General features: G+C 52.6%; 75 protein-coding genes, 4 tRNA genes and 1 pseudogene (2 of these 80 only partly in view). 37 read left to right on the plus strand and 43 right to left on the minus strand.

Annotated elements, in window-relative coordinates; translation table 11 throughout:
- The 37 genes from KGP21_RS02575 to KGP21_RS02750 all read right to left on the minus strand — a co-directional run.
- On the minus strand, positions 1–319 hold the 5' end (the start) of the coding sequence (locus KGP21_RS02575) for a hypothetical protein (protein ID WP_223537076.1). 629 nt of this gene lie to the left of the window's left edge; only the first 319 of its 948 coding nucleotides appear in the window; its start codon is at positions 317–319; the stop codon falls past the left edge of the window.
- Between the two features lie 32 nt (positions 320–351).
- Positions 352–663, minus strand: a complete 312-nt coding sequence (locus tag KGP21_RS02580; protein WP_209523840.1) for a hypothetical protein — start codon at positions 661–663, stop codon at positions 352–354.
- Positions 653–1,246: a phage baseplate protein gene (locus KGP21_RS02585; RefSeq protein WP_115158671.1), complete on the minus strand. Its 594-nt coding sequence runs from the start codon at positions 1,244–1,246 to the stop codon at positions 653–655. The genes KGP21_RS02580 and KGP21_RS02585 overlap by 11 nt, the downstream gene beginning before the upstream one ends.
- On the minus strand, positions 1,246–3,279 hold the full coding sequence (locus KGP21_RS02590) for a lytic transglycosylase (RefSeq protein ID WP_223537079.1): 2,034 nt from the start codon (positions 3,277–3,279) through the stop codon (positions 1,246–1,248). The genes KGP21_RS02585 and KGP21_RS02590 overlap by 1 nt, the downstream gene beginning before the upstream one ends.
- Positions 3,269–3,400, minus strand: a complete 132-nt coding sequence (locus KGP21_RS02595) for a hypothetical protein (protein ID WP_371824837.1) — start codon at positions 3,398–3,400, stop codon at positions 3,269–3,271. The genes KGP21_RS02590 and KGP21_RS02595 overlap by 11 nt, the downstream gene beginning before the upstream one ends.
- Positions 3,401–3,456: 56 nt before the next feature.
- Entirely contained in the window at positions 3,457–3,900 is a 444-nt protein-coding gene (locus KGP21_RS02600) for a phage tail assembly chaperone (RefSeq protein ID WP_166734360.1), read from the minus strand.
- Between the two features lie 10 nt (positions 3,901–3,910).
- Positions 3,911–4,351: a phage protein gene (locus KGP21_RS02605; RefSeq protein ID WP_115158668.1), complete on the minus strand. Its 441-nt coding sequence runs from the start codon at positions 4,349–4,351 to the stop codon at positions 3,911–3,913.
- Positions 4,352–4,360: 9 nt separating this feature from the next.
- Positions 4,361–5,842, minus strand: coding sequence for a DUF3383 domain-containing protein (locus KGP21_RS02610; RefSeq protein WP_223537085.1), 1,482 nt, complete (start codon positions 5,840–5,842; stop codon positions 4,361–4,363).
- Between the two features lie 3 nt (positions 5,843–5,845).
- Positions 5,846–6,343 (minus strand): hypothetical protein, encoded by a 498-nt coding sequence (locus tag KGP21_RS02615; protein ID WP_115158792.1) that lies wholly within the window; start codon positions 6,341–6,343, stop codon positions 5,846–5,848.
- Between the two features lie 45 nt (positions 6,344–6,388).
- On the minus strand, positions 6,389–6,781 hold the full coding sequence (locus tag KGP21_RS02620) for a head-tail adaptor (RefSeq protein WP_115158666.1): 393 nt from the start codon (positions 6,779–6,781) through the stop codon (positions 6,389–6,391).
- Positions 6,781–7,287, minus strand: a complete 507-nt coding sequence (locus KGP21_RS02625; protein ID WP_115158665.1) for a hypothetical protein — start codon at positions 7,285–7,287, stop codon at positions 6,781–6,783. Before KGP21_RS02625 ends, KGP21_RS02620 begins: the two co-directional genes overlap by 1 nt.
- Complete coding sequence (locus KGP21_RS02630) at positions 7,284–7,715, minus strand: HNH endonuclease (RefSeq protein ID WP_223537088.1); 432 nt, start codon at positions 7,713–7,715, stop codon at positions 7,284–7,286. Before KGP21_RS02630 ends, KGP21_RS02625 begins: the two co-directional genes overlap by 4 nt.
- 10 nt (positions 7,716–7,725) lie before the next feature.
- Positions 7,726–8,133 carry a DUF4054 domain-containing protein gene (locus KGP21_RS02635; protein ID WP_223537091.1) on the minus strand — a complete coding sequence of 136 codons (408 nt, stop codon included), beginning with the start codon at positions 8,131–8,133 and terminating at the stop codon, positions 7,726–7,728.
- Positions 8,102–8,476: a hypothetical protein gene (locus KGP21_RS02640; RefSeq protein WP_223537094.1), complete on the minus strand. Its 375-nt coding sequence runs from the start codon at positions 8,474–8,476 to the stop codon at positions 8,102–8,104. The genes KGP21_RS02635 and KGP21_RS02640 overlap by 32 nt, the downstream gene beginning before the upstream one ends.
- Positions 8,477–8,517: 41 nt before the next feature.
- The gene (locus KGP21_RS02645) at positions 8,518–9,465 is read right to left on the minus strand and encodes a DUF2184 domain-containing protein (protein ID WP_115158662.1); all 948 of its coding nucleotides are present in this window, start codon (positions 9,463–9,465) and stop codon (positions 8,518–8,520) included.
- Between the two features lie 10 nt (positions 9,466–9,475).
- Positions 9,476–9,979 (minus strand): hypothetical protein, encoded by a 504-nt coding sequence (locus tag KGP21_RS02650; protein WP_223537096.1) that lies wholly within the window; start codon positions 9,977–9,979, stop codon positions 9,476–9,478.
- Between the two features lie 10 nt (positions 9,980–9,989).
- Positions 9,990–11,240 (minus strand): DUF2213 domain-containing protein, encoded by a 1,251-nt coding sequence (locus tag KGP21_RS02655; protein WP_223537098.1) that lies wholly within the window; start codon positions 11,238–11,240, stop codon positions 9,990–9,992.
- A 252-nt stretch (positions 11,241–11,492) separates the two neighbouring features.
- On the minus strand, positions 11,493–12,041 hold the full coding sequence (locus KGP21_RS02660) for a phage minor head protein (RefSeq protein ID WP_371824855.1): 549 nt from the start codon (positions 12,039–12,041) through the stop codon (positions 11,493–11,495).
- Positions 12,042–12,096: 55 nt separating this feature from the next.
- The gene (locus KGP21_RS02665; protein ID WP_223537101.1) at positions 12,097–13,566 is read right to left on the minus strand and encodes a DUF1073 domain-containing protein; all 1,470 of its coding nucleotides are present in this window, start codon (positions 13,564–13,566) and stop codon (positions 12,097–12,099) included.
- Positions 13,567–13,592: 26 nt separating this feature from the next.
- On the minus strand, positions 13,593–15,215 hold the full coding sequence (locus KGP21_RS02670) for a TerL protein (RefSeq protein WP_223537104.1): 1,623 nt from the start codon (positions 15,213–15,215) through the stop codon (positions 13,593–13,595).
- Positions 15,216–15,435: 220 nt separating this feature from the next.
- A complete protein-coding gene (locus KGP21_RS02675) occupies positions 15,436–16,050 on the minus strand; it encodes a terminase small subunit (protein ID WP_223537109.1) in 615 nt (204 codons plus the stop codon).
- 410 nt (positions 16,051–16,460) lie between these two features.
- Positions 16,461–16,865 carry a hypothetical protein gene (locus KGP21_RS02680; RefSeq protein ID WP_223537112.1) on the minus strand — a complete coding sequence of 135 codons (405 nt, stop codon included), beginning with the start codon at positions 16,863–16,865 and terminating at the stop codon, positions 16,461–16,463.
- Between the two features lie 40 nt (positions 16,866–16,905).
- A complete protein-coding gene (gene lysC / locus KGP21_RS29680; protein ID WP_223537115.1) occupies positions 16,906–17,208 on the minus strand; it encodes an Rz1-like lysis system protein LysC in 303 nt (100 codons plus the stop codon).
- A complete protein-coding gene (locus tag KGP21_RS02690) occupies positions 17,108–17,455 on the minus strand; it encodes a DUF2570 family protein (protein WP_223537118.1) in 348 nt (115 codons plus the stop codon). Before KGP21_RS02690 ends, lysC begins: the two co-directional genes overlap by 101 nt.
- Entirely contained in the window at positions 17,452–17,931 is a 480-nt protein-coding gene (locus tag KGP21_RS02695) for a lysozyme (protein WP_223537120.1), read from the minus strand. The genes KGP21_RS02690 and KGP21_RS02695 overlap by 4 nt, the downstream gene beginning before the upstream one ends.
- 1 nt (position 17,932) lies before the next feature.
- On the minus strand, positions 17,933–18,205 hold the full coding sequence (locus tag KGP21_RS02700) for a hypothetical protein (RefSeq protein ID WP_115158790.1): 273 nt from the start codon (positions 18,203–18,205) through the stop codon (positions 17,933–17,935).
- A gap of 810 nt (positions 18,206–19,015) precedes the next feature.
- Positions 19,016–19,090 (minus strand) — tRNA-Gly (locus tag KGP21_RS02705).
- 2 nt (positions 19,091–19,092) lie between these two features.
- Positions 19,093–19,169, minus strand: a tRNA-Ile gene (locus tag KGP21_RS02710).
- Positions 19,170–19,224: 55 nt separating this feature from the next.
- Positions 19,225–19,506 carry a hypothetical protein gene (locus KGP21_RS02715; RefSeq protein WP_223537123.1) on the minus strand — a complete coding sequence of 94 codons (282 nt, stop codon included), beginning with the start codon at positions 19,504–19,506 and terminating at the stop codon, positions 19,225–19,227.
- 107 nt (positions 19,507–19,613) lie between these two features.
- The gene (locus tag KGP21_RS02720; RefSeq protein WP_223537126.1) at positions 19,614–20,027 is read right to left on the minus strand and encodes an antiterminator Q family protein; all 414 of its coding nucleotides are present in this window, start codon (positions 20,025–20,027) and stop codon (positions 19,614–19,616) included.
- Positions 20,020–20,208 (minus strand): hypothetical protein, encoded by a 189-nt coding sequence (locus tag KGP21_RS02725; protein ID WP_223537129.1) that lies wholly within the window; start codon positions 20,206–20,208, stop codon positions 20,020–20,022. The genes KGP21_RS02720 and KGP21_RS02725 overlap by 8 nt, the downstream gene beginning before the upstream one ends.
- A complete protein-coding gene (locus KGP21_RS02730) occupies positions 20,205–21,170 on the minus strand; it encodes a toprim domain-containing protein (protein WP_371824838.1) in 966 nt (321 codons plus the stop codon). The genes KGP21_RS02725 and KGP21_RS02730 overlap by 4 nt, the downstream gene beginning before the upstream one ends.
- On the minus strand, positions 21,167–22,744 hold the full coding sequence (locus KGP21_RS02735; protein ID WP_245398489.1) for a DEAD/DEAH box helicase: 1,578 nt from the start codon (positions 22,742–22,744) through the stop codon (positions 21,167–21,169). Before KGP21_RS02735 ends, KGP21_RS02730 begins: the two co-directional genes overlap by 4 nt.
- Positions 22,745–23,183: 439 nt before the next feature.
- Positions 23,184–23,441, minus strand: a complete 258-nt coding sequence (locus KGP21_RS02740) for a hypothetical protein (protein WP_223538497.1) — start codon at positions 23,439–23,441, stop codon at positions 23,184–23,186.
- 26 nt (positions 23,442–23,467) lie between these two features.
- Positions 23,468–23,599, minus strand: a complete 132-nt coding sequence (locus KGP21_RS29615; protein WP_256461397.1) for a hypothetical protein — start codon at positions 23,597–23,599, stop codon at positions 23,468–23,470.
- Positions 23,600–23,713: 114 nt separating this feature from the next.
- The gene (locus KGP21_RS02745) at positions 23,714–23,872 is read right to left on the minus strand and encodes a hypothetical protein (RefSeq protein ID WP_223537135.1); all 159 of its coding nucleotides are present in this window, start codon (positions 23,870–23,872) and stop codon (positions 23,714–23,716) included.
- Between the two features lie 66 nt (positions 23,873–23,938).
- A complete protein-coding gene (locus KGP21_RS02750) occupies positions 23,939–24,139 on the minus strand; it encodes a Cro/CI family transcriptional regulator (RefSeq protein WP_371824839.1) in 201 nt (66 codons plus the stop codon).
- Between the two features lie 90 nt (positions 24,140–24,229).
- Here KGP21_RS02750 and KGP21_RS02755 point away from each other — a divergent pair, with 90 nt between their 5' ends.
- The 19 genes from KGP21_RS02755 to KGP21_RS02845 all read left to right on the plus strand — a co-directional run bounded on the left by KGP21_RS02755 (position 24,230) and on the right by KGP21_RS02845 (position 32,501).
- Positions 24,230–24,934 carry a LexA family transcriptional regulator gene (locus tag KGP21_RS02755; RefSeq protein ID WP_223537137.1) on the plus strand — a complete coding sequence of 235 codons (705 nt, stop codon included), beginning with the start codon at positions 24,230–24,232 and terminating at the stop codon, positions 24,932–24,934.
- Between the two features lie 167 nt (positions 24,935–25,101).
- Positions 25,102–25,413: a hypothetical protein gene (locus KGP21_RS02760; RefSeq protein WP_223537139.1), complete on the plus strand. Its 312-nt coding sequence runs from the start codon at positions 25,102–25,104 to the stop codon at positions 25,411–25,413.
- A 43-nt stretch (positions 25,414–25,456) separates the two neighbouring features.
- Positions 25,457–25,642, plus strand: coding sequence for a host cell division inhibitor Icd-like protein (locus KGP21_RS02765; protein ID WP_223537141.1), 186 nt, complete (start codon positions 25,457–25,459; stop codon positions 25,640–25,642).
- Complete coding sequence (locus KGP21_RS02770; protein WP_223537143.1) at positions 25,639–25,857, plus strand: hypothetical protein; 219 nt, start codon at positions 25,639–25,641, stop codon at positions 25,855–25,857. The genes KGP21_RS02765 and KGP21_RS02770 overlap by 4 nt, the downstream gene beginning before the upstream one ends.
- The gene (locus KGP21_RS02775) at positions 25,857–26,165 is read left to right on the plus strand and encodes a hypothetical protein (protein ID WP_223537145.1); all 309 of its coding nucleotides are present in this window, start codon (positions 25,857–25,859) and stop codon (positions 26,163–26,165) included. Before KGP21_RS02770 ends, KGP21_RS02775 begins: the two co-directional genes overlap by 1 nt.
- 71 nt (positions 26,166–26,236) lie before the next feature.
- Positions 26,237–26,605: a hypothetical protein gene (locus tag KGP21_RS02780; RefSeq protein ID WP_223537147.1), complete on the plus strand. Its 369-nt coding sequence runs from the start codon at positions 26,237–26,239 to the stop codon at positions 26,603–26,605.
- A complete protein-coding gene (locus KGP21_RS02785) occupies positions 26,596–26,784 on the plus strand; it encodes a hypothetical protein (RefSeq protein ID WP_223537149.1) in 189 nt (62 codons plus the stop codon). The genes KGP21_RS02780 and KGP21_RS02785 overlap by 10 nt, the downstream gene beginning before the upstream one ends.
- A complete protein-coding gene (locus KGP21_RS02790; protein WP_223537151.1) occupies positions 26,781–27,224 on the plus strand; it encodes a hypothetical protein in 444 nt (147 codons plus the stop codon). Before KGP21_RS02785 ends, KGP21_RS02790 begins: the two co-directional genes overlap by 4 nt.
- A complete protein-coding gene (locus tag KGP21_RS02795) occupies positions 27,221–27,517 on the plus strand; it encodes an ANR family transcriptional regulator (RefSeq protein ID WP_223537152.1) in 297 nt (98 codons plus the stop codon). Before KGP21_RS02790 ends, KGP21_RS02795 begins: the two co-directional genes overlap by 4 nt.
- Positions 27,504–28,001 carry a hypothetical protein gene (locus KGP21_RS02800; protein ID WP_223537154.1) on the plus strand — a complete coding sequence of 166 codons (498 nt, stop codon included), beginning with the start codon at positions 27,504–27,506 and terminating at the stop codon, positions 27,999–28,001. Before KGP21_RS02795 ends, KGP21_RS02800 begins: the two co-directional genes overlap by 14 nt.
- A 10-nt stretch (positions 28,002–28,011) precedes the next feature.
- Complete coding sequence (locus KGP21_RS02805; protein ID WP_223537156.1) at positions 28,012–28,293, plus strand: hypothetical protein; 282 nt, start codon at positions 28,012–28,014, stop codon at positions 28,291–28,293.
- Positions 28,290–28,589 (plus strand): hypothetical protein, encoded by a 300-nt coding sequence (locus KGP21_RS02810; protein ID WP_223537159.1) that lies wholly within the window; start codon positions 28,290–28,292, stop codon positions 28,587–28,589. The genes KGP21_RS02805 and KGP21_RS02810 overlap by 4 nt, the downstream gene beginning before the upstream one ends.
- A gap of 3 nt (positions 28,590–28,592) precedes the next feature.
- Entirely contained in the window at positions 28,593–29,303 is a 711-nt protein-coding gene (locus KGP21_RS02815) for a Rha family transcriptional regulator (protein WP_223537162.1), read from the plus strand.
- Positions 29,300–29,881 (plus strand): hypothetical protein, encoded by a 582-nt coding sequence (locus KGP21_RS02820; protein WP_223537164.1) that lies wholly within the window; start codon positions 29,300–29,302, stop codon positions 29,879–29,881. Before KGP21_RS02815 ends, KGP21_RS02820 begins: the two co-directional genes overlap by 4 nt.
- Positions 29,878–30,099 (plus strand): hypothetical protein, encoded by a 222-nt coding sequence (locus KGP21_RS02825; protein ID WP_223537166.1) that lies wholly within the window; start codon positions 29,878–29,880, stop codon positions 30,097–30,099. The genes KGP21_RS02820 and KGP21_RS02825 overlap by 4 nt, the downstream gene beginning before the upstream one ends.
- Positions 30,096–30,458: a hypothetical protein gene (locus KGP21_RS02830; protein ID WP_223537168.1), complete on the plus strand. Its 363-nt coding sequence runs from the start codon at positions 30,096–30,098 to the stop codon at positions 30,456–30,458. Before KGP21_RS02825 ends, KGP21_RS02830 begins: the two co-directional genes overlap by 4 nt.
- Before the next feature lie 219 nt (positions 30,459–30,677).
- Complete coding sequence (locus KGP21_RS02835) at positions 30,678–31,151, plus strand: hypothetical protein (RefSeq protein WP_223537170.1); 474 nt, start codon at positions 30,678–30,680, stop codon at positions 31,149–31,151.
- The gene (locus KGP21_RS02840) at positions 31,151–31,393 is read left to right on the plus strand and encodes an excisionase (protein WP_166734323.1); all 243 of its coding nucleotides are present in this window, start codon (positions 31,151–31,153) and stop codon (positions 31,391–31,393) included. The genes KGP21_RS02835 and KGP21_RS02840 overlap by 1 nt, the downstream gene beginning before the upstream one ends.
- The gene (locus KGP21_RS02845) at positions 31,377–32,501 is read left to right on the plus strand and encodes a site-specific integrase (protein WP_223537173.1); all 1,125 of its coding nucleotides are present in this window, start codon (positions 31,377–31,379) and stop codon (positions 32,499–32,501) included. Before KGP21_RS02840 ends, KGP21_RS02845 begins: the two co-directional genes overlap by 17 nt.
- Before the next feature lie 125 nt (positions 32,502–32,626).
- Here KGP21_RS02845 and KGP21_RS29685 read toward each other — a convergent pair.
- Positions 32,627–32,710: pseudogene (locus KGP21_RS29685) on the minus strand (bifunctional metallophosphatase/5'-nucleotidase); the annotation flags it as partial.
- Between the two features lie 125 nt (positions 32,711–32,835).
- Here KGP21_RS29685 and KGP21_RS02850 point away from each other — a divergent pair.
- A complete protein-coding gene (locus tag KGP21_RS02850) occupies positions 32,836–33,210 on the plus strand; it encodes a DNA-binding protein (protein ID WP_021807528.1) in 375 nt (124 codons plus the stop codon).
- A gap of 44 nt (positions 33,211–33,254) precedes the next feature.
- Here the strand turns inward: KGP21_RS02850 and ispB are convergent, their stop codons facing one another.
- Entirely contained in the window at positions 33,255–34,226 is a 972-nt protein-coding gene (ispB, locus tag KGP21_RS02855; RefSeq protein WP_021807527.1) for an octaprenyl diphosphate synthase, read from the minus strand.
- A 269-nt stretch (positions 34,227–34,495) separates the two neighbouring features.
- Between ispB and rplU the strand changes: the two genes are divergently transcribed.
- The 4 genes from rplU to cgtA all read left to right on the plus strand — a co-directional run bounded on the left by rplU (position 34,496) and on the right by cgtA (position 37,350).
- On the plus strand, positions 34,496–34,807 hold the full coding sequence (gene rplU / locus KGP21_RS02860; RefSeq protein WP_004955927.1) for a 50S ribosomal protein L21: 312 nt from the start codon (positions 34,496–34,498) through the stop codon (positions 34,805–34,807).
- Between the two features lie 17 nt (positions 34,808–34,824).
- On the plus strand, positions 34,825–35,082 hold the full coding sequence (rpmA, locus tag KGP21_RS02865; protein ID WP_004933559.1) for a 50S ribosomal protein L27: 258 nt from the start codon (positions 34,825–34,827) through the stop codon (positions 35,080–35,082).
- A 107-nt stretch (positions 35,083–35,189) separates the two neighbouring features.
- Complete coding sequence (locus tag KGP21_RS02870) at positions 35,190–36,161, plus strand: DMT family transporter (protein WP_223537175.1); 972 nt, start codon at positions 35,190–35,192, stop codon at positions 36,159–36,161.
- 16 nt (positions 36,162–36,177) lie between these two features.
- Entirely contained in the window at positions 36,178–37,350 is a 1,173-nt protein-coding gene (gene cgtA, locus KGP21_RS02875; RefSeq protein WP_021179040.1) for an Obg family GTPase CgtA, read from the plus strand.
- An 88-nt stretch (positions 37,351–37,438) separates the two neighbouring features.
- Here the strand turns inward: cgtA and pmrB are convergent, their stop codons facing one another.
- From pmrB to dacB, 3 genes are read right to left on the minus strand one after another with little or no spacing between them, the layout of a single operon-like run.
- The gene (pmrB, locus tag KGP21_RS02880; protein WP_223500779.1) at positions 37,439–38,503 is read right to left on the minus strand and encodes a two-component system sensor histidine kinase PmrB; all 1,065 of its coding nucleotides are present in this window, start codon (positions 38,501–38,503) and stop codon (positions 37,439–37,441) included.
- Entirely contained in the window at positions 38,500–39,162 is a 663-nt protein-coding gene (gene pmrA, locus KGP21_RS02885) for a two-component system response regulator PmrA (protein ID WP_021179042.1), read from the minus strand. The genes pmrB and pmrA overlap by 4 nt, the downstream gene beginning before the upstream one ends.
- Before the next feature lie 11 nt (positions 39,163–39,173).
- Positions 39,174–40,607 carry a serine-type D-Ala-D-Ala carboxypeptidase gene (gene dacB, locus KGP21_RS02890; RefSeq protein ID WP_059199541.1) on the minus strand — a complete coding sequence of 478 codons (1,434 nt, stop codon included), beginning with the start codon at positions 40,605–40,607 and terminating at the stop codon, positions 39,174–39,176.
- A 304-nt stretch (positions 40,608–40,911) separates the two neighbouring features.
- On the opposite strand from dacB, the gene greA reads away from it, so the two are divergent.
- The gene (gene greA, locus KGP21_RS02895; protein ID WP_021807521.1) at positions 40,912–41,388 is read left to right on the plus strand and encodes a transcription elongation factor GreA; all 477 of its coding nucleotides are present in this window, start codon (positions 40,912–40,914) and stop codon (positions 41,386–41,388) included.
- 115 nt (positions 41,389–41,503) lie between these two features.
- Here the strand turns inward: greA and yhbY are convergent, their stop codons facing one another.
- Positions 41,504–41,797, minus strand: coding sequence for a ribosome assembly RNA-binding protein YhbY (gene yhbY / locus KGP21_RS02900; protein ID WP_021179045.1), 294 nt, complete (start codon positions 41,795–41,797; stop codon positions 41,504–41,506).
- 143 nt (positions 41,798–41,940) lie between these two features.
- Between yhbY and rlmE the strand changes: the two genes are divergently transcribed.
- The 12 genes from rlmE to truB form a co-directional block, all read left to right on the plus strand.
- Entirely contained in the window at positions 41,941–42,570 is a 630-nt protein-coding gene (gene rlmE / locus KGP21_RS02905) for a 23S rRNA (uridine(2552)-2'-O)-methyltransferase RlmE (protein WP_021179046.1), read from the plus strand.
- A gap of 56 nt (positions 42,571–42,626) precedes the next feature.
- The gene (ftsH, locus tag KGP21_RS02910) at positions 42,627–44,558 is read left to right on the plus strand and encodes an ATP-dependent zinc metalloprotease FtsH (RefSeq protein WP_037376529.1); all 1,932 of its coding nucleotides are present in this window, start codon (positions 42,627–42,629) and stop codon (positions 44,556–44,558) included.
- Between the two features lie 139 nt (positions 44,559–44,697).
- On the plus strand, positions 44,698–45,531 hold the full coding sequence (gene folP / locus KGP21_RS02915) for a dihydropteroate synthase (protein WP_021807519.1): 834 nt from the start codon (positions 44,698–44,700) through the stop codon (positions 45,529–45,531).
- A gap of 7 nt (positions 45,532–45,538) precedes the next feature.
- Positions 45,539–46,876, plus strand: a complete 1,338-nt coding sequence (gene glmM / locus KGP21_RS02920) for a phosphoglucosamine mutase (RefSeq protein ID WP_024483368.1) — start codon at positions 45,539–45,541, stop codon at positions 46,874–46,876.
- 249 nt (positions 46,877–47,125) lie between these two features.
- Positions 47,126–47,461, plus strand: coding sequence for a preprotein translocase subunit SecG (secG, locus tag KGP21_RS02925; RefSeq protein WP_024483369.1), 336 nt, complete (start codon positions 47,126–47,128; stop codon positions 47,459–47,461).
- A gap of 69 nt (positions 47,462–47,530) precedes the next feature.
- Positions 47,531–47,617 (plus strand) — tRNA-Leu (locus tag KGP21_RS02930).
- 60 nt (positions 47,618–47,677) lie between these two features.
- Positions 47,678–47,754 (plus strand) — tRNA-Met (locus KGP21_RS02935).
- 217 nt (positions 47,755–47,971) lie between these two features.
- Complete coding sequence (rimP, locus tag KGP21_RS02940; RefSeq protein WP_024529072.1) at positions 47,972–48,424, plus strand: ribosome maturation factor RimP; 453 nt, start codon at positions 47,972–47,974, stop codon at positions 48,422–48,424.
- A 21-nt stretch (positions 48,425–48,445) separates the two neighbouring features.
- Positions 48,446–49,954 carry a transcription termination factor NusA gene (gene nusA, locus KGP21_RS02945; RefSeq protein WP_021179051.1) on the plus strand — a complete coding sequence of 503 codons (1,509 nt, stop codon included), beginning with the start codon at positions 48,446–48,448 and terminating at the stop codon, positions 49,952–49,954.
- Positions 49,955–49,977: 23 nt separating this feature from the next.
- On the plus strand, positions 49,978–52,665 hold the full coding sequence (gene infB / locus KGP21_RS02950; protein ID WP_021807516.1) for a translation initiation factor IF-2: 2,688 nt from the start codon (positions 49,978–49,980) through the stop codon (positions 52,663–52,665).
- 70 nt (positions 52,666–52,735) lie between these two features.
- On the plus strand, positions 52,736–53,146 hold the full coding sequence (gene rbfA, locus KGP21_RS02955; protein ID WP_021179053.1) for a 30S ribosome-binding factor RbfA: 411 nt from the start codon (positions 52,736–52,738) through the stop codon (positions 53,144–53,146).
- Positions 53,146–53,280, plus strand: partial view of a tRNA pseudouridine(55) synthase TruB gene (truB, locus tag KGP21_RS02960; RefSeq protein ID WP_223537178.1) — the start only. 810 nt of this gene lie beyond the right edge of the window; only the first 135 of its 945 coding nucleotides appear in the window; its start codon is at positions 53,146–53,148; the stop codon falls past the right edge of the window. Before rbfA ends, truB begins: the two co-directional genes overlap by 1 nt.

Raw genomic sequence — 53,280 nt, forward strand, 5'->3', positions numbered from 1 at the left:
CGGCATCAGCAGCCTGGATCACGATATAGGTATCAGTCGGATTTTCGCGGCCCGTGTAGGAATACTGGATTTGCCCGGAAAATATCAGCCCAAAGTTATCCTGATACCCGGCAGAAAAACGGATTTGGGTAAACTCGTTCCGCCGGATCCGGTTGTTAGTGTCTCTGCTCAAGTTATAGATTTTGAACATGCCGGTAGCGGGGTAGCTGATGTCCGGGCGACTGATGTTAAAGCTGATTTTTAGCCCGGACAGCTCGAGCCCGTCACCCGCATCGTTCGCCACGATCAGGCTGCATTTTCGCATCCAGTTTGTTGACATATTTCACCCGAAAAAAAACCGCCAGGCGGCGGTCAGTTGGCTAAAAAGTAGAGGTGTGACGCTATCCCTAAATTGTCCTGCGTTGGCGGGGCCAGCACGTTCGGATCGGATACGACGAACAGCGCACCGCCGATCCCAAGGTAGCGGTATTGCGCCAGCAGGTCAGCACCGGCCACCAGCGGGACGCCCTGTATCAGCGGCGTCTTGTCGTTATTGGCGATATCCAGCACCCACCCCGCCGCATCACGCCAGATCAGTGTCATTTGATACTGCACGCCAGCAAGCTGAATAGCGAACTGCTGCGGCGTAGGCGTGAGTGGGATTTCAATCAGATTAGAAGCCAAGGAAGCCCCCTGTTGCACTCAAAATACTGTCTCGTTTTGGCGGTGTTATTGGGTTTTTCAGTCCCGTGTTGCTCACTCCGGCTGTATCCTGCGGATACTGCATATTCTCCGCCGGTGTTGTGCTTACCTTTTGCGTTTCAGTGATCAACAACTCGCGCAAGGTGAGCGTGGTCATCAGCACGTTTTCGCTGGTTTTGTCGGTCAATACCTCGATCGCCCGGACAAGCATGTTTTGGTATTGCCGCTTGCCCGTAGTCACCGAAAAAGGCACTTTGCTTTTCTGCAGATCAATCAGTTGCTGATAAACATCAGCGGGACTGGTACCCAACGACAGCCCTGTATCGACGTTAAAAACCTGCGTGGTGTCGATATCATCCAGAAGTGAACCGCCTCCAGCGAAACCCAGTTCCATCGTTACTTCTGACGGCCGATCATAAGCATGGTCACTCACCGGCGCGCCAATCTCCACCGGATGCTCTGTTACTTCCAGTGCATCCATGTGCTTTTCGCTAATAACCACGCTCGGCACGATAATACCGATCCGCCGACGCTGCTGTGAGAACAGCACAGATAAAATATCCATCAGCCCACCTGAGTTTGTAGATTACGGGTTTGCCTGCGATGAACCCCTTCGACTGCATCACCAGTCATTCGGGCTGTTTCTTGAGGGTTACCACCCCCTTGAACGTTGATATTGTATACCGCCGGATTATTGGTGGTTTGACTGACACCCGGTGTTACCGTCGCCTGTGCGGCCTTCAACACCATTTCCGGCGCATAGGGGTTTTTGCCGTTCTCGATCTGCGTGATGCCGTTCATCAGCATGGCCAGTACTTGCGGATCGTGAATATTTAGCGTTTCTCCACGGCCAACGCCCATCATTTTGCTGAGCTTATCAATATACTTCTGGGTGTTGTTTTCTTTCGGCGGAGCGAACCTGCTAATAATGTCTTCGACAGATTGCAACTTCTGGTAACCGGCTGCCTTCGAAGTACCGGTGTAATACGCTTTTATCTGCTTACCCAGCGCAGTGAAACCTTCGAATGCTGACTCAAAGCGAGCAAAGCGCGGCGTTGCGTGAGTTTCCAATGTCGCACCACTCTGGCCGACGAAGTTCAGGTTACCAGGGTTATTGTTACGAATACCGCGAGGTGCAGATGCTGATTGTGCGTGCTGTTCCGGCTCACCTGTATCAATGCCAAACCAACCTTTGACTGCTCGTCCTACACTTCTTGGGTCAAAGCCGGTTTTTTCCTTAACCCAATCAGCCGCGTCATTTGCGCTATCGGTGACGGCGGGCAATGCGTCGGGTTGGTCACTACCCTGGCTGATCAGCGCCTTTCCTATCCTGCCGACCTCCTTCCAGTTACCCTCTTTCAGTGCATTGATGAGGTCGCCGATCATTGACAGCATCTTGCCAAATTCGCCGAACTGTTTTGTCAGGTTTTGAATGTCACCTTTTAACGTCCAGTTTTTCAGATTGATGTTAAGTAGCTTGGCAATCTCCTTGCCAACCCCCTTAATGGATGCCATTAACTCATCCAGGGCTTTTAATGCAGAATCAATCTCAACTTCCCATTTGGCCCAGTCAATCAGGCTATTGCCTCCCTCCCTCCACGCCATGTAATCGTCGTAAAGCAGCACCAAAGCGGCGATAAGTGCAGTGACCATTCCAATGGGGGATCGGATAAAGGCGTTATTCAGTAAACGCCAAGCCACTAGCAATCCACCGAAAATCTTAATCAGCCCCTTGGTTTTGCCATCGAGGCGATCCCACCATTTCATCAGCGAGCCAAATCCCTGCACACCTCGGTAGACAAACGTCATGATGCTATCGGCCAGTGAAAGCACCTTTTTCAACACAGCAGTGATCGCCCCTTCAATTTTGGGGAAATTAAGCAGGATATTTTTCCGGAAAATTTCGAGATTGCCAGCCAGGCCACCTGCCAGATTGCTGCCGATCTTGTCGCGCATGATGCCAAACAGCGAGGTGAGCCCCGTCATCTGCGTCATAAACTTATTGGACTGTTCCGCAGCCTTCTGCGAATCGAACCCGGTGGCTTTCAACATCCCTTGATAATCAGCAGTGAAACCGGCCACACCACGGCGCATCGCCAACAGTGTATTTTCATCAATGCCGAGGATCTGCGCATATTGGTTCGCACGGTAATACGGCATCTTGGCCAGCTTATCACCGACCAGTGTCACCAGTTCTGCCGTGTCGCGCAGGTTACCGTTGGCGTCGCGCGTTTGGATCCCCAGGTTGCGCAGGAAGCCTTCTCCGCCTGGTGTGCTCCGCAAGAATCTGGCCAGGTTTTCAAGGGTGCCGTTGAACCCCTCAATGCTGCCGCCCGACTGGCTGAATGCGTATCCAATGGCCCGGATATTGTTCGCCGTGGCCCCGGTGCGCTGTGTCTGCCAATAGAGTTTATCCAAGCTGCTGGCGATTTTAGTGGTGTAGCCAACGATCGCCAGCGCGGCCCCCTCTACCGCCGCCCCCAACTTTATGGCATTGAGCGTTGCGCCTGTAATAACCGACTCAAACTTGCGGCTGCCAGCCTCATCGACATCGAACCCCAGCGAGATTAAAAAGTCCTTGATGGTTTCAGCGTTCATTGTCTTCCTGCCATTTTTTCAACAGATATCGGTTTTCCGCTTCCACATCGAGCGATTCGTTCATCAGCGCTATATCGGCCAGCGTCAGGGTGCCATCTTTAAGTGATTCAAATTTGCACATGTTGGCGTGAACCGGGCGCATCAGATAACTGCGCCCGTTCGGCAGCGATTCAGTCGCTATTGAGGCAGCTTGTCCGTACTGGTGGCGCTCTCTGGGGCTGCGGGAAAAAAATCCCCGAGAGAGTCCTGAACCACTCGGCCAACGATGGAAACCAGATCCAGGCCATTTAGGTCGTCAAACAGCATCACTCCTTGGGATGGCTCATAAATCTTTGACCACACATTCCCTTGCTGACGAGTAACAACCGCCAGGCAAGCACGGTTGATCTCGTTACGCCCTTCTTTGCTCAACTGGGAAACCGCCTTTACGACCAGCGGAATGATCTCATCGAAAAGACGGTTTTTATCATCCGCCAACGCTTTACCTTTGCCACTCATCACATCTTTGAGCAGCGGCACCATTCCGGAAAGAACGGGCGCCAAAGCGATCGCTACATCCTGTTGGGCAAAGGCGTTTAATTTGGCCGCACGATACTGTTGACCCTTGATTTCGAATTCCATGTATTACCCCTTAAAATGTGCCAAGCAGCATATCGACCTTGCCCGCATCAAATACCCACGCCACCGTGCCACCGTCTTTGGCGTTCTGCCAGTCGGGTACCTTCTGAAACGCAACTGATCGCGCAGAACAAACGTCATTACTGGCGCTGTTGCGCATCACAATGATGTTATTGCCCCAGGTCGCAGACGAAAGCGACTGAGCCGCATACAGTGCGCTTAATTTGGCATTTGTTGGGGAAGTCTTGAGCAACGTCACCGTGATGGTTCCGCCTTTCCCTGCGTGCAGGCTGTGCATTACGTCGCCCCCTGCACCGATGGTCATGGTGTTCTTTGCCTCAACCATGGCGACAGTGACACCCTCTTCAGAGTTACCTGATCCATAGCCCAGATCGAAAGAACCACCAGGACCGACGATCGAGGCAGAAAAATCCAAAAAGCTGTAAGTAGACATTTTCGCCCCTTATCGATTTACATTGATGATGACGTCAGCAAAGTGCACCGCGCCGGCCAGTTTGATCGCGCACTGGATCACCGGTGCGCGGCGTGTATCCCTTTCAGCCTGTGATTGACTGGCCACTGGCGGCGCGTAGGTGTAATAACCCGCCGTCAGCGTATCGCCGGTGTTCAATTCACCGACCGGATCGCCATTCCACACACCCGGCGCAATCAGGCCATTGGTAACCCCCTGCTCAAGCGAACCGTTGACGCTAGTCAGTAGACGCGTAACACCCGGATCGGTTTGTGGCACCTTGGTAGTGCTGGTATAGAGCACGTTGTAGAGGTTGTTCTGTACGTAGTTTTGCAGCCAGTCAAGACCGTGGCGCTCATCGAAGAAATCGCCGTTCGACATCACACCCTCTTGGATAATCGCGGTGTCATTGTCGTAGTGAACAAACACGTTGCAGTTCTTCGCGGTTAGCGTGTTGGCCTGCGATTGCGTCAGGAATTCCGCCGAGATACCTGGTTGTTGCTTGAATTTCAGGGTGATCGTGGTGTTGTTACCCAGGAAATTGACGGTGAAGGCGCGACCAAAAATAGACGCAGTAGCGTACGGGCTGGCGCTGGAATACTGTACAAAGGTGCGTCCGTAGGTTAACGCCTTCAACTTGCTGGCAATATCGGTCGTGTTGTCCAGGTCAAGAACGCCGGTGTTCTGCGTGGTGTGACCATAGATACGAGAAACATCCTCGGACTGGATAAACGCAGCCACGCTCACCACATCGTCATCAGAAAGCGACGTATCCGCGATTTGCAGGCCATACCAGCCTGTAGACATGTCGGCCAGTTTGAAGATACACGACTGAATGTTTTCAGCCGCTGCTCGCGCTATAGCTAAAGCACCGTCATTTTGCGCCGCCTTCATCATGGCGGAAACGTCGGTACCGGTGGTGTTCGCCGAACCGTAGCCAACAGCAGAAGACGCTCCGGAGGTTTTCGACGTGATGAGAAAACGACTGTTTGCCGCATCCCACGTCACTGTGGCCGTGGTTAATTTCTCGGTGATCCGCGCGGCAACACCGTTAAGGTTGGTTTCAGCCGAGAAATTTAGCGCAGTGATGGTCTTCGCGGTGCCGTCGATGGTGATCTTCATCGAACCATCGGTAACCGTCGCCCATGTGCTGATTGCCATTTGTGCAGGTGTCAAAATCCCACAGCGCAGTAATGCGGCCTGGTCAGCCTTGACCCAGCGCCCGATAAAGAGGGCTTTCGGTTGCGGTGCCTGCTGAAAGTAAAGCGACGCTGCACTATATTCCGGCGTATTCATGCCAAAATCAGCCCCAACCTGCGTAATGCTGGAATAGCTGCGCATGCGCTGATTGCCATCAATGACCGGGGATCCGCCGACAATGAGTAACGCCCCGAAGTTTCGGCCCTGCGCAGCACGCAAGGCCATATTCACCGTCACGTTGACGATGTTCGATACAGGTAAGCCCTGTGACATAGATTATTCTCCGAAGAATTGAACCGGTGCTTCCACCAGCGATTTGATACCGTACTCGCGGATAATTTTGCGGCGCAGGCGGACGGTGATGTCGTACCGACGTACCCACTGGTTATTAATGAGTTCAGGGAGGTTAAATATCCGCCCGCTGTCCAAGAGGGTCAGGCTGTTTTTTTTCAGTTCGTCGTTGTTCTGCGAAACGAATAACCCATCACGAAAACGGGTTACCATCGACATTCCCTGCGGGCCGTAGAAGCAGCACAGAATATCGATGGTTTCGTGTGACCACTGTTCGGCACTCTCATCACCTTGGATGTAAGCCGGGTTGGCGTCTTCCTGCACCCCAGCAATACCGAATGCGCACCATGTTGTGCCATTTTTTGGTATTTGGATCTGCGGGTCAGTCCATCGACGGTAGACAACGCTTTTTTCCAGGCCAGTGAGCCCACGGATCCATCGGCTAATGAGGCGCTCAAACCCTTCATCATACTCAGGGGACAGGCCAATGGGGGTTAGGTAGCCTGATGTGGTGCTATCGTTGCTCACTTAGCTACCTCCCATCTCCACCAGTTCGCAATGCGCCTGAACGAACCCAGCGCCATAGCGGGTATACGGGTCAACAAACGTTACCCTGTACACTCCCCCGTCATAAGTGACCAGATCAGCATCCAGATAGGGGCCTCCATCGCTGCTCTTCATGCCCTGGGTCAGCCGGAATTGCGTTACGATGAGGATTGCGCCGTTGATATTCTGTCCCGCCGCCATTCGCTTGGCTTCAAGTGAACGATCAACAGTAACCACCCCACTAAAAGGAATGTTCTGGGAGGTATTCACGGGGAAGTTATCTTCATCAACACTCTGATTTTGCCGACGGCAAACCAAAGAGGTGTCTACAAAGTCAGGATCCAGCAGCACCTCTGTAACGTCGAGAAATGGCATTATTTACTCCTTACTACATAGGTGATGGAGCGAAGCAGATAACCATGAGCCCATAACGGCTTATCACCAGGCAGACCTTGCGCACGGCGGTTGGCCTTCGTCATATCGGAGATGGGATGCAGCCTATCTCCGTCGCCGATCACCTTCTTGGAAGCATCACGCGCAACCTGCCCGGCCTTCTCCAGCTCATTCAGTGCCGCCGACGAATTACCCTCCAGCACCAGCTCGGCGGCAGCTTTCAGGTGACCAGTGGTGGTGTCGCGTGAATCTTCGATCCCCATATCCAGAAAGGGGCGCGGCGGTAGCGTGACTGTCTGACCACCAATGCTTACGGTGGCACCGGTTGACTGCAGATAGCCAATCTCGGCGTTATTCAGAGCCTCCCCATCCTCTCGTGCCGCATTGGCCTCTGGTATGCCCACCAGAACATCCATTTTTGAGAGTGAACGCAGGGCCGATAACACTGATTCGGCGTTGTCCCTTCTGATCTTGAGTCCGCTTTTCATAAGTGCCCCCACGTTTTACCCTGGACGACGAAGCGAATAGTTCCTCTTGCCACACCGAACATCACAGATAAGGCATTCACACCGTGAGTCATTGAACCTTTCACGTAGTTTTCGCGAATCCATTTAACATCGCGGTCGGTTAGTTTTGACCCTGGGTGTTCTTCGCCTTTCGGCTCGAAACAGCGTCCTCGCTCAACTTTATCCTTCATATTGTCTGTGTGAGTTCCAACGACGAGATGCTCTGGGTTTATGCACTTTGGGTTATCACAGATGTGTCGCACTGACATACCTTCGATATCGCTGAGGCTGATGCCTCTATTTTCGCAATACACCAGTCGGTGCAAGCGAATGTGCACTCCCTGGCGAGTCACACCTGCATAACCATGCTTAGTGTTCTGCCTATGTTCGATACACTCATTAACCAACATAAAAACCCCGTTAAAGAAGCTGCCTTCCGCCCGCACCGAACATTTCCCACCACCAGAAAAACTCCCGACCGTACTCGGTGTTATTCCAAAAACCCGCATCCGGATCGATGATGCCCGACACGTCATAGCTGACGCTGACCTTATCGACCGATTTGGATGTAGCCACGCCTCCGCCGGAAGTATTCAACGCCCCGCGAGCTGCCGATGCGGTGCGCTTGGCACGCAATTCGACATAGTGCGCCGTCATCAATTCGGCCAGGTAGACGAACTTATCGCCAAACTTGTCTTGATTGAGGAGGTCGTCAGCCATTGAGAGGTAGAAATTTACTGAAGCGTCAGGGAAACGGGTTTTATCTTCGAACTCTGGGAAGTCAGTGCGAAACTGATCACTTGTTGGTAGTAGGCTGTTTTTTGGCATTGGCTGAATCCTTCGCGTTATCTGCGGGTGCCTCGCCGTGATCAGCCTTATCACCGGCCTTTTCGTCCAGCTGCGCCTTGAGGCTGGTGATTTCGTTGTCCTTGTCGTCCAGTTGCGCTTTCAAGTTGGTGATCTCACTCTCCAGCGCGCCAACACGCACGGTCAGATCGCTGTGTTGTTGCTCTTTTTCAAAATCCTTCTCATCAAGGAGTTTGGCGTAAGAGCTGAATGCCCAGTGATTTTTGACCTCATCAGGGAAGCCATCGTGGATGCCTGGTACCAACTCAAACTTGGTTCCATCGGCAAAGCTGAGTGAGGCAGCTCCAGATACGATATATTTCATTTTGATACTCCATGAGGGGCGGGTTTCCCCGCCATCACTTGTCAGGCCGAGGGGATGTCCAGGTAAGAGATCGTATTGGAATACGGAGTTTCAACCTGACCCAGCTTGCCGTAGTACACGGTGAGTTGCTGCATGCCGCGATACTCCAGTGGTGTGCTCAGAAGCGGCACCATCGGGAAGCGAACGTATTTTTCGTCCTGGGTATAAGCAACGATACGATGCGCACCACCAGCACCACGCTTGGATGCCCACTTCATGGAGACGATCTCCAGTGGTTCCCCGTTCTCCTGGAAAGCGATCGTGTTGATTTTCACGTATTCCAGCACGGAGATGTTGCCAGCAGAAGAAACCTTTTTGCTCGCCAGCAGGCCAAACAATTCAGGGGCCATACCGATCTTGCCTGGGCATACGGCATAGCCAGAACGCAACCAGCCATCGGAAAGCACCAGGTTGATATCCTGCACGATCACGTCAGGGTCGGTGGTGGCGGTCCATTTGGCCGCGGCAGCCAATGGAATGACAGAAGGCAGGTTAAGCAGCCCAGACACGCCCAGCTCGGTATCACCGATATAGACCTGTTCGTCAGTATCCATATTCCACTTGAGCTTCATGCCTTCGTACTTTTGCGTATCGATCGGACGGCCAACCTGTTGAGCGGACGCCAATTCCAGCACTGTCCAGCCAACCTCTTGCGCCCACGGGGTCAGGTTATTACGCGTTGGCGTGATATCCAGTTCCATACCAGGGACCGCAGTGCCCTTCTTGCCCATCCAGTTCTTGCCATTTGGATTAGGTCCGCCGACGCTGGCAAAGTCGGTGTTGGTAAAGGATGACACTTCGTCAGCGATAGAAATGTCGCTACGCAATGGCATGTCGCGCGTCCATTTGATGGACGTTAACGGCATGTTCAGCGTTTGATCCATGCGCTCCAGTTCGCCGACAAGGAATGTGCCGGAGGAGTCGATGGTAGCTCGGTCAATTGTAAACATTCAATTTTCCTTAGATGTTATAGGCGATTTCAACGCGGCCGTCGGCTTCGCCTGGCCCCATCACCTCTGCACTCGGCAACTGAGGTGTATTAGTTGCAGTGGCATCCTGCGTCAGAACAAAACTCCCTACCGGGCTTGCCTGGGTGCCACCAGCGACACGGACGTAAACAGGATCGCCCTTCTTGGCTGTCGCCGCACTACCGGCGGTTGCCTTCACGCAGATGTAACCGCGCTTGAGGTTGTCGCCGACTTGGTTAGCACTGACGCCAAGATGTGCCAGATCTGCGAGCGAGGTGATTGGATATGGTCGAACCAAAATACCCTTCACTTTTTCGATGGTGTCTCCATCGACCAGCGGCACAAATTTGTCACTGACATACTTGCCAACCAGCCCGTAAGAGGTGAAAGGCTTCTGAGTATCCAGCGTCACCGGCTCAATGGTGAGATCGCGGGGACGAGTCACAGCACCGGTAATGCCCATGGGCATCCGGGTTAAATAAGCAGTTCCTGCCATGTTGATTACCTTATTTCTGTTTGGCCCAGTGAGCGGCATACAGCTTGTTCAGCTCTGCCGGTGTGAGGTATTTTGAATTGGTAGCGCCGTCGATGGTGCGCAGCGCCTGTGGGTTGAGCTGGTTCTTCTGCTTGTTCATTGCCACGGCGGCAGTGAAAACAGCATCAACAGTAGCCTTTGGTGCCTTGCTAAAGTCACCCACACCGAAGGCCTTCAAGCTGTCGCCTGTGCGCATGGCGTGATCCAGTACCTGACGTTTCAGCCCCTTGTCGGTCGCCGGGGTGAAGCCTGGACAGATGATTTCAGCATCAGCAATGATGTTGCGGCGGTAAGCGGCATCAGCAGTGACCTTTGCGTCCTCTTCCAAATCCTCATCACCGGTTTTATTTTCCAGTTCGAGGGTCGAGCTATCCGTGGTTTTGCCCTCCAGCGCATCAATGCGGGCAATCAATGCCTGCGCCCAAGCGGGGACCTCCTCATCACCGGTTTTATTTTCCGGGGCCGGGAGATTGTCCGTGGTTGTGCGATCCTCCAGGGGTAACGCCGTTGCCTGAGATGGCACGTTAATGTTGATAGTATGGCCGGGGATCGAACTCATCCCATCCGACGGCACCTCATCGATGAGCTGTTGTAATGCCGCCTCATCTTTTGTCTTGATGGCCGTAGCCAGTTTTTTAAGCCATGACATTACAGGCCTCTCCTTTTTGATGGTTGGGGCTGAATCCCCGAGAGCACAACGAGACCCCGCCCGGCCTTTTTTAACGAGCGCCGCGTGGTTTCCTGTGATTTGGTATTGCTTGCCCTTGCCGGGGGCCAGTTGCTTGTATTGCGCGTCATAACCGAGGCTCACATCCGTAATGCCGCGATTAACTGCGTCGATCGCCTCGCGTCGTTTGATGAGCATGTCGCATAGCAACAGGTCTGATTTATCACCTGTACCGCGGCGAACGTTCTGGATGTGTCCTTGGGCCAACTTGGCGAAATTGTCTGGCGACACAAACTCAACATCACCGTTCTCGTCTTCCGGGTGGTCGAGCGTTATGGCTACGCCCTCAAAGCTTGCCATAGTCTCCGGGGAGAAAACTTCGTCTTCAGTTCGCCATACCGTAACCGTGCCACTCGCATCTGGCTCCAGGTCGATTTCTTCAGGTAGGTACACCTGCGTACCGGTACGGGCGACGGGTACGTCTTTACACAAAAGTGAACCGTCGGCCAGTTGGTAGCGCGTTTCGCCCAGGCGGGTCGTAAAGAAATATTTCATGAGTTACCTGCGGGCATTAAAAAGGCCGCCAAGGCGACCAATCGATAGAAGGATAATTGCATTCATTTCTGGGCTTTTTAACATAATGACCCTTTTGCGTACCGCCAGATCAGCACTCACGCCGTAAACACACCGAAAGGGTTAAAAGTCGATATCAAATGCCGGGAATTCCCGGCTTTCTCAATACAACATTTTGATAACAAATCGCGGGTATTGGGTTTGGGGTAAAATCGATGCCCTACGCTGTGTTTTTTACTTTCTCGGCCCGGGTATCTGAACTTCAGGCCAGCATTGGCAATTGGGTAAGCATCCCGCGTGCCCGGTCATTCCGTCCAGTGTTGGCGGGTTAGTCCAGAGCACAAATTTATCCCGCATCTTTTTATGTGACGGTCTGGTGCCTGCGCCTTCAATGCGCCACCAGTAGCCCTCAGAACCTACTGATAAGGCGCGAGCCTGTGTTAGCGCACCGGTTGCCCTTCCGATTTCAGTACGGGCTATAAGCCGCGCTCGACTCGCTGCAACTTCACCAGACTGCATAATCATTTCGTAGAGCTGATCTGGACGCTCACCATTAATAACTGCCTGAATTGCGCGATCCTGAATGTCTTTCACGCGGTCGGCGGCTTCCAGCGGTAGCGATTTCATCAGTTGGATTTGACGATAGACAATATCCTGCGTCACCTGTCCAACATGGGTATTCCCTACCACATCGCGCAAGCCCTCGGATATCTGCTGAGATACCGATCGCCACTGGTGCCATTCTTCACGCTCAACCTGCAGGAACATTTTTCGCGCCACCATCGCAGCCCAGTCATCAATAACCTGTGAGTAATCGATGAGGTGGCCAGCAATGGTGTTAGCGCTTGCCTGGGAACCATCGTAAGAACCAGTGACTATCTGATTTATTTGGCTGACTATCCCCAGTAGGCTTTTGCTGTAGATCAGTTCCGAACGGCGGCGGAGGGCTGGTTTCAGATTCATGCTCCGCCCACTCTTTCTGCGCATTCTCGATATCCTCATCCGTTATTGAACCACCGATGCCGATCACGTCTGAAATATTGCGCAAGTCGCTCATGGCTGAGTGGACGGTAATGATCTGGCGGTCAACAAGTGCGCCCAGTGCGCTGGCAATGTTATTGGCCATTGTTGCGCGATCGGTGTCTGACATTTCCCACAGTTTGTTAAACTCGAATGAGAAATCATCAGGCAAGGCCTCGCCGAACTCTGACCGCCAGGTAATGTCCAGCAGCCAGCGAATGTGTCGCCTTAGACGACGCTCTTGCAGCGAGTTAACCCGGCTGTAATAGTTCTCCAGGTCACCGTCACCCGTACTAAATCCGGCGGGAGATTGACCGAACAGGCGAACCAGTGGAATACCTGTTGCACCGGAAACCTGCTCGGCAAAGCGTAGGATGACGTCAGCAATACCCGCGAACGAGTAGCTGTGCGTCTGGAACTCATCGCTCTTATCCATCAAGGTCATGCCCTCAATGGTCTGAAACTCTCGGATCAAGTCCAGGTGCTTCTTGAGTCCCTCCTCCAGATCCCCGCCTGCGGCCAGGATTTTACGTAACCCATCAATGCTGTATGTGCGCAGGTGCGCTTTGTGGATCAACTGCGTGGTGCCGACCGTTGCGGTATCGAATGCTTGAACGCGTTCGAATATTCGCTCTACGACCGACATCCCCCAACCATTCTCCGTTAGCGCCTGTTGATACGGCAGCGAGTCCCCCTCCATTCGGATGAGGCGGCTATGGTGGATATTCCAGGGAGGGATACCAGCAGCGGCCGTCACTACCTTGTAAAACTTCGGCTTACCAAATGAGGGCCCGTAGTCGCTCACCAGGTCATCGTAACTGGGTGCCACCATCCATCGATCAAGGCATATCACGCCTTGAAACTGGCCCTCTTTGATGAAATCCAGCCTCAGAGGCGTAGACATGTCCTGCCCTTCGATCATCACAACCAGCAGAGCACCACCGTAGAGGCGTGACCATTTAAGCGTATCGTTCAGCCCGTCCCAGATGCCCGCACTATCCCAAAAGGTTTCGACCTTCCCTTTCTGCCCAGGCTTTAGCTTTGAACTAATGTTAATCCCTTTGCGGGTCATATCATCAGCCATTGCGTCCACACCGGCACCGATCAGGAAGGACGAGCGGTAGGCAAATTCGAGCTGAACACGGTTGCGGGTTATATACCCTGGAACGTAGGTACCTGCAGACTGAATATTCTGTGTTTGAGCGCCCAGTTTCGCGGGGAAGTTGTTGAACCCGTCAGCAGTCCTAACGGGCTTGTTCGCGCCGTTTCGGCGATTCTTACGGGCCATATTTCCTCACTAAAAATTAGCGATGTTTATTTCTTCCTACCCAGCGCGGCCCAGACATCCAAGGAGCTGTCCATTGGGGCGTAGTTAATCATCACTGAGTCGGCCAGGTTCGGCGACTTGGTGCCGTCAGGCTGTTTATCCACGATGATTTTGCCAACCCCATTTATTGAATAGGTTGGCTGTGAAAGCTCGATAATGAGTTTGTCTTTCCTCTCCATGGTTCCGCTGATGGAGATGATTTCGTCGGGGTTGTAGGCCATGCCTTCTTTTACTGCCCGGTAGGTGTTCTGGAATAGCTTGCGTAAGCGCCACCAACTTTGCGCCTTGGCATTGGCGAAGAAGTCTTTATTTAGTCGCCCCTTCTGTCCGCTATCTCCTTTTACGGCCTCTTCATCCGGCTCAAACACTGAGCTACTGCCACGGAATGGCGTCGCTGTAATCTGGCGCACCTGCTCAATCTTGCGCTTTTCATTGATAGCGCGGGCGTCACCACGTACCCCTGCACCTAGTCCATCCTCATCAAAGCGGAAAGCCTCTAGATCATGGAGGTCGCACAGGCCGAAAACTTTCTCGACCGAACCGTAGATATCACTACCCACACCAGACCACTCCTCCACATCCTCCAGCAGGAAGCCGTGACGCCATGAGAGAGCGTTTTTATCTCGGCCCTCGTCCGCCACATCCATCGCACCCAGGCGCTGGCCGGTCGGCTGGATCCCGAGTTTGATATGAGCATCAACAGCGGCCTGCACCCATTCAGACGGGATCAGAACACCTTCAGCTGAGGCGCTATAGTTCAGGTCTAGTTCCTGCGCCACAATCACCGGGTTATCGATTTTTTGGCATTCTTTCGCGTACCACTCATCATCCTTGCGCGGATCGCTGCGCCAGTGAAACGTGAATACGGGAATGTTGCCGCTGTGGCGTTTCTGCGCGAACGGGTTGTTCATGCCGTTGACCGATGAGAGATCGATACGGCAGCGCGTGGTTTGCGATAGGGACGCATCGATTAACAGCGGGCGCTGGAGGAATGCGCTCTCGTCCACGAAATACATGGTTGAGCGGTCACCGCGCCCGATGTTGTCACCAGCCTCACCCTTGATGATTGAGCCGCTATCAGGGAACTCTACGCGCATGTATGGGGCGTGTTTCTTCTCGTCCCACGATCCGCGAAACTCTACGGGCAGCGTGGCAATAAACTTGCGGGCCTTCCAGAATAGCGCTTTAGGGTCGCCGGTACTGTCCACATACTCTTCTTTGCGCGAGCCGAACCCTATCACCATCTCTTTATTGAAAAGGCATAGCGTGGCACTCAGGCCGACTGATACCCAGCTAAGGCCCATTTCGCGACTTTTGTCCGTCAGCCCGTTCTCCATATTGCGACGGCGATCCATGACCCAGTGAACCCACTCTTCCTGTTTGGGGAACAGCAGAAACGGAATGGATACCGGCAGGCCGTAGTCCAGGTTGCGCGGGTCGGTGGTCATGCCCCAGTCAATAATGAACTGAGCAGGGTTGTCACGGTAGAACGCCCGGAGAGCGGGCAGCATTTCAGGATTAGTGCGAATGCGCTGTAATCGCTCCATGCGCCACTCGAACACCATTTGATAATCAGGGTTCTTGAAGTCGAACGGGAACGGAATAGGCATAACTGACTACTCTGGAAAAATGAGAGAAAAATGGGACTTTTTAACATAAACACCGTTACCCGCACCGCCGTAACACCACTCGCCCACACCGTGCCCTCAACGCCCTGTTTCCCAGGGATTTCACGGCAAGATAGCGAGGAACGGACTGCATAAACGCTGCATAAAAACGGCCAATTTTGCATAGCATTAAAATTGAATGAACCGGCTATTTCTGCCAGTTTCACCCCATCATCTTGCTGTAGGCCTCTGCGGCTTCTTCCGGTGTCATGCTGACTGTCTCGGTCTGAATTGGGCCACCGCCAGCGCCGGTCACTTCGGTTTTCTTCGGTGCCTCCCAGCCCTGCATTTCGCCGATCTGCTTGATGGCTCCGCGTGAGTCATGCAGCTTTAACTTGATGCCCTCTTTGCCAGCGGTAACCTCTGCGATTGCGTCCAGCAGTTCCGGGTGTTGTTTCACCGAATCCTTGAAGCGCCAGGCGGCCTGAATAATCTCTTCGCCAGTATCAGCATCAACGCCAATCTTGTGCTCTGAGAAATCCACCAAGTCACGGACGCGAGCGCGGCCCATCACTGATAATCGTTCCAAGGCTTCCGTGCGTGTCATGATGGACTCGCTTACCGTTTCGTACTGTACGGACTGGAGGAAGGCTTGAACGTTATCAAATGTTACCATCCGGCTAGCTTGCGCCCTTGCTGTGTCATCTGTTTTTGCCTTCCCCCCAGCGGCTTTGTACGCCTCTGTCTGGTTCTTGCCTTTGATGAGGTGCGTGACAAACTTTTTCTGTAGCGCTGTCAGGGCATCGAAAAGCGCCTTCTGTTCTTTCGTTAGCGTCATTTTCGACTCCTTTTAGAACTATCTACTGCTTCTTGAAGTATAACCCTCGTGATTTGGGTAACCCGTCCAGCAGGAAACAGGCCGATTATTCTGCCAAGACGGAAAATTAGCCTGGTATTTTGGAAGAAAATAAAATGCCACCAGCAGCCGTGCGCAGGGTGCGCGGTAGGTGACTAATGGCAGCATTGCTTATCTGTAATATCGAACCCTCTCAGCGAAAAGGCTCTGTATTACTCCCGGTTTCGTCCACCACGGCACCGGTAGGCCGCTACGCTATGACACGGTGTTACCTGTTATTGATTAACCCCACCCACTCGGCACAATAGGAAAATGCGTCACGGTTAAGACGGAGAGACAGCGACAGGTAACGCATTATCGAAGCCACTCGGCGAATGGCTCCTGTAATGCAATCAGACTCTAACGAAGGATGCATCGGTGGTGATGAGGCGGCGGATCATCCTGGCGGCTTCACCCTCAATTTCTGCGATGGTTTCCGGTGTCAGTCGGCGTCCGGCATATTTCTGTTCTATCTGAGAGAAAATGCTCTTCACGTCGGAGCTTTCGGGGATGAGGATTTCGATACTTAGCTGGGTGCCAGGGAAAATAAAATGGTTGGGGCATATCTGCATTGGGGTTGCAGTTTCCACCTCTTCCTCTTCGACCTTTACGCCATAAAGGTCCATGAAGATTTCAGTGATTTTTTTTACTTCTGACGCGCCTGCCGCCGACATTCCTGGGCTGCTCAATCTGGCCTTAATCACTTCCAGCGCAGCCTCTTGCCCTTTCAGTGGTAACAGTTGAATATTGGGTTTCATGCGTTATCCTCAAAAAAGAAAGCCCCGGACTATGCCGAGGCTATTGGTTGTTTCTCGTTTTATCCCGCTGCCACTTAATCAGCCCCTCAATCCGAGAGGCGCACACATCAAGTTCGTTCTGCGCCACATGCAACGCTACGACCGCATCGCCGAACGTTGAGCCAGTAAACGGGGTTTTCTCGCATAGCTGCGTATATACCGCTGGCGGGTACACGTAGATAATCTGTGGGGCCGGTGCTGGCTTAGGCCTTTCCGTGCAGGATGTCGATAGCAGAATCAGGCAGGCGCTGATTGCTACAGTCGCTAGACTCCAACGCTTTGCGCAACGTTCTGTTTTCAGCATCGGCCTTGGCCCTCTTCTGCCGTTCGATCCGTAATTGTTCTTCGGTGGCGCGCCGGCCAGCGTCGATTGACTCTTTCAGCGTGGTGATCGTTTCGTCGCGGCTTTCTATGCCCTTCGACAACTCGGTATTAGCATCACTTAGCGTCTTGTTCGCCTTATTGGCTTTATCTAGCCGGTAGGTCAGCACCCCGTTAATGCCGCCCAGGCAGATAGCCACCAGCAGCACGCCGACCAATCCATATTTCATTTCATGCTCCAGGTGCAGAGTTCATGCTCTATCGCCCGGCGATTCATCAGCCCTTTCCACTGCTTACCGCCTGCGTATGTCCAGCGACGCAGCTCATCACAAGCACCCTTATGGTCACCTGCGTTGATTTTCTTCAGCATCGTGGAGTTACGGAAAGCGGTGACACCAACGTTATACGCAAAGGTGTAAATTGCGGCCCGCTGGGTGTTGCTGATGTCCGAGCGGATGTAGGGATCGACACCAGCGGCCACTGCCTTTAAATCAGCATCAAGCAATGCCCTGCACTCTTTCTCTGTGTAGCGCTTACCCTTGATGATGTCTTTGCCGGTGTGCCCATAGCAAACGTCTAGCGTTCCGGCGACATCCGGTGAGGCAACGTACTTTATGCCCTCAAGCTCTGGAAGCATCACACTGGCAATCACCAGGGCGCTACCGGCCAGATATGGCGAAAGCTTTCTCAACAATCCTTCGCGCATGTTAAATCTCCTTCGGGGCTTTCTCGCCCAGTTCGGCAATAACTTGCACGGTGGCTGATGGGTTGCTTGGGTTTGTCTTGTCGCTGATTTCCTGCAGTATTCTGGTCCGCTTCATTTGCTCTCGCCGATTCAGCCGATAAGTCAGGATACCGAGCGCAATACTGAACGCCACGCCGATAATAAATCCCCAATCTTGCAGTGATAAGCTAGCAAAGAAGGCGGCAAGACCAGCACTGCTGTATGTCGCGTTGCTGTATCTGTCGTCCATCTTCATGATCTCCACCTCCCGCATTCGGGCAGTGTGCTGTTTTAAATAGGGTTAGCCCGCCAGGCCGTAGTCACTCAGCGATAAACGAGGGTGTTGGGGTGATTGACTGTTTTAACGGGCGACTAGATGCAAAAAGGCCACGCATATGCGCAGCCCTATGTTTTGTTGATTTCAATCAATTAACGATACGTTCAGGATTGCTTAAAAACATAAGAATCGTTAATGATACTAACCACTAGCTTGCTCAAGCAGCTAATCCATCTTATGTAGTGCCGGTTCCCTGGTGTTGGTCATATTGACTCCCACCGCCCTAACGGAGGGTGGTGGTTTTTTTTGCATTCAAATCGGCAGCAGTGTAATTATAGATGCCCATCCTGAAGTTGGTGGCATGCCAACCAAAAATGACAACATGCCTTTCTGAACGCCTGGCCCTGAACAACTCTAGTTGCTTAGGGCATTTTTTTCTTTAAACAATGCGATAGATAGCACTAGGAAAAATCATGCGTGAATGGCTCACATTACTGTTTTTGGTTTCCACTCTGGCGATTTTGTCAGCTTTATTGTTTTTCAACATGATTTGGTTCAAATAGCAAAAAGCCCCAGCGGTTAGGCTAGGGCTTGAATGGGTGCAGGTCTTTCCCTGCCGTCACTTCACATCGAGGGGCGCATTCACAAACCCGACAAAGGGATCGACTGTGCGTGTCAAAAAATAGAATACGCCCTTCTGATACGCCAGAATAATCGGTTGAGCACTCACCACTGAGATGACCCGACATCATTCCCTATACAAGCCAGCAAGTGCTCATTCGATTGTTCTGGAGCGGTCAGCGGGAATCGAACCCGCATCATCAGCTTGGAAGGCTGAGGTAATAGCCATTATACGATGACCGCTTTGGTGGCCCTTGCTGGACTTGAACCAGCGACCAATCAGTTATGAGCCGACTGCTCTAACCAACTGAGCTAAAGGGCCGAAGCGCGAATACTAATGCAGTGAGGATAACCGCACAATACCCATTGATATCTCTTTACAATTCACGATATTTCTCTGCTTCGAATTTCTCGCTCAACTCCAAGCTGTTTGGCAGTAATGCCCAGGCGACGTAGAAATCATGCGGGATCATTTCTTCCATCAACCAGGTGTGAATACCAATGTGGTAAACCTCGCCGTCTTCTTCAAATGCCCGAATGTGTCCTTCATGCCACCCATCGCAGGGATTGAGCACCAGCACACTTTTGCCGTCGAGGTCTGCTGTCGGTAGTTCGCTTGCGGGCCTAAAAATCAGTTGCTCGGTTACCTGCTGTGACATTGGCGATCCCCATGAACGCAAAAACCCCGCCGTAATATTGGCAGGGTTTCGATGGTAAGCGGTGTGGCGAAGTAACCACTCTTATCAGATTAACGCCTATTTTGTAATTACACAACCCTTTTTAGTGCGGGTGGATAAATACATTCCTTTTGGCAAGAGGCATCCATTTCCAGAGGAACATTTAGCACAGCAAGGCAGCCATCAATAAACCCCTCAGCTTTCTGCAGCCGGGTAGATACGTGATTGTGCGATATACCTAATTTCATGGCCATTGTGCGCAACGGTAATCGTTGGACGTAATACCACTCCAGTAACGTGCAAAGGTACGGGTCTTTTTTCTTGAGGCAAGCCACAGCTGAATTAATAATAAGTCCATCATCGTCACAGCAACTGGGCCGAGATTTTCCTGATGCCGGTAACAGCCCTTTAAACCCACCAGCGATCGGCGAATAACCCACACCAGCTCCTTCATTGGCCGCCCATGCGCCATAGCGTTCAAGTACCAATTGAATATCACGCATTACCTGCCCCCTTAGACTCATATCTCGCCGCTACCAGCGCCATTCTGACAACCAGCTTGCTGTGCGCCATGTTTAATAATTCAAGCCGTTCCATCCAGATCCCGACGCGCCCGGTGTAACCACCATGAGCGGCGCGGATGTACTGCTCGATGGTGTGCTCATCTTCTGAGGTAAGTTTCATGCCGCTGCCTTTTTGTAGAAAACCAACTCACGAACCTGATCACCGTTCACAATCATGTCGTTAAAATCTCCCGCATCGCACCAGCGGACACTGACAGACACTAAATCGTTTTTAGCTAACAGGTTCGCATGTGCGCACTCAAACGCTGCCGCCTGTCCGGTGGCAGAGTGAAGATCCATATCAGCAAAAACAATCAGGCTTTTTACCCCGGCTGGTACTCTGAATTTCTTCATGAAATTACTGTTAATGGTGGCCCAGGTATTAACACCGTAGACTTGATGGCAGGACAGCGCTGTCTCTATGCCCTCCGCAACACCCAGCGTGGATGAGACAGGGAACATGCGAATTGCAACCGAGCGAGCGTGATCCAGGTAGTTCTGTTCCTGCAACGATTTAAGACGCTTGGCGCTATCACCAATGCTTGCCTTTTTGTCACCGTCAAGCAGTGTCTGGTGTAGGTAGCAAAGCTCCCCCTTGTCATCCGTGGCCAGTGAATAGAGCGCCTGGTACACCTGTCCGGCATGGCGCTGACGGTCATTAAAGCGAACAGCCTCAGCAGGCAGACGGTTGATCCCGCGCTGACGCAAATACTCGGCGCCCGTAGTTCCCCGCAGTTCGACCAACTTGGAAAACTTGCTGATCACGCGCTGCCGTTGCTTTGCTGTCGAGCTATTGGCAGGTAAAGCCATGTGCCGATAACTGTTGCCAAGAAGCTGATCCACCTCCGCGCACAGAACCGCGAATGATTTACCTTGTGTCAGGTTAAGCAGCTTCATCCCATCACCGCTTTCGCAGGTGCAAATCCACGACCCCGTACCTTGGTGATCATCTATGCGGAATTTCCCTCGAGCACCACACAGGGGACACTCCCCCTTGAAGTGATTCTTTCCGGTAATCGGCGGTAAACCAAAATATTCAAAAATCTCGGCCCAGCGGCCTTTTGCTGCTTCTGATGTTTTCACGCGGATTTCCTCAGGTGCTTACGTATTTCTTCAAGATGGTTTTTGGCATTGTTCGTTTTAGTAGGGACGGAACTGCCGCCACTGCAAGGCTGCGAAACTGTATTCATGGCTTTCGCGTTGCCCTTTGCGAACTTAATTAATTTGTGTTTGATGTAACTGTTGACCTCTGGTGTTATCTCCATAGGAAAATCACTCAGATTGTTCGGCCACTCGCCAAACTTGTCGCGGAAGGTATGGGAGCACCAGCCATCACTAACGGGTTTTCCCATAGAGTTACGCTGACGCTGGTAAAATTTGATTTGGCTCCACCATTGCTGTTTGTCGGATTTGGTGAAAACCGGCTTACCCTTGCCAAGCCTTTTTAGCCCGCGCTGGGTATCGGTCTCCACATCCTGACCGGCGAGCGGCTTAAAACCGCATTTCGGGCAAACGTACACGCCAGCAGGCTTCATGAAGTGGCACTCGCTACACTCTTTGGGTAACTTCTCCTGACGTTCTTCGGCTTCACGGCTGGCGGCATCCTTCATGCCATCGCTCTTAGAGGGCAGTTCGTCGTATTCGATAGCGTCTGGAAAGCCCAAGCGATGAACCGTTCCGCTGTGATCGAAGATAAGACATGAGTCTTTTCCTGGTGCTGTGCGAAGCCCGCGACCAAGCGCTTGAAGCCAGCGGATCTCGCTCTTTGTAGGACGGGCATAAATGACGCAGCGCACATCGCTATCAAAGCCCGCCACTAGTACGCCAACACTAACGATGATTTTCGTAGCGCCGGTTTCGAACCGATGAATGATGAGTTGACGCTCGTCCTGTGGGGTTTTATCCACCATCACCTCGGCGTTGATCCCCACCTTGTTAAATTGCATCGTCACGAAATTGGCATGGTCTTTATTGACGCAGAACGCCACTGTTGGCAGGTCACGACCATGCTGTAACCAGTTGTCCACGATGTCGCCAACCAGATCCGAGCCGCACATAATTTCTGCTAGTTGGTTTTCGTTATAATCACGGCCGTAATCAGGCGTATTGGTCGTTTTTACCCCTTTCAGGTCTGGCTTGCTCGGTGCATAGAATTCGTAGTTGCTCAGGTCGCCGCGCTGGATTAATTCACTGATGGTTGTCGGTTTCACCAGTTGCTGATAGTAATTACCCAGGAACGGGGAAAACGGCGTACCAGACAGGCCAATCACCTTAACGTTCGTCTCACGGGTCAGTCGCTCAATCTCAATCAGGATCTGCTTTTGACGAAGATGGGCTTCATCAACGATCAGCAGGTCTATGTTGTCGGGGAACTGGCGGCGGATCAGTGTGGCGGCACTGGCGATCTGAATCTTCAACGACGGGTCATAGCTCGGGTGTTTCTGCCAGATAAAACTAATCTCGTCCTCCGGTAACCCGTATTCGATAAAGCGCTTTGCAGTCTGGCTAATTAAAATTGTGTATGGGGCAATGAAGAGTACCCGCATACCCCGGCTCACGTGACCATCGGCGATAAAGGCCGCCAGTCCCGTCTTACCGCTGCCGGTAGGTGCATAGACCATGAAAGAGCCGAATGACTTCCAGTAACGCCGCAGCATGTTCAGCGCCCGCTCCTGTGCAAAATTCGGTGTGATACTCAGCATTGTGCCCCCTTGCCGCCAGTGCGATAATTGCGTTGTGATGTGGTTGGCATAACTTCCCCTTCACATGGCTGGTTGACCTCCCTCAAGGCAACCAGCCGCCTTCTACCTTCCGTTCCCCCTGTCAGATTTACTCTTCCAGAAGAAACACTCTCTAACCGTTTAAACATCCAGCCATCTATACATCTGAGCATCCGTTGTGACATACCCCCTAGATCGAGACCTACCTAACCTATGGAGTTGTCTGTTGGAAAAGGCGCTATTCCTACCCCTACTCCCATCTCCCCCCTTACCCCCCTCTTCCCTCTTCCCCAAAAAAACCGGGTAGCGGCATAGGTGGATAGACATTTAGCCATCTAAAACCAAACACCTTTAAGTCTGGTTGTCCGCAGGTTGCTTATCGCTTTCCTGCCAGGGGTGGTTCTGCTGTGTACCCCTGTAGTGCCTTGCAGTGACTCTTCACAAACTCCCTGAGCCGGGTGTTGGCCTCATGCCTAGCCCTGTTCTCTTGCTTGAATGACACCGGTTCCTCGTCCCACGCCGCCTGATAGACATCTGCGTACAGGGCCACAACCTTGTGCCGAGCAGACGCCGTAAACCTCTGCAACTGCTCCTGTATCCACTTGGCATCATCCGAGCTGTATGCCTTCGGCATGATGGTTGTGAGATAGTCAGGCTGACTCACAACAGAGATCCTTGACGCTGTTTTTTACCGGTCTTGCGCTCAGCCTTGCCGGTCTGCCCTTGCGCCCACACTCTGGCGCGGTAGAGGCAATCGTCGAACGCCGCCCCCTTCTTGCTCGCCTGTGACATGCAGCGGTAGTGGTCCAGTCCGATCCCTGCCCCCCCTGAGCCACTGTCAGCGGGAATCCCTCTGCCATCAGCTTTTCGGTGATGTGCTTGCGAATGAACTCTTCTGGTGTCATCTCACGGCCTCGACTGCTTGATCAGCTTGTCCGCAAGCCTTGCCGCGATGCGAACCCAATCAACACCCTCACCCACACGGCCCGAATCCAGATACTTCTGCGCATCTGCGAGAGCATCACGCAGGGTATTTGCGGTATCGCGTTCAGTTTTAGTCATCATTGCTTCCTCGCTTGGCAATACACCGCAGGCATAACCGCCCTGGTGTCATGGTTAGGCCCTGGTTGGCTACATTGACGACACTCCGCCTTTGGATGGAAACGGCTTGGTTTCATAAGCAGCAATTTTACCTTCATTAGAAACCTGCACGAAAATATGGCGCCCCGCGCGAAGTGCTTTGCTTATTGCGATTTGGGTGACACCTAGGTGATTTCCGGTGCGCAATTGTCCGTTTTCAGCAACATACTCTTTCAGAGTAAAAGTCATCATATTTCAATCTCGCATTTAGTATCAAAAGTACTACCACCAATAGTACTATCAGTAGGAGACATTTTCAAACTAAAGGTATTAAATATTGCTATGATGATGAAAAGAACATTGACGACAGAACAGCTTGAAGACGCGGCGCAGTTGAAGGCTTTGTATGAGTCAAAGAAGAAGCAGCTTGGAATCACTCAGCAGCAAATTGCTGATGCGTTAGACATTTCACAAAGCGCGGTTGGTCATTATCTGAACGGAAGAAATGCCTTAAACCTTAAAGTCGCATCTGTTTTCGCTAAGATCCTTGGGGTTCAAATCATAGATTTTAGCCCAAGCCTATCGCTAGAAGCCAAGCGCCTATCTGGTTTGTCTAACGTGACATTTGATAGCAATCACAAGAAGACTCCTGCATACCCTCTCATTAGCTGGGTAAGCGCGGGGGAATGGTCTGAGGCGTGCGAACCTTACACCCTGAAAGACATTGATGAATGGTTTGAGTCAGACGCTCATATTGAAGGAAGTGGGTTTTGGCTTCGAGTTCAAGGTGACTCAATGACATCACCAGTGGGCATCAGCATTCCCGAAGGGATGATAATATTGATAGATACAGGCAAGGAGCCTAAGAATGGTAGTTTGGTGGTAGCAAAATTAGAAGATGTGAACGAAGCTACATTCAAAAAATTGGTTATCGATGGTGGGCAGAAATTCCTTAAGCCATTGAATCCATTATACCCTCTAGTGCCTATTAACGGAAACTGCAAGATCCTAGGTGTAGTGGTGGAAGCTAAGTATCGCTTCATTTAACCCCGCAATACCCACAGAAAACCGGCAAACGCCGGTTTTTTTTCATCTAAATTACCTTCATTTTCAATGAATAAAACCATTGGTAATTATTTTATTATCACTTTAGTATTGATAATACTAGTACTTTAGGTACTATTATCTCATCAGCAAACAACGGAGCCAGTGAGATGAGCATAGAAAAAATTTACCATATGAAAGGATTACCGGATTCACAGGGAGATGATGCTACATCCATAGATTATGCGAGCATTGCAGATGATGCTGAATTAAAATTAATTAGCATTATGGATGCAATCGGCATTATTGGATCGGATATTACAGTTGAAGCAAGCAAGAAAAAAATTAACCCTGAAAAAATAGAGTCGCTCGGTGGGACAATTGCCGAACTCTCGGAACTTGCCTTATTTTTAAATAAAATTTCTATGGACTCACACTATCTTAGTGGCCTTAAAGACGGCTCTGGCAACACCGCCAAGTAATCACCAGAGCCTAATCAATGTAAATACCTACCGGGTAACTAACATGATCGAGAAAAAGCATAACACAAAGGTTTTCATTTTTGCATCTGTTTTACGTTGTGACCCAAAATCACGCCCTGTTATGCAACGTGTGATAGCAGCTACCGAGAAAGAAGCTCGCCGCCAGTTAGTGCGTGATTATGTGCTTTCTTTTGCTGGCCGCTTTCCATTAACGGAGAATGCATCATGACCAGACTCCTGAGCAAAGCAACAAAGGCCGTTCTGAATGAGGTTATCATTCACGTCGCGCCGGAATTCAGCGGACGCTTAACGGTTTATATTGAGAATGGTGAACTGAAAGCATACCGCCCATATGCGCCAGAGGAAATTACGGCCACCATGAGAACCTTTATTGAATTGGCAGAACGGGCGGGATGGAAAGTAACTCCACCGGAGGAAAGTTAATGGACGTTTATCAGCAATCAATCGTTAAAGATATGCGCACACTGTCTGTTCCTGAGTTAAAGGAGCTATCTCGCGACAGTGAAGGTGCGCATAGAGCATTAATGAACGGTATTGAGGCTATTGGTGACCTCATGATTACCGCCGAAGGCTCGGAAAACTTCTCGGACAAAGAAGCTAGAGATCACTTTTCACCAATCGGGGACTTACTTATACAGCTCGCTCGCTACAGCAACGCATTGTTTGAAAATTCAGGCAATGCGGAATTTGAGTTAAATAAAAGAAAGAATAAACCTGTAGCTAATAAATAAAAAATTCATAGCAATTTTAATCACAGACTCAGGCTGACGGATTCGTTCGGCCTGAATCTAAGGATTGAGTAATGAGCAACCAAAGCACGATAGCGAAATACAGAAATCGAATTATTGAAGCCAGACTGGCATCAATGAAAAAAAAGACTGGTAGCCACTGCATTCTAATTAATTTACCCGATGGGCGCATGAGTACGGTTGAGTTATCGGAAAGTAAATTAAATAACTGGCTGAAATATTTTGAACTCGTCGTTTATGACGGCAAGAAACGCACAATTGCCGAACTGGAGATTATTGACCACTACCAGACTTGCATGGGTAAGGGCTGCGACAAGCTCAGCGAATTCGGGAATAGCTTCGTGAATGGACTTATTAAAGAAATGTCGGCGTCCACCAGTAATGGTGATATCGCCACCATTGAGGGGAAGCCATGCAACTAATCGACGCCCAGTGCCGGGCAGAACAGGCAAGAGCGGTTCTTGATATGTGGCTTGAAGCGGAAATCCTCGACCACAGCGAATCGGCTCTGGTGTGCGCGTTGATCACCATCTTGGACGGGGTGCCTGAGTCAATCCGGGATCACATTAACAGCCTTCCTATGTCAGGGGAAAAACCATGAGCAACAAGCCACTGAAATACCACAATCGCCGCGAGAGACCCCTGCACCGGCTGCCATTTATCGGTTTACGGAGTGATAAGTCAGGGGCCTCATTCTGGGCTGTGCCACGTACTGGCGACTATCAAGGCAGCGTTGAGGCTGGGGAGGCTCTGGCTTGCATTTATTTAAAACACCTGCGAGAGCACGGAACCTCTCCAGCAGGAAATCTGCAGTTCGTCGTCCTTGAGATGTGCGGCATGGGAAGCCTTGGGGTTCATTTGTCTCAGGAGCAAAACTCGTTAGCTGGCCAGATAGTTGGCTTCTTCTCAACGCTGGATGGCTGGCTCGCGGCATCAGCTAAGGGTTTCGGTCGCAATCTGGATCACGCTGATCCTTTGGAACTACTAGCTAAAGCAAATACAGGGCTTGATCTGCGTAAACCAGCAATGGGGGCCAAATGAAACTCAGCCCCTACATGCTCAACGCCAACCAGGCGGTCAAGTTCGAGAAGGCCGATCAGTTGGAGCTTGCGGCCACGTTCTGGCGTCAGGCCAGCGCGGTAGCAGTGAAAGAGGTTAACCGCGACTGGGCAGACGTACGGGCGGATCGCTGTGATAAGCGCAGGACACTGGCAGTTCGCCATGAGGCAGCTCGTCAGAAAGCAATCGCCGAAAAGGAAGCTAAGCGGGTCGCCGAGGCGCTCGGTAGCCACATCAACAAGACCACCAGCGGAGGAAGCAATGATCAAGGTTGAAAATATGACTGATGAGCAGGTTATTGAGTTCTTGAAGGGCTCAGGGAAAACAGTTCCAGCGTGGATGCTGGACATGAAGCGTATGAGATCAAACGAAAAGTTAACTGAAACTGAATTGTTTGAATTCGCCGAGTTTTACAGTTCACAGTTGCGTACCAATGCCGCATTGCGGTACCTGCACGAATGCATAGAACGGTTCGGTCGCAGTGACGATGGAGGGGAAATTTTCGTGCACGAAAACGTGGTTATGCAGATTGACCAGCATGTTATCGAAACGCTTTTACAGCACCAGGTAGAGGCTCCGCTTTTGGAGGAACGTCCAAAGGATCGATATGTCACGGTGATGCAGTTTTACCAGATGGACGAGCTGAACCGCAAAGAAACGGATTCAACGTGGATGCGCGACTTTATCGACAGCGTATTTATCGAAGGTGCCAACGCAATGCTCGAAGGCGAAGCGGTGCCGGAAAAGAATCTGCACTAAGGGGCCGAGGATGGGAAATCAGGATAACGCAAATGTATTTGGCGTCCACTCTCGCCACTACGAACCAAAGGTAAAGCACCAGCGGCGTCAATCTCGGATATATAGCCCAGAAGAGTTTCTGGCAATGCCGATGGTTCAGGAATTTATCAAAAATAACCCTAACCAATATTTCGTTAACGAAGAAACAGGCGAAATCATGCTAGCCCAAGAACTCGCTGAACTCTATGTCAGCGTAAACAACGGCAAGAAGCTGAAAAAATACCTGCGTCGTGCATTTGGAGATAAGACATGAAAAAACATAGCAGCAAACAAGCACAAGCTTCAGGCATTAACAAGCCTTGGTACCAGTTTTGCTACCTGGTTACCGAGGGGCGCTCCTCGGTAGAGATGAATTATTACACCAGTCGCGCTCACAGCAACGAACTCTCAATTGCGACGGTCGCTGTTTATGGGGCTATGGCGATCAAAAATCATAACGCCGGGGTTGATGACGTAGAACTCCTCGGTGTCCGCCTCCTGACCGATGAAGAGGTTGGAAAGTTAAACCCCGACCTGAATGACCGTATCACTCGCAGCGAAGAGGAATAAGCGATGAATAATCTCATTAACAACAAACCATCAATGGATAGCCTTGAAATTGCCGATCTGGTTGGCAGTCGTCATGACAGTGTAAAGCGAACCATAGAGCGCCTGTCTGATATTGGTGTAATCCAACTTCCACCAACGGTGAAAGTTGAGAATAAACAATCAAATAGCCCAAACCGTTTTGCAGATGGTTACCGTTTTGAGGATGAGCAAGGTAAACGCGACAGCATTGTCGTTGTAGCTCAGCTCTGCCCAGAGTTCACCGCCAATCTGGTCGATCGCTGGCGTGAGCTGGAAGAAGAGCGCCGCCGCCCGAAATCGCAGGCTGAAATTGTCGCTGCGATGGCTATGGCCAACCTTGAGCAAGAGCGCCGCCTGAACCATGTAGAGGATCAGGTTGTTGCCGTGACTGAAACTATCGAGAACATCAAACGTGGTTCCGTGCCTGCTGGCTGGTCAGGCTACTCCGTTCTGAAGATTAAATCAGGCATGACACCGCCCAAATGCAAAATGCTCGTTAAAGCGTATGGCGTACCCACCGACACCATCACCATGCTGACACCTGACGGTCAGCCACGACCGATGGCTATCGTCCAGGATGCCCCTTTCATGGCTGCATTCCGCCAGATGATGTCCGAAGCAGAGCCGCGCGGCACACGTTGGTGGCACCCAAGCATGGGGCTGTTTCAGGCGATTGGCTGGGAGGCAAAGCAATGATGTTCCCTACCGATATTCTACGGGCCGCCCTTCACTGTGTGGCCGACGAAAACGAGCCGCGCGAGTACCTGCGAGGGGTGTATATCACCCCTACTCATATCAAAGCCACTGACGGGCGCGCAGCGGTGATGATGGAGCATGGCGATAAAACCGATATCGACGCGGTGTTTATCGTTCATGGCGACATTCCTGATGAAGCAGAGGGTACGGAAGTTGGAACATTTGACGGTGCCTGGTATGCCATTCACTACGTCTCTATTGACGAGGATCAGGCTACGCGGGTTGGTTGCAACCGGCTCGAGCTGGTCGAATGCTGCTACCCAGATTTCAGCAAGCTACTACCGGCAGAGGCCGAGCCTTGCGATGAAATGCCGATGTTTGCCGCCCGGCTGCTGGCGTTACCTCACTTAATGTTTGGCAGCGCATTTGGGCCAGTCAAGTTCAAGCCCTACGGCAAAACAGGCCCATGCCAACTAATTTTAGACCCGGTGACCGATCATCTCTACGGCACCCCGTTCCTGGTGATTATGCCGCTGCGTGATAACGCCTTTGAACTCTGCGCCGAGGTGATCAAATGAAAATCGACTACCAGGATCACGGCGTGACAGCCAGCCTAACGATCACCAGCTCGGTGTTTGAGTTCCGTAAGCATAACCGCGTGGTAGATACCGCCCTATTCCTTACGAACGTGACAGCCAAGCACACCGGGTTTTTCATCATGAAGTCTGCACTATCCGGCAAAACGCCGGTTGTGATGAGGGCTTATAAAGTGGCGCTGCAGGAGATGGCCCGATGACAGATACCAACGTATTCACCTTGGTTCAACTCGTTAAGTCAGGCAAAGGCGACCCATCGGCGGTTACTGATGCGATTTGGGATGCTGGCTATCGGCAGCCAGAGCGCACCGCTGAGGAAGCGGCGCAGATCACCATAGACACATTTTTCTACTGCAACATGTTCGGTATGCCTACTGAGTGCTGGCCGCGCAACTACGACAGTGTTCTTCAGAATGAGCTGATGAAGGCGGTTGTCGGTGAGGATTTTGAGTTGGACGGCGCGGATCCGGTAGCGATCGCCAAGAGCGTGATAAAGGCTGGGTTTAAGCTTAGCGCCAATAGCCAGAACAAGGAGGCCACAGATGGGGAAAATGGCTGATATCAAAGACGAACAGGTAAAGGTAACCGTCCATGTTGACGATGGCAGGGACTGGGCCAACTGGCTTGTCTGGAGATCGAAAACCAATTACCGGCGCAGTAATGGCGTTAATGAACCACCACCAGCGCGGCCACAAGTCTCGCCAGTCAGGATCATGCCGAAGAAAAAGCCCCGCAAACGGGCTTACCGGATAGTAGGACAAGCAATAGGAGCTGTGTGATGAGCATCCAACTGAACCAAATCAACCTTCTTGCTGCGATAACTGCGGAAATCGATCGCCAGCACCCAGGAACCGGCGTTGAAGCAAGGCGGTTTAACGCCATAATCAAAGCTGCAAACGATATCTGCGCCGAGTTTGCCAAGCCGGTAGTTAAGGCATCGCCGGGGATGGTGATCGCCGCTTGGCTGGCCAGCGACGACACCGGCTTAAGCAGCAAGTTTATGGCGTCCGCTCTTACCGGCGAGTTCAAGGCGGAAAACCATTACCCACGTGATCCGGCTGATTTTGGCCGCTGTCTGCGCCTGGTTAATGCGGTGCCGGGATTGGCTGAAAAGATTGGTGACATGTCACAGCACGGCAAGCATTGGGCGGTTGTGGCTGCCCATTGGGATGAATGGGTAGAGGTTTACCGGTTGGGGGATAGCGATCGCTTGTATCGGCTGATGCAGGCTTGTTATGAAGGGGGTGAGTAATGTCCCGCACAATTAAAATCACTGACTGGGCAAAAGAAGAGTTTGACGAGCCGGTGCCGAGTTATCCGACACTGATTAAGTTCGCCAAAAATGGCATGATATCGCCCCAGCCAGTTAAGGCTGGACGGCACTGGCGGGTAGAGCGTACAGCGAGGTTTGTTGGTATGGCTGTCAGGCCGATAGTGAAGAAAGACGATGATCCACGATTGAAGAGGATTCTTGAAGATGGCGCGACCACGTAAGTATAACGTCACCATTCCGGGCCTATCGTGCTATACCGACGCCAGAACCAAAAAGGTTTACTGGCGTTACAAGCACCCCGTGACAGGGAAGTTTCACGGGCTAGGCACCGATGAAGAGGCGGCGATAGCAATCGCTACAGAGGCCAGCTCCCGGCTGGCTGAGCAGAAGATGAGTCAACTGCTTATGGCTCGCGACAAGATCAGCCGCAGCTTAGGCGAAGGTATTTCAGTTAGCGGATGGCTTGATCGTTACTGGAAAATTCAGGAGGAACGTCTGCATCTTGGCGAAATCAAAGCCTCAACTGTGAACCAGAAAAAGAACCCAGTAAAAGTGATGCGATCAGAAATTGGCAACAAACAGCTTGCCGAGATTAGTGTGCGTGACATTGCCGATATTCTGGAGCCGTACAAGGAGCGTGGACAGGCCATCATGGCCCAGGTTGTTCGTCGGGTGATTATCGATGTGTACAAGGAAGCCCAGCATGCCGGGGAAGTCCCTCCCGGTTACAACCCCGCCCAAGCAACAAAAAACCCAAAAGCCAAGGTTCAGCGGCAACGTCTCGATCTGGATGAATGGCAATCCATTTTCGAAACCGCCGCATCATTCCAGCCTTATCTTCGTAGGGCTATGCTGCTGGCCATTGTCACTGGGCAACGTCTCTCAGATATTGCCAACATGAAATTTTCTGACGTTTGGGACGATCATTTGCATGTAGAGCAGGAGAAAACAGGGGCTCGCCTGGCCATACCATTAAGCTTGCGGTGCAATGCGATAAACATGAGTCTGCGCGAGGTTATAGCGGAGTGCCGGGATCGGATCGTAAGCCCGTACCTACTCCACCACCACCACACAGTGGCAACCGCGAAGCGAGGCGGCCAGATTGGCGATAAGAGCATTACAACCACATTTAGCAAAGCCAGGGATCAATCAGGGTTGAAATGGAGCAAGGGAACCCCGCCAACATTCCATGAACAGCGGTCACTCTCCGAGCGCCTATACCGTGATCAGGGTATCGATACCATGTCTTTGCTTGGGCATAAAAACCAGCAAATGACCGATAAATACAATGATGACAGGGGCAAAAATTGGACAGTGATCGCGGTGTGATAACGGTTATTTTTTGTACCGTTTTGCAGAAGAGTTTTGCAGGGGTTTTGCAGAAGATATTTTGTGAAGCTAAAAACAGGCGGTTTTCACGGCTATCACCGATAGAAAACTGCCTTTATATCCAATCACTTATAAACTATTTCACCCTTCGGTTCATAGGCCGCTGCGTCTAGTGGTGAATGCTTCTCGATATACTTCTTGAGTATTTCGCCAATTTTTTGGTTATTGGCAATGGCCTGGTTAATGTTATAACTAACTTATTGGCATTAGTGGTTCATGCAACTGGAAGGTCTGATAAGTCAGTTAGGGGTAACGCCGTGATCAAGGAGGGGGAATGGACAAGGAGTGGTTTACCGCCAACGAACTGAAAGAGAAGGGTGAATTGGGCAGCTCCCCGCAAGGGATCAATAAGCGGGCACGTGAGCAAAACTGGCGATGGCAGCGGCGTTTTGGCAAGCAGGGGGTGACCAAGGAGTATCATATCAGCAGCCTGCCCCTCTCGACTCAAAACGAGTTGTATCCCCAGCGGTATCTCCTTGCCGCAGAGGAATCGGCGGCTTATACCGTCTCCTGTGATGGGGATCCTTGGGTGCGTTTGCAGAGCTATCTGGCAGGTATGAAACCTGACGAATACGCGGTTTTATTGAGTTTTCTGGCGGAGAATGGGGCTGCGGGGCTACTGGATCTCATTAGCAAGGCAAATAAATAGGCCCGCATTGCAGGCCTATTTGAATATTAAGAAACTTAAATTTCCTAAAAGTCTCGTTGAACCGCCAGATGCGCTAATCCTTCCAGTGCGGTTCGATAAGGCGAGTCGGGCAAAATCTGCAATGCGGCGATCGCCTTGTCCGCTTCTTCTTCTGCGCGCTGACGTGTATAGGTGAGTGAACCACACTCCTGCATGGTAGCCAGAACCGGCTCCAGCAGATGGCGGCCATTCCCCTGTTCAATCGCGCCACGGATCATCGCAGACTGCTCGGCATTGCCATTATGCATCGCATGCAACAACGGCAGCGTCGGCTTGCCCTCGTTCAAGTCATCGCCGGTATTTTTACCCAGGGTCACGCCGTCTGCACTGTAGTCCAGCAGATCGTCGATCAGTTGGAATGCGGTGCCAAGATAGCGGCCATAGTCTTGCAGCGCCTGCTCTTCGGCCGGGTTAGCCTCGGAGAGGATGGCTGATGACTGGGCTGCCGCTTCAAACAGACGAGCGGTTTTGCTGTAGATGACCCGCATATAGTTTTCTTCACTGATATTCGGATCGTTGACGTTCATCAACTGCAGCACTTCACCTTCGGCGATTACGTTGACCGCTTCTGACATCACTGCCAGCACGCGCAGCGATTCCAGGCTGGTCATCATCTGGAAAGCACGCGTATAAATGAAATCACCCACCAACACGCTGGCGGCATTGCCAAACGCCGCGTTGGCGGTCGCCTTGCCACGGCGCATGTCGGACTCATCCACCACGTCATCATGCAACAGGGTAGCGGTATGGATGAACTCTATCAGAGCAGCGACGGCAATGTGTTTATCGCCTTGATAGTGCAAGGCCCGTGCCGCCAGAACGGCGATCATCGGGCGAATGCGCTTACCGCCACCGCTGATAATGTAATAGCCAAGTTGATTGATGAGCGTGACATCGGAATTCAACTGTTCGAGAATTGTTGCGTTCACGGCCGCCATATCTTGCGCGGTTAACTCAGTAATTTGTTCTAGGTTCATTGTATTTTTTTCAGCTGTGTTTCTGTTGACCGCGATGAGAACGCTGCTCACATCGGTACATGGCGGTAACTGTCCTGTTGATTGTACTTGAAAATCGGCCCAGATAAACGTTGTGAGAGAAACTGTGTTTTTTTTCTTCTTTTTTCACCTTCTGGCCCTAATCTGCTCTTGTCATATGCGGGATTATTGCGTAGAATTCGCGCCCTATTGTGAATATTTATAGCGCGCTCTGTACTGAACAGTTGGGCACGCGGAAAGCGGAGTTTTATATGTACGCGGTTTTCCAAAGTGGTGGTAAACAACACCGAGTAAGCGAAGGTCAGACCGTTCGCTTGGAAAAGCTGGACATCGCAACTGGTGAAGCGGTTGAGTTTGACCAGATTCTGATGATCGCTAATGGCGAAGATATCAAAATCGGCGTTCCTTTCGTCGATGGCGGTAAGATCAAAGCTGAAGTGGTTGCTCACGGTCGTGGCGAAAAGATCAAGATTGTTAAGTTTCGTCGTCGTAAGCACTATCGTAAGCAGCAAGGTCACCGTCAGTGGTTCACTGATGTTAAAATCACCGGCATCAGCGCTTAAGTTAGGAGAGCGGATTAATGGCACACAAAAAGGCTGGCGGCTCGACTCGTAACGGTCGCGATTCAGAAGCTAAACGTCTGGGCGTAAAACGCTTTGGCGGCGAAGCAGTACTGGCAGGCAGCATCATCGTTCGTCAGCGCGGCACCAAATTCCACGCTGGTACCAACGTGGGTTGCGGCAAAGACCACACTCTGTTTGCTTTGAAAGACGGTAAAGTCAAATTCGAAGTTAAAGGCCCGAGCAATCGTAAATTTATCAGCATCGAAGCTGAATAATTTTTCGAGCCTTACGAAATAGATGTTAAGCCCCGCAATTCGTTGCGGGGCTTTTTACATTTATAGATTGCTTGTGCCAGACGGCACAACGCACAGACAGTGAGAAGATGGAAAAAAAACAGCAGGCTGGCGTTGGTATTTTTCTGGCGGTCACCACAGCGGTTTGCTGGGGCGCACTGCCTATCGCAATGAAAGAAGTGCTGGAAGTGATGGAGCCGTTTACCATCGTCTGGTATCGCTTTACGATTGCCGCCATCGGCCTGGGGATGATCCTGGCAGTGCGCGGGCGCTTACCTCCGGTGAAAATGTTCCGTCAACCCCGCTGGTTGCTGTTGCTGGCGATCGCCACTGCCGGGTTGTTGGGCAACTTTGTCTTCTTCAGCTCTTCGCTGCAATATTTGAGTCCGACGGCCTCGCAGGTTATCGGCCAACTCTCGCCGGTGGGCATGATGTTCGCCAGCGTATTGATCCTGAAAGAAAGGATGCGTATCACTCAGGTGATTGGCGCTCTGATGCTGATCTGCGGGCTGATGCTGTTTTTCAACGTCAGCCTGATCGAGATCTTCACTCAGTTCACAGACTACACGCTCGGTGTGTTGTTGTGCGTGTGTGCAGCCATGGTTTGGGTGACCTATGGCGTGGCGCAGAAAGTATTACTGCGTCGATTGGCCTCACCGCAGATCCTGGTCTTGTTGTACACTTTATGTGCGATCGCGTTATTCCCGCTTGCGAAGCCAGCGGTGATTTTCCAGCTCAGCGGCTGGCAATTGGCCTGTCTGCTGTTCTGTGGTGCTAACACGCTGATTGGTTATGGTGCGCTGGCGGAAGCGATGGCGCGCTGGCAGGCGGCCCAGGTGAGTGCGTTAATCACGCTGACTCCCCTGTTTACCCTGCTGTTTTCAGATTTATTGGCGCTGGCCTGGCCACAGGTATTTACCGCCCCGGCATTGAATGTCGTTGGCTATGTAGGTGCTTTTGTGGTGGTTGCAGGCGCCATGTTTTCCGCAATTGGTCACCGTTGGTGGCCGCGACGGGCAGAAACCAACCTGGTTGCTTCTTTGAAGCGGCCCGGTGAATGAGTTACGGAGACGGTAAATGAAGTTTGTAGATGAAGCAGCGATCCTGGTCGTGGCAGGTGATGGCGGTAATGGTTGCGTCAGCTTCCGCCGCGAAAAATACATCCCGAACGGTGGGCCAGATGGCGGTGACGGCGGTGACGGCGGTGACGTTTACCTGGTGGCAGACGAAAACCTGAATACCCTGATCGATTACCGCTTTGAAAAATCTTTCCGGGCCGAACGTGGCCAGAATGGTCAGAGCCGTGACTGTACCGGTAAACGCGGTAAAGACGTTGAAATCAAGGTACCGGTCGGTACCCGTGTGCAGGATCAGGGCACCGGTGAGATCCTCGGTGATATGACCCGTCATCAGCAGCGTCTGATGGTGGCGAAGGGCGGCTGGCACGGCCTGGGCAACACCCGTTTCAAATCCTCGGTAAACCGTGCCCCGCGCCAAAAAACGCTGGGTACCAAAGGCGAGATGCGCGATATCCTGTTGGAGCTGCTGCTGCTGGCGGATGTGGGCATGTTGGGCCTGCCGAACGCCGGTAAGTCGACCTTCATTCGCGCGGTTTCTGCTGCCAAGCCAAAAGTGGCGGACTACCCGTTCACCACGCTGGTGCCGAGCCTGGGCGTGGTACGTATGGACCATGAACAAAGCTTCGTGGTGGCGGACATTCCTGGCCTGATCGAAGGCGCACATGAAGGTGCTGGCCTGGGGATCCGTTTCCTGAAACACCTGGAGCGTTGCCGCGTGTTGCTGCACCTGGTGGACATTGCGCCGATCGACGAGTCCGATCCGGTAGAGAATGCCAAGGTCATCATCAACGAGCTCAACCAGTACAGCGAGAATCTGTCGCACAAGCCACGCTGGCTGGTGTTCAACAAAGTTGACCTGCTGGACGAGGAAGAGGCCGCCGAGCGCGCCAAGGCGATCGTAGAAGGCATGGGTTGGGAAGGTAAGTACTACATGATCTCCGCTGCGAACCGCGAAGGCGTTAACGCGCTGTGCTGGGACGTGATGAACTTCATCAATACGCAACCTAAAGCCATGGCGATCGAAGAAAGCGCGCCAGAAAAAGTCGAGTTCATGTGGGATGATTACCACCGTGAGCAAATTGCTGAAGTGGAAGCTGAAGCGGATGACGATTGGGATGATGATTGGGATGAAGATGACGACGAAGGCGTCGAAATCGTCTACCAGAAGTAATTCTGCGTAATAAAGTAAGGGCTCGGTTCGATGAACCGGGCCCTTGTTGTTTGTTGCGGTTGCTGAAACCTCAATCGATGATGCGACGCTAGTGATTCAAAATATTATCGGGTAACCAGCACTGTGCATCCAGGCCGCTGGCATCGGTGCGGTTTTCCAGACGTAGACAGCCGCGGTGTAGTTGTACGATACGGATCACGATATTCAATCCTAGCCCGCTGCCGCCATAACGCTGATCCATCCGGCGGAAGGCCTGAGTCAACTCTCCCGCCATTTCTTGCTTGATACCCGGTCCCTCGTCGATCACCTGTAAGCGTTGCCCATTATTCTCGGGAGTGAGCTGAACACGAATGACACTCTTCTCGGGGCCATAGCGGTGCGCATTTTCAACCAGATTACGCAGCATCAGGCGTAGCAGCACCGGATCGCCATGGGTCGGGGCATTGGCTGGCAGTTGCCAGACAATCTTTTGCCCGCGTAGAGCGGCAAGCTCCTCCAGCTCACCCTGCAACGGCTTGATAACGTTGGCCACCCAGTCAAACTGCTGGTAATGGCCGCTGGCGAAATCCTGCCCGGCGCGCGATAGCATCAGCAATTGCTCAACCACGTGCATCAGTTGGTCAATGCGGGCGATCAACTGTTTACTGCCCGCAACCCCCTGTTGCTCCATCAGTTCCAGATGCAGCCGGATCCCCGCCAGCGGCGTGCGTAATTCGTGGGCAGCATCGGCAGTGAACAGCCGCTCTTGCTGGATGGTATGATCAAGGCGCGAAAATAGCTGATTCAATGCCTTGGTGACCGCCACCATCTCCAGACTGTCGCTGGTTATCGGCAACGGCGTAAGATTATCTGCCGAACGTTTCTCCAGCTTTTCCTGCAGTTGATTCAGCGGCCGGATAATCCAGCTGATGGCCCAGAAGGAGGCCAGCAGGGTCACCACCATCATGATCAGCGAAGGGGCTAGCAGGGAAGCGATCGCTTCGGCAATCTCGGTATCGACCCGTTCGTTGCGGACTTTGGCCGACAGGGTTTCATCTACCAGGAAACTGATTTGCTCCTGGCTTTCGTGCCATAACCAAAACGCGCTGATGAGCTGGGTGACCAGCAGGATCAGGGCCAACATCAGCAGCAAACGACGGCGCATGCTGATCAAGATGCTGGCTCCAGTCGGTAACCGATGCCACGAACGGTACGGATACGATCTTTGCCCAGTTTACGGCGCAAGTTGTGCATATGGACTTCGAGGGTATTCGAGCCCAGATCGTCGTTCCAGGTATAGAGATCCTGTTGCAACAGCTCACGGTTGACGGTTTGCCCGGCCCGCATCATCAGACGCGACAGAATGGCAAACTCTTTCGGCGTGACGTCTATCGCCTGCTGTTGCAGATACACCTGCTGGCTGGACAGGTTGAGTGTCAGATCGTCCTGTTGCAGCAGGTTATCGCTGTGGCCCTGATAGCGGCGGATCAACGCCCGGACCCGGGCTTGCAGCTCAATTAGCGCAAAGGGTTTGACCAGATAGTCATCGGCACCGGCGTCCAGGCCATCGACACGGTCTTGCAACGCGTCGCGTGCGGTGAGGATCAACACCGGGATGCTGATGTGCTGACGGCGCCACTGCCGCAGCAGGGTGGCACCGTCGATATCTGGCAGGCCGAGGTCGAGGATCACCATACTGTACTGGCTGGTGACGATCAGGCTATTGGCCTGCGCAGCACTGGCCGCACAATCGCAGGCGTAGCCTTCGTTGGACATTGCCAACGCCACGCCTTGCTGCAATAACTCATCATCCTCAACAATCAGTAGCTTCATGCCCTTGGGCCTCAATTGTTCTGATAGATATCCCGATACAGCCGGCTTTCGAACCGCACCAGAGGCGCTCGGCGCTGTTTCTGATCTTCTGGCGGTACTGCGTAACCTGATAGATATTGAACGAAGGCAAGGCGCTGACCGCTGGCCGTGGTGATAAAGCCTGCCAGGTTATAGACCCCTTGCAGCGCCCCGGTTTTGGCAGAAACCTTACCGTCGACCCCGGCTTCGTGCAGGCCACCGCGATAGCGCAGCGTGCCGTCATAACCGGACAGCGGCAACATCGAGATAAAGTTGAGCTCGCTGTCGTGCTGAGCAATATATTGTAACGCCTGCATCATGGTAGCGGGTGCCAGCAGGTTGTGGCGTGACAGGCCAGAGCCGTCCACCACGATGCTGTTACCCAGATCTACCCCTGCCTTCTGGCGCAGAACCTGGCGTACTGCATCTGCCCCCGCGCGCCAGGTGCCCGGTACGCCAAAGCGTTCATGGCCGATAGTGCGAAACACGGTATCGGCAATCATGTTGTCCGACTTCTTCAGCATGATTTTCAGCAGGTCATGCAACGGTGCAGACTGCGTCTGGGCAATCACCGTGCCCGTCATGCCTGGCTGGGTTTGGCGTTTCAAATGGCCGCCAATCTGGATCCCTGACTTGACCAGCTCATCTTTCAGGATGGCACCGGCATAGCTGGCTCCGTCTTGAATGGCGAATGCCAACGGCAGTGGTTCACTGCGCTGGGTCAGGCATCCCGTCAGTGTAAAGCGGTTCAATTCGCCCGGCACCACATCCAGTTCACAATATTGGGCATCCGCAGAGCCTTTCGCCAGCGTTCTTACCTGGCTGAACATATTGACCGGGTAGAACGAGGCTACGCGAATAAACGCCATCTCACCGGGGTTAGGGGCGCTATAAAGGGAAACCGAGAAACAGTTGCGATCGACAATCGCTGCCGCTGGCGGGGCGCTGAAACATTGGGTCATATCGTTCCAGGGCCAGCCGGGCGCTTTGTCATGGCTGGCAAATACCGAGGTATCGACCAGCACATCGCCGCTGATTTCGCGCACTCCCTGTTTTTTCAGTTCCGCCACCATATTGCGCAGATTCTGCCGCTTGAAGGTGGGATCTCCGCTGAAACGGGCGATAAGGTTGCCACGCAACACGCCATCCGTGATGTTGCCCTGACTTTCCAGTGTCGTGGTGAAGCGATAGTCCGGCCCGAGCTGCAACAAAGCCGCCAGCGCGGTAAGCACCTTCTGGGTGCTGGCCGGGAGTGCCATTTGCTGTGAGTGATAGTCGATGGTTGGCGTGGTCGCGCCAATCTTCTGAACTATCAGGGCCAGGTTCGCCCCATCAGGCAAATATTGGGTGTAATCTTCAACCGGGGCCGCATGGGCATTAACAGCAAATGCGCAGGCCAATACACTGACAATTCGTGAAAAACGCATAATCTCGGGGTAACAGCTGGATAACGTGCTGTCATACTACGGTGCATCAAGGGATAAAGTAAACGATGACCCTTAAGGAACTCTAGGCTAAAATGCGTATCAAAATGCAAAATCGACGCTGACTTGGAGCAAACCTCCGAGCTCGGTTTCTTTTGTTTATCGCCTGGAGACGGAAGGCGCAACGTCTGCCGTAATTTCATACGAACACGTCAGGATGACGCTAATGCCCTGGGGATGTCGAGCTGCGGTTAGCTTGCAACACCACGGGTATATTTGAACAGGATAGATTTAGAGGTATTTAACGATGAAACAGATCCCGATGACCTTGTTTGGCGCAGAACAGCTGCGTGAAGAACTAGAATATTTGAAAGGTGTGCGTCGCCCGAAAATCATTGCCGACATCGCCACCGCACGCGAACACGGTGACCTGAAAGAAAACGCCGAGTACCATGCCGCTCGTGAACAGCAGGGTTTCTGTGAAGGGCGTATCCAGGAAATCGAGGCCAAACTGTCCAATGCGCAGGTGATCGACATCACCAAAATGCCTCAGACTGGCCGCGTGATTTTTGGCGCAACCGTCTCGGTGATGAACCTGGATACCGAAGATCAGGTGACTTACCGCATCGTGGGTGATGATGAAGCAGACTTTAAGAAAAATCTTATTTCTGTCAACTCACCTATGGCTCGTGGCCTGATTGGCAAAGAGCAGGATGATGTTGTTGTCATCAAAACCCCGGGTGGTGATGTAGAATACGAAATCCTGAAAGTAGAATATCTTTAATTTCGCCCGAGTTGGTTAAAAGTTCAGCAGGGTTTTGTAAAGAAAGGAAAAAGGCCGCAAGCGGCCTTTTATCTGAGCCCGGCGCATGGCACCGTCTCAGCAAACAGATTACGGATTAGCGCGGCAAAGTGATCTTGCGCTCTTTCGACGGGCGGTAAAGAATAAGCGTACTGCCGATCACTTGCACATTGCTGGCACCCGTTTCACGCACAATAGCGTCGGCGATCAGGGTTTTGGTTTCGCGATCTTCAGCTGCAATTTTTACTTTGATCAGCTCGTGATGCTCCAGAGCCAGCTCAATTTCAGCCAACACCCCTTCGGTGAGACCGTTATTACCCAGCATGACCACCGGTTTTAACGGATGTGCCAGGCCTTTCAGGTGTTGTTTTTGTTTATTATTCAGATTCATTGTCTTTTTTGCTTAAGTTGGGATTGAAAACGGTACATTCTACCGCCATCTCATGTGTATCACCAAATCGGTCTGCACCGAATTGAGTTTACGTGAGAAGCGAACCTGGCATGAGACTCTTTTTAGGATAGTTGGAATACTCGATGGCAAATAAAAAGCGTTCGGCCAGTTCCAGTCGCTGGCTCCAAGAACACTTTAGCGATAAATATGTACTGCAAGCGCAGAAAAAAGGGCTGCGCTCGCGCGCCTGGTTTAAACTTGATGAAATACAGCAAAGTGACAAACTGTTCAAACCGGGTATGACGGTCGTTGATTTGGGGGCTGCGCCGGGCGGTTGGTCGCAATATGTGGTAACCCAGATTGGTGGTAACGGGCGTATCATTGCCTGTGATATTTTGCCAATGGATCCTATCGTTGGCGTCGATTTCCTTCAGGGCGATTTTCGTGATGAACTGGTCCTCAAGGCACTGTTGGAACGTGTAGGTGATAGTAAGGTTCAGGTAGTCATGTCTGACATGGCCCCGAATATGAGCGGCACCCCGGCGGTCGATATCCCAAAATCGATGTATCTGGTGGAATTAGCACTGGAAATGTGTCGTGATGTTCTCGCACCAGGCGGTAGTTTCCTGGTGAAGGTGTTCCAGGGAGATGGTTTTGACGAGTACCTACGGGAAATTCGCTCCCTGTTTACGAAGGTTAAGATTCGTAAGCCAGACGCTTCTCGCGCACGTTCGCGTGAAGTGTACATTGTAGCGACAGGGCGGAAACTGTAGTACCCTAACGCTGTTTGTTAACACAGTTGTAATATGAGGTTAATCCCTTGAGTGACATGGCGAAAAACCTAATTCTCTGGCTAGTCATCGCGGTCGTTTTGATGTCGGTATTCCAGAGCTTTGGGCCCAGCGAGTCTAATGGCCGAAGGGTAGATTACTCTACCTTCATGACCGAACTGACCCAAGATCAGATCCGTGAAGCGCGCATTAATGGGCGTGAAATCAACGTTGTCCGTAAAGACAGCAACAAGTACACCACTTACATTCCGGTCAACGATCCGAAGTTGCTGGATACGTTGTTAACCAAAAACGTGAAAGTTGTTGGTGAGCCACCGGAAGAGCCAAGTTTGCTGGCTTCCATCTTTATTTCCTGGTTCCCAATGCTGCTGTTGATTGGGGTCTGGATCTTCTTCATGCGGCAAATGCAGGGCGGCGGCGGAAAGGGCGCGATGTCCTTCGGCAAGAGCAAGGCCCGTATGCTGACGGAAGACCAGATTAAAACCACTTTTGCCGACGTTGCAGGCTGTGACGAAGCAAAAGAAGAAGTGAGTGAACTGGTAGACTACCTGCGCGAACCGAGCCGTTTCCAGAAGCTGGGCGGTAAGATCCCGAAAGGCGTGCTGATGGTTGGCCCTCCGGGTACCGGTAAAACCCTGCTGGCGAAAGCGATTGCCGGCGAGGCGAAAGTCCCGTTCTTCACCATTTCCGGTTCTGACTTCGTCGAAATGTTCGTCGGTGTGGGTGCATCCCGCGTCCGTGACATGTTCGAACAGGCCAAGAAAGCGGCACCGTGCATCATCTTTATCGATGAAATCGACGCCGTAGGTCGCCAACGTGGTGCAGGTCTGGGCGGTGGTCACGATGAACGTGAGCAAACGCTGAACCAGATGCTGGTTGAGATGGACGGCTTTGAAGGCAACGAAGGCATTATCGTCATCGCGGCCACCAACCGTCCTGACGTACTGGACCCTGCGTTACTGCGTCCAGGCCGTTTTGACCGCCAAGTGGTGGTTGGGCTGCCAGACGTACGTGGCCGTGAGCAAATCCTGAAGGTGCACTCACGTCGTGTGCCGTTGGCGCCAGATGTTGATGCTTCTGTGCTTGCACGTGGTACTCCGGGCTTCTCCGGTGCGGACTTGGCCAACCTGGTCAACGAAGCGGCCCTGTTCGCAGCACGTGGCAACAAGCGCGTGGTGTCGATGGTGGAGTTCGAAAAGGCCAAAGACAAGATCATGATGGGGGCGGAACGTCGCTCCATGGTGATGACGGAAGCACAGAAAGAATCGACCGCCTATCACGAAGCGGGCCACGCCATCATTGGCCGCCTGGTTCCTGAGCATGACCCGGTGCATAAAGTCACGATTATTCCTCGTGGCCGTGCGCTCGGCGTGACCTTCTTCCTGCCGGAAGGGGATGCGATCAGCGCCAGCCGTCAGAAGCTGGAAAGCCAAATCTCTACCCTGTACGGTGGCCGTCTGGCAGAAGAAATTATTTACGGGCCGGAAAAAGTCTCTACCGGTGCATCGAACGACATTAAAGTTGCTACCTCGATCGCCCGCAACATGGTGACCCAATGGGGCTTCTCTGAGAAGCTGGGGCCATTGCTGTATGCGGAAGAAGAGGGCGAGGTGTTCCTGGGCCGTTCCGTGGCCAAGGCGAAACACATGTCGGACGAAACCGCGCGTATCATCGACCAGGAAGTCAAATCCCTGATTGAGCGCAACTACATTCGCGCTCGTTCGTTGCTGATGGAAAACATGGACATCCTGCATTCGATGAAAGATGCACTGATGAAATATGAAACCATCGATGCACCGCAGATCGACGACCTGATGAACCGTAAAGATGTGCGTCCGCCAGCCGGTTGGGACGACGTGGCGAAAAGCAACAACTCTGACAACGGTGGCAAACCACAAGCGCCAACGCCGGTAGATGAGCCGCGTACGCCAAACCCAGGCAACACCATGTCTGAACAGCTCGACAAGTAACATCGGCTGTAGCGTAAAATAAAACCCCGGCCAGCCGGGGTTTTTTATTGCTGGCTGAAAATTGCTGCCTCTCCTTGGATGAGAGGGGCGGGATCCACTCCAGGCAACACAGTTGTATTGACTCCAAGGTAGATTAATCATGCAGTTAACCGTGCGCGACCAAATCCTCGATCTCAACCATCCTCGGGTGATGGGGATCCTCAACGTTACCCCAGACTCCTTCTCTGACGGCGGGCGGCATAACTCGCTGAATGATGCCCTGCTGCATGCACATGCGCTGATTTCGGCGGGGGCAACGATGATCGACGTGGGGGGCGAGTCCACGCGCCCGGGTGCTGCCGAGGTCAGTGAAGAGGAAGAGATAGAGCGCGTTGTGCCGGTAGTGGAAGCCTTGGCGCAGCGGTTTGAGATTTTTATCTCGGTGGATACTTCAAAAGCCGGAGTGATCCGCGAATCCGCCAAAGCGGGCGCTCACCTGATCAACGACGTTCGCTCATTGCAGGAGCCTGGCGCGCTGCAGGCAGCCGCCGAAAGCGGTCTGCCAGTCTGCCTGATGCACATGCAAGGCGAGCCGCGTACCATGCAACAGGCACCGCATTACGATGACCTGATGGCGGACGTAAATGCGTTTTTCCAGCACCATATCGACCGCTGTATTGCTGGTGGCATAGCAAAACAGAAATTGTTGCTCGACCCAGGCTTCGGTTTCGGTAAGAATTTAGCGCATAATTATCAGCTTCTGGCCCGATTGGCGGAATTTCATCACTTTGGCTTGCCACTGTTGGTGGGGATGTCGCGTAAATCGATGATTGGGCAGCTATTGAATGTCCCACCCGAACAGCGGGTTATCGGCAGCGTGGCCTGTGCGGTGATTGCCGCGATGCAGGGGGCGCAGATAGTCAGAGTGCATGATGTCAAAGAAACCGTCGAGGCGATGCGTGTCGTCGAGGCAACACTTTCAGCTAAGGGATAGTAGAAACATGAGCGAACGCAAATACTTTGGTACCGACGGCATTCGTGGCAAGGTGGGTGACAGCCCGATAACCCCAGAGTTCGTCCTCAAGTTGGGCTGGGCGGCTGGTAAGGTATTGGCGCGCCATGGTTCCCGTAAAATCATCATCGGTAAAGATACCCGTATCTCAGGCTATATGCTGGAGTCAGCGCTGGAGGCCGGTTTAGCGGCGGCGGGGCTGTCTGCTTCGTTTACCGGCCCGATGCCAACCCCGGCAGTGGCTTATCTGACCAGAACGTTCCGTGCGGAAGCCGGGATCGTAATTTCTGCCTCACATAACCCGTTTTACGATAACGGCATCAAGTTCTTCTCCATCGACGGCGCCAAACTGCCAGACGATGTGGAAGAGGCCATCGAAGCGGAAATGGAAAAACCGCTGACCTGCGTCGAATCTGCCGAGTTGGGTAAAGCCAGCCGCATTGTCGATGCCGCAGGGCGCTATATCGAATTCTGTAAAGGCACCTTCCCGAGCGAACTGAGCCTGAACGGGCTGAAGATCGTGGTGGACTGCGCCAACGGCGCTACCTATCACATTGCCCCAAGCGTTTTGCGTGAGCTGGGCGCCACGGTGATCGCTATCGGCTGTGAGCCGGATGGCATGAACATCAACGAAGAGTGTGGCGCTACCGATGTACGTCAACTGCAGGCGCGCGTGCTGGAAGAACAGGCACACGTTGGCCTGGCCTTTGATGGCGATGGCGATCGCGTGATGATGGTGGATCACCTGGGTAACAAGGTCGACGGCGATCAGATCCTCTACATCATCGCTCGTGAAGGCCTGCGCCAAGGGCAGCTGCGCGGCGGTGCCGTGGGCACCCTGATGAGCAACATGGGCCTGGAGCTGGCACTGAAACAGCTCGGCATCCCGTTTGCCCGTGCCAAGGTGGGTGACCGCTACGTACTGGAAAAACTGCAAGAGCTGGGCTGGCGCATTGGGGCGGAAAACTCCGGCCACGTGATCCTGCTGGACAAAACCACCACCGGGGACGGTATCGTCGCAGGCCTGCAAGTGTTGACGGCGATCGTGCGTAATAACATGAGCCTGCACGACCTGTGCAGCGGCATGAAGTTACTGCCACAGATCCTGGTCAACGTGCGCTTTGTCGGTGAGCATAACCCGCTGGAGTCAGAGGCGGTGTTGAAGGTCGCTGAGCAGGTCGAAGCCGAGTTGGCCGGTCGTGGCCGCGTGCTGCTGCGTAAATCGGGCACTGAGCCACTGATCCGCGTGATGGTGGAAGGCGAAGATGAACAGCAGGTAATCGCGCTGGCGCACCGTATCGCCGATGCGGTCAAGCTGGCAGGTTAACACGCTGTTTTTACGCAGGTACGCTGTCAGTGCCTGCGTAATTTCCCGATTAGCCCTGCTTTTGCTGTTTTTTTCCGCAAACGCATCGGCGGTTGCAAATTGCCCTTGCGCGCTTTGATGGCTTTGGTTAGTATTCACACCCGCTTCAGTGGGCTGTTTTAGTGACACGCCACGCCTTCTTTAGTTTGGAAGCATCTGGGGTGAGAAGCATTTGGCACGCGGTGAACCCGCAAGGATACAGGTACCACTATGTACGAAGCTCTTCTGGTAATTTTCTTGCTGATATCGATCGGGCTAGTCGCTCTGATCATGCTACAGCAAGGTAAAGGCGCTGATATGGGAGCCTCATTCGGAGCAGGTGCTTCTGGCACGTTCTTCGGATCGACCGGTTCAGGCAACTTTATGACCCGCATGACGGCTGTTCTGGCGACGCTGTTCTTCGTCATCAGTCTGATCCTGGGCAACCTGAGCACCAATCAGGGCAAGAAAGGCAGCGAGTGGGAAAACCTGGGTCAGCCAGCGCAAACTGAGCAGACCAGCACTCCGGCAGCACCCGCTAAACCGGTCAGTGATATCCCGCAATAAGCCGCTGAAAAGTTTGAACACGGTTGTTTTCGACCTCAATAGAAACAACCGTTAGCAGTAAAAATCAGTACCGAGGTGGTGGAATTGGTAGACACGCTACCTTGAGGTGGTAGTGCCCTAACGGGCTTGTGGGTTCGAGTCCCATCCTCGGTACCAAATCCCAGAGATAACTTGCGTTTTTGCAATTATCAGCGTAATATTTGCCACGTTTTCGGACGCGGGGTGGAGCAGCCTGGTAGCTCGTCGGGCTCATAACCCGAAGGTCGTCGGTTCAAATCCGGCCCCCGCAACCACTTTCCTTTAAGTGTCTATTTTCAAATACACTTTTCGATTGAATTCCGCTTTTCTCGATCAACATTTGAAAATGACACTTGCTAGAAAGTTGCACCGAAGCCGCTTTGCGGCAAACAGGGTCCAGTTGCATAAAGCCCCGAATTTTCGGGGTTTTTTGTTATTTGGCAACAGAATCACTGGGCTATTAGGCCCTTTTTTTATGTCTTGGGGGTGGGCTTGTCCACATTAGAGCAAAAATTAACAGAGATGCTTTCCGCACCGGTAGAGGCGTTGGGCTTTGAGCTCGTAGGCATCGAATTTATTCGGGCGCGCCAATCGACACTACGCATCTATATTGATAGTGACAACGGAATCAATGTTGATGATTGCGCTGATGTCAGCCACCAGGTCAGCGCTGTGCTGGACGTCGAAGATCCGATTACGGTCGCTTACAACCTGGAAGTTTCCTCTCCTGGCCTTGAGCGCCCTATGTTCACCGCGGAACACTATCAACGTTTTCTCGGTGAAGAAGTCAGCGTTGTTCTGCGTATGGCGATACAAAACCGCCGCAAATGGCAGGGCATCATCAAGTCTGTAGAAGGCGAGATGATCACGGTTACTGTGGATGGGAAAGATGAAGTGTTCGCGCTGAGCAATATTCAGAAAGCGAACCTGGTACCCCACTTTTAAAGTTTGGATGAGGCAACTAGGATGAACAAAGAGATTCTGGCTGTTGTTGAAGCAGTTTCCAATGAAAAATCCCTACCACGTGAGAAGATTTTCGAAGCCCTGGAAACCGCTTTAGCCACCGCCACCAAGAAAAAATATGAGCAGGAAATCGAGGTCCGTGTCAGCATAGACCGTAAGACTGGCGATTTCGATACCTTCCGCCGTTGGGTTGCCGTTGATGAAGTGACCCAGCCAACGCGTGAGATCACGCTGGAAGCTGCACAGTATGAAGATCCGTCCATAGAACTGGGCGGTTATATCGAAGATCAGATCGAATCTGTGACCTTCGACCGTATCACCACTCAGACCGCTAAGCAGGTTATCGTACAGAAAGTGCGTGAAGCCGAGCGTGCGATGGTGGTTGACGCCTTCCGCCAACACGAAGGTGAGATCGTCACCGGCGTGGTGAAAAAAGTTAACCGTGACAGCATTGCGCTGGATCTGGGTAGCAACGCCGAAGCGGTCATTGGCCGTGAAGACATGCTACCACGGGAAAACTTCCGCCCAGGTGACCGTATCCGCGGTGTACTGTACGCAGTACGTCCGGAAGCGCGCGGTGCGCAACTGTTCGTCAGCCGTTCCAGCCCGGATATGCTCAAAGAGCTGTTCCGCATCGAAGTGCCGGAAATTGGCGAAGAAGTGATTGAGATTAAAGCGGCAGCCCGCGATCCTGGCTCCCGTGCAAAAATTGCCGTGAAAACCAACGACAAGCGTATCGACCCGGTCGGTGCCTGTGTCGGTATGCGCGGTGCCCGCGTCCAGGCCGTTTCGAGCGAGCTTGGCGGGGAACGTATTGATATCATCCTGTGGGATGATAACCCTGCACAGTTCGTCATTAACGCCATGGCCCCGGCAGATGTTGCCTCGATCGTGGTGGATGAAGATCGGTGCACGATGGATATCGCCGTTGAAGCCAGCAACCTGGCACAGGCGATCGGCCGTAATGGCCAAAACGTGCGTTTAGCTTCCCAACTGTTGAAACAGCATCGTGATGATGATCGCTGGGAACTGAACGTGATGACGGCGGACGATCTGCAGGCCAAGCATCAGGCCGAGGCTCATGCCGCCATTGATACCTTCACCAAGTATCTTGATATCGACGAAGATTTCGCCACCGTTCTGGTCGAAGAAGGCTTCTCTACTCTGGAAGAACTGGCTTACGTGCCAATCAAAGAGCTGCTGGAAATCGACGGTCTGGATGAAGATATGGTTGAAGCGTTGCGCGATCGCGCCAAAGCTGCATTGACCACGCTGGCCCTGGCACAGGAAGAAAGCCTGGGCGACCAAAAACCTGCTGATGATTTGCTCAACCTTCCGGGTCTTGAGCGCAGCATGGCCTTTAAACTGGCCGCGCGTGGGGTTTGTACGCTGGAAGATCTTGCCGAGCAGGGTGTTGACGATCTGGCTGATATTGAAGGGCTTAGCGATGAGCAAGCCGGCGAGCTGATTATGGCCGCACGTAATATCTGTTGGTTTGGCGACAACGCGTAATAACTGTAGCAGGAAGGAACAGCATGACGACAGATGTAACCGTAAAATCGCTGGCAGCAGAGATACAGACACCGGTTGATCGCCTGGTACAGCAGTTTGCTGATGCAGGGATCAACAAGTCTGAGACCGACTCTGTGACACAGCATGAGAAAGAAACCTTATTGGCGCACCTGAACCGTGAACACGGTAGTGCGCCAAGCAAACTCACGTTGCAGCGCAAAACGCGCAGCACCTTGAATATTCCGAGCACCGGCGGTAAGAGTAAATCGGTGCAAATTGAGGTCCGCAAGAAACGCACTTATGTAAATCGCGATCCGCAGGAAGCCCAACAGGCTGAAGCGGCTGAGCAGGCACAGCGTGAAGCGGAAGAGCAGGCAAGGCGCGAAGCGGAAGAGCTAGCGAAACGCGAAGCAGAAGCTAAGCGCGCAGCCGAAGAGCAAGCCAAACGTGAGGCCGCGGAGATTGCTAAGCGTAATTCAGCGGAAAAAGAAAAAGTGACCAATCAACATACCGACGAAATGACCAAGCCAGCTCAGGCAGAAAAAGCACGCCGTGAAGCCGAAGCCGCCGAACTGAAACGTAAAGCGGAAGAAGAAGTACGCCGTAAGGTGGAAGAAGACGCCAAACGCGTAGCGGAAGAAGCGCGCCGTATGGCCGAAGAAAACGGTGAGAAGTGGGCCGAAGCCGAAGCAGCAAGTGCTGCGGTTGAAACAGCCGACTACCACGTAACCACCTCCGAGCACGCTCGTGCTGCCGAAGACGAAAACGACGCCAAAGTTGAAGGCGAGCGCCGTAGCCGTACTCGCGGTGGCAAAGCGACCAAACAGAAGAAAGGCAACAAGCTCTCCGAGTCTAAAGCAGACCGCGAAGAAGCTCGCACCATGACCCGTGGCGGTAAAGGCAAGCGTAAGCCAAGCACCCTGCAGCAGGGCTTTAACAAGCCAGCTCAGGTAGTGAACCGTGACGTGGTGATTGGCGAGACTATCACCGTTGCCGAACTGGCTAACAAGATGGCGGTAAAAGGGTCTCAGGTCATCAAAGCGATGATGAAGCTGGGCGCCATGGCCACCATCAACCAGGTCATCGACCAGGAAACCGCACAGCTGGTTGCCGAAGAGATGGGCCACAAAGTTATCCTGCGTCGTGAGAACGAGCTGGAAGAAGCGCTGATGAGCGACCGTGACACCGGCGCAGGTGCCGAGTCTCGTGCACCAGTCGTGACCATCATGGGCCACGTTGACCATGGTAAAACCTCTCTGCTCGACTACATCCGCTCCACCAAGGTGGCAGTTGGCGAAGCCGGTGGTATTACCCAGCACATCGGTGCTTACCACGTAGAAACCGAAAACGGCATGATCACCTTCCTGGATACCCCAGGTCACGCAGCGTTTACCTCAATGCGTGCTCGTGGTGCTCAGGCGACCGATATCGTGGTTCTGGTAGTAGCAGCAGACGACGGCGTGATGCCACAAACCATCGAAGCCATTCAGCATGCTCAGGCGGCTAAAGTGCCATTGGTGGTTGCGGTTAACAAAATTGACAAGCCAGAAGCCGATCCAGATCGCGTTAAGCAAGAGCTGTCTCAGTATGGCGTTATGCCAGAAGAGTGGGGCGGTGAAGCTCAGTTCGTCCACGTATCTGCGAAAGCCGGTACCGGTATCGACGAACTGTTGAACGCTATCCTGCTGCAGGCCGAAGTTCTCGAACTGAAAGCGGTTCGTAGCGGCATGGCGAGCGGTGTGGTAATCGAATCCTTCCTGGATAAAGGTCGTGGCCCAGTGGCTACCGTACTGGTACAGGAAGGGACGCTGAACAAGGGCGATATCGTCCTGTGTGGCTTCGAGTATGGCCGTGTTCGTGCGATGCGTGACGAATTGGGCCGTGAAGTGACCTCTGCGGGTCCTTCTATCCCAGTTGAGATCCTGGGCCTGTCCAGCGTTCCTGCTGCGGGTGACGAAGCGACCGTAGTGCGTGACGAGAAGAAAGCGCGTGAAGTTGCGCTGTACCGTCAAGGCAAGTTCCGCGAAGTGAAACTGGCTCGCCAGCAGAAATCTAAACTGGAGAACATGTTCGCGAACATGACCGAAGGTGAAGTTTCTGAACTGAACATCGTGCTGAAAACCGACGTACAGGGTACCTGTGAAGCGATTTCCGATTCACTGCAGAAACTCTCCACCGACGAAGTGAAGGTGAAGATTGTGGGTTCTGGCGTAGGTGGTATCACCGAAACCGACGCGACCCTGGCTGCGGCATCCAACGCCATCATCCTGGGCTTCAACGTGCGTGCGGATGCTTCTGCTCGCCGCGTGATTGAGTCAGAAAGCCTGGATCTGCGTTACTACTCCGTGATCTATAACCTGATCGACGAAGTGAAGCAGGCGATGAGCGGTATGTTGGCGCCTGAGTACAAACAGCAGATCATCGGTCTGGCTGAAGTACGTGATGTGTTCAAATCACCTAAGTTCGGCGCTGTTGCCGGCTGTATGGTGACCGAAGGCAACATCAAGCGTCACAACCCAATCCGCGTGCTGCGTGACAACGTGGTTATCTATGAAGGCGAGCTGGAATCCCTGCGCCGCTTCAAAGATGACGTTAACGAAGTCCGTAACGGTATGGAATGTGGTATCGGCGTTAAGAACTACAACGACGTGCGCGTTGGCGACATGATCGAAGTGTTCGAAATCATCGAGATCCAGCGTACTATCGCTTAAGCCTCGAAAAACGCTTAAATCTGTTTTTAGGGGGGCCTTGTGCCCCCCGATTTGTCTGGAGGGTTTCCAAATGGCAAAAGAATTCAGCCGCGGTCAACGCGTGGCACAAGAAATGCAAAAAGAGATTGCGATGATCTTGCAGCGTGAAGTCAAAGATCCGCGTGTCGGCATGGCTACCGTTTCAGGTGTTGAAGTGTCTCGCGATCTGGCTTACGCCAAAGTTTACGTCACCTTCCTGAACGTGCTGACCGAAAACCACGATCCGGATCTGGTGACCAACGGCATTAAAGCGTTGCAGGATGCCTCTGGCTATATCCGTACGCTGCTGGGCAAAGCGATGCGCCTGCGCGTAGTGCCGGAACTGACCTTCTCCTACGACAACTCACTGGTTGAAGGCATGCGTATGTCCAACCTGGTGACCAACGTAGTGAAGAACGATGCCGAACGTCGCAATGCATCAGGCGATGAAGAGGAGGCTTAATGAGTCGCCCTCGCCGTCGCGGCCGTGACATTCACGGTGTACTGCTGCTGGACAAACCGCAGGGCCTGTCGTCTAACGATGCCCTGCAAAAAGTAAAGCGTATCTACAATGCCAACCGCGCGGGCCACACCGGC

The sequence above is a fragment of the Serratia sp. JSRIV004 genome (assembly GCF_019968705.1).
Lineage (GTDB): Bacteria > Pseudomonadota > Gammaproteobacteria > Enterobacterales > Enterobacteriaceae > Chania > Chania fonticola_B.

Coding starts and splice junctions, on each gene's coding strand:
- KGP21_RS02585 (WP_115158671.1), bottom strand. CDS start 1,246: ATGGATATTTTATCTGTGCTGTTCTCACAGCAGCGTCGGCGGATCGGT.
- KGP21_RS02590 (WP_223537079.1), bottom strand. CDS start 3,279: ATGAACGCTGAAACCATCAAGGACTTTTTAATCTCGCTGGGGTTCGAT.
- KGP21_RS02595 (WP_371824837.1), bottom strand. CDS start 3,400: ATGTGCAAATTTGAATCACTTAAAGATGGCACCCTGACGCTGGCCGAT.
- KGP21_RS02600 (WP_166734360.1), bottom strand. CDS start 3,900: ATGGAATTCGAAATCAAGGGTCAACAGTATCGTGCGGCCAAATTAAAC.
- KGP21_RS02605 (WP_115158668.1), bottom strand. CDS start 4,351: ATGTCTACTTACAGCTTTTTGGATTTTTCTGCCTCGATCGTCGGTCCT.
- KGP21_RS02610 (WP_223537085.1), bottom strand. CDS start 5,842: ATGTCACAGGGCTTACCTGTATCGAACATCGTCAACGTGACGGTGAAT.
- KGP21_RS02620 (WP_115158666.1), bottom strand. CDS start 6,781: ATGCCATTTCTCGACGTTACAGAGGTGCTGCTGGATCCTGACTTTGTA.
- KGP21_RS02625 (WP_115158665.1), bottom strand. CDS start 7,287: ATGAAAAGCGGACTCAAGATCAGAAGGGACAACGCCGAATCAGTGTTA.
- KGP21_RS02630 (WP_223537088.1), bottom strand. CDS start 7,715: ATGTTGGTTAATGAGTGTATCGAACATAGGCAGAACACTAAGCATGGT.
- KGP21_RS02635 (WP_223537091.1), bottom strand. CDS start 8,133: ATGCCAAAAAACAGCCTACTACCAACAAGTGATCAGTTTCGCACTGAC.
- KGP21_RS02640 (WP_223537094.1), bottom strand. CDS start 8,476: ATGAAATATATCGTATCTGGAGCTGCCTCACTCAGCTTTGCCGATGGA.
- KGP21_RS02645 (WP_115158662.1), bottom strand. CDS start 9,465: ATGTTTACAATTGACCGAGCTACCATCGACTCCTCCGGCACATTCCTT.
- KGP21_RS02650 (WP_223537096.1), bottom strand. CDS start 9,979: ATGGCAGGAACTGCTTATTTAACCCGGATGCCCATGGGCATTACCGGT.
- KGP21_RS02655 (WP_223537098.1), bottom strand. CDS start 11,240: ATGAAATATTTCTTTACGACCCGCCTGGGCGAAACGCGCTACCAACTG.
- KGP21_RS02660 (WP_371824855.1), bottom strand. CDS start 12,041: ATGGTGGCGCGAAAAATGTTCCTGCAGGTTGAGCGTGAAGAATGGCAC.
- KGP21_RS02665 (WP_223537101.1), bottom strand. CDS start 13,566: ATGGCCCGTAAGAATCGCCGAAACGGCGCGAACAAGCCCGTTAGGACT.
- KGP21_RS02670 (WP_223537104.1), bottom strand. CDS start 15,215: ATGCCTATTCCGTTCCCGTTCGACTTCAAGAACCCTGATTATCAAATG.
- KGP21_RS02675 (WP_223537109.1), bottom strand. CDS start 16,050: ATGACGCTAACGAAAGAACAGAAGGCGCTTTTCGATGCCCTGACAGCG.
- KGP21_RS02680 (WP_223537112.1), bottom strand. CDS start 16,865: ATGAAACCCAATATTCAACTGTTACCACTGAAAGGGCAAGAGGCTGCG.
- lysC (WP_223537115.1), bottom strand. CDS start 17,208: ATGCTGAAAACAGAACGTTGCGCAAAGCGTTGGAGTCTAGCGACTGTA.
- KGP21_RS02690 (WP_223537118.1), bottom strand. CDS start 17,455: ATGAAATATGGATTGGTCGGCGTGCTGCTGGTGGCTATCTGCCTGGGC.
- KGP21_RS02695 (WP_223537120.1), bottom strand. CDS start 17,931: ATGCGCGAAGGATTGTTGAGAAAGCTTTCGCCATATCTGGCCGGTAGC.
- KGP21_RS02700 (WP_115158790.1), bottom strand. CDS start 18,205: ATGAAGATGGACGACAGATACAGCAACGCGACATACAGCAGTGCTGGT.
- KGP21_RS02715 (WP_223537123.1), bottom strand. CDS start 19,506: ATGTCACAGCAGGTAACCGAGCAACTGATTTTTAGGCCCGCAAGCGAA.
- KGP21_RS02720 (WP_223537126.1), bottom strand. CDS start 20,027: ATGCGTGATATTCAATTGGTACTTGAACGCTATGGCGCATGGGCGGCC.
- KGP21_RS02725 (WP_223537129.1), bottom strand. CDS start 20,208: ATGAAACTTACCTCAGAAGATGAGCACACCATCGAGCAGTACATCCGC.
- KGP21_RS02735 (WP_245398489.1), bottom strand. CDS start 22,744: ATGCTGCGGCGTTACTGGAAGTCATTCGGCTCTTTCATGGTCTATGCA.
- KGP21_RS02740 (WP_223538497.1), bottom strand. CDS start 23,441: ATGCCGAAGGCATACAGCTCGGATGATGCCAAGTGGATACAGGAGCAG.
- KGP21_RS29615 (WP_256461397.1), bottom strand. CDS start 23,599: ATGTCACAGGCGAGCAAGAAGGGGGCGGCGTTCGACGATTGCCTCTAC.
- KGP21_RS02745 (WP_223537135.1), bottom strand. CDS start 23,872: ATGATGACTAAAACTGAACGCGATACCGCAAATACCCTGCGTGATGCT.
- KGP21_RS02750 (WP_371824839.1), bottom strand. CDS start 24,139: ATGATGACTTTTACTCTGAAAGAGTATGTTGCTGAAAACGGACAATTG.
- KGP21_RS02755 (WP_223537137.1), top strand. CDS start 24,230: ATGATGATGAAAAGAACATTGACGACAGAACAGCTTGAAGACGCGGCG.
- KGP21_RS02760 (WP_223537139.1), top strand. CDS start 25,102: ATGAGCATAGAAAAAATTTACCATATGAAAGGATTACCGGATTCACAG.
- KGP21_RS02765 (WP_223537141.1), top strand. CDS start 25,457: ATGATCGAGAAAAAGCATAACACAAAGGTTTTCATTTTTGCATCTGTT.
- KGP21_RS02770 (WP_223537143.1), top strand. CDS start 25,639: ATGACCAGACTCCTGAGCAAAGCAACAAAGGCCGTTCTGAATGAGGTT.
- KGP21_RS02775 (WP_223537145.1), top strand. CDS start 25,857: ATGGACGTTTATCAGCAATCAATCGTTAAAGATATGCGCACACTGTCT.
- KGP21_RS02780 (WP_223537147.1), top strand. CDS start 26,237: ATGAGCAACCAAAGCACGATAGCGAAATACAGAAATCGAATTATTGAA.
- KGP21_RS02785 (WP_223537149.1), top strand. CDS start 26,596: ATGCAACTAATCGACGCCCAGTGCCGGGCAGAACAGGCAAGAGCGGTT.
- KGP21_RS02790 (WP_223537151.1), top strand. CDS start 26,781: ATGAGCAACAAGCCACTGAAATACCACAATCGCCGCGAGAGACCCCTG.
- KGP21_RS02795 (WP_223537152.1), top strand. CDS start 27,221: ATGAAACTCAGCCCCTACATGCTCAACGCCAACCAGGCGGTCAAGTTC.
- KGP21_RS02800 (WP_223537154.1), top strand. CDS start 27,504: ATGATCAAGGTTGAAAATATGACTGATGAGCAGGTTATTGAGTTCTTG.
- KGP21_RS02805 (WP_223537156.1), top strand. CDS start 28,012: ATGGGAAATCAGGATAACGCAAATGTATTTGGCGTCCACTCTCGCCAC.
- KGP21_RS02810 (WP_223537159.1), top strand. CDS start 28,290: ATGAAAAAACATAGCAGCAAACAAGCACAAGCTTCAGGCATTAACAAG.
- KGP21_RS02815 (WP_223537162.1), top strand. CDS start 28,593: ATGAATAATCTCATTAACAACAAACCATCAATGGATAGCCTTGAAATT.
- KGP21_RS02820 (WP_223537164.1), top strand. CDS start 29,300: ATGATGTTCCCTACCGATATTCTACGGGCCGCCCTTCACTGTGTGGCC.
- KGP21_RS02825 (WP_223537166.1), top strand. CDS start 29,878: ATGAAAATCGACTACCAGGATCACGGCGTGACAGCCAGCCTAACGATC.
- KGP21_RS02830 (WP_223537168.1), top strand. CDS start 30,096: ATGACAGATACCAACGTATTCACCTTGGTTCAACTCGTTAAGTCAGGC.
- KGP21_RS02835 (WP_223537170.1), top strand. CDS start 30,678: ATGAGCATCCAACTGAACCAAATCAACCTTCTTGCTGCGATAACTGCG.
- KGP21_RS02840 (WP_166734323.1), top strand. CDS start 31,151: ATGTCCCGCACAATTAAAATCACTGACTGGGCAAAAGAAGAGTTTGAC.
- KGP21_RS02845 (WP_223537173.1), top strand. CDS start 31,377: ATGGCGCGACCACGTAAGTATAACGTCACCATTCCGGGCCTATCGTGC.
- KGP21_RS02850 (WP_021807528.1), top strand. CDS start 32,836: ATGGACAAGGAGTGGTTTACCGCCAACGAACTGAAAGAGAAGGGTGAA.
- ispB (WP_021807527.1), bottom strand. CDS start 34,226: ATGAACCTAGAACAAATTACTGAGTTAACCGCGCAAGATATGGCGGCC.
- rplU (WP_004955927.1), top strand. CDS start 34,496: ATGTACGCGGTTTTCCAAAGTGGTGGTAAACAACACCGAGTAAGCGAA.
- rpmA (WP_004933559.1), top strand. CDS start 34,825: ATGGCACACAAAAAGGCTGGCGGCTCGACTCGTAACGGTCGCGATTCA.
- KGP21_RS02870 (WP_223537175.1), top strand. CDS start 35,190: ATGGAAAAAAAACAGCAGGCTGGCGTTGGTATTTTTCTGGCGGTCACC.
- cgtA (WP_021179040.1), top strand. CDS start 36,178: ATGAAGTTTGTAGATGAAGCAGCGATCCTGGTCGTGGCAGGTGATGGC.
- pmrA (WP_021179042.1), bottom strand. CDS start 39,162: ATGAAGCTACTGATTGTTGAGGATGATGAGTTATTGCAGCAAGGCGTG.
- dacB (WP_059199541.1), bottom strand. CDS start 40,607: ATGCGTTTTTCACGAATTGTCAGTGTATTGGCCTGCGCATTTGCTGTT.
- greA (WP_021807521.1), top strand. CDS start 40,912: ATGAAACAGATCCCGATGACCTTGTTTGGCGCAGAACAGCTGCGTGAA.
- yhbY (WP_021179045.1), bottom strand. CDS start 41,797: ATGAATCTGAATAATAAACAAAAACAACACCTGAAAGGCCTGGCACAT.
- rlmE (WP_021179046.1), top strand. CDS start 41,941: ATGGCAAATAAAAAGCGTTCGGCCAGTTCCAGTCGCTGGCTCCAAGAA.
- ftsH (WP_037376529.1), top strand. CDS start 42,627: ATGGCGAAAAACCTAATTCTCTGGCTAGTCATCGCGGTCGTTTTGATG.
- folP (WP_021807519.1), top strand. CDS start 44,698: ATGCAGTTAACCGTGCGCGACCAAATCCTCGATCTCAACCATCCTCGG.
- glmM (WP_024483368.1), top strand. CDS start 45,539: ATGAGCGAACGCAAATACTTTGGTACCGACGGCATTCGTGGCAAGGTG.
- secG (WP_024483369.1), top strand. CDS start 47,126: ATGTACGAAGCTCTTCTGGTAATTTTCTTGCTGATATCGATCGGGCTA.
- nusA (WP_021179051.1), top strand. CDS start 48,446: ATGAACAAAGAGATTCTGGCTGTTGTTGAAGCAGTTTCCAATGAAAAA.
- infB (WP_021807516.1), top strand. CDS start 49,978: ATGACGACAGATGTAACCGTAAAATCGCTGGCAGCAGAGATACAGACA.
- rbfA (WP_021179053.1), top strand. CDS start 52,736: ATGGCAAAAGAATTCAGCCGCGGTCAACGCGTGGCACAAGAAATGCAA.